Source organism: Rhodocyclus gracilis (assembly GCF_009617575.1).
GTDB classification, from domain to species: domain Bacteria; phylum Pseudomonadota; class Gammaproteobacteria; order Burkholderiales; family Rhodocyclaceae; genus Rhodocyclus; species Rhodocyclus gracilis.
In genome coordinates, this window is the sequence record NZ_WIXJ01000004.1 from 1 (window position 1) to 57,671 (window position 57,671).

At 64.1% G+C, this 57,671-nt stretch carries 48 protein-coding genes and 2 tRNA genes (1 of these 50 running past the window's edge); 37 read left to right on the forward strand and 13 right to left on the reverse strand.

The features are described 5' to 3' along the window. Positions 1-76: 76 nt before the first annotated feature. Positions 77-153 (reverse strand) — tRNA-Met (locus tag GHK24_RS07195). A gap of 501 nt (positions 154-654) precedes the next feature. On the opposite strand from GHK24_RS07195, the gene GHK24_RS07200 reads away from it, so the two are divergent. After that, complete coding sequence (locus GHK24_RS07200) at positions 655-1,560, forward strand: IclR family transcriptional regulator (protein ID WP_153471320.1); 906 nt, start codon at positions 655-657, stop codon at positions 1,558-1,560. Between the two features lie 227 nt (positions 1,561-1,787). Here GHK24_RS07200 and GHK24_RS07205 read toward each other — a convergent pair. After that, a tRNA-Thr gene (locus tag GHK24_RS07205) sits at positions 1,788-1,861 on the reverse strand. A 128-nt stretch (positions 1,862-1,989) separates the two neighbouring features. Between GHK24_RS07205 and GHK24_RS07210 the strand changes: the two genes are divergently transcribed. The 14 genes from GHK24_RS07210 (at position 1,990) to GHK24_RS07280 (ending at position 20,140) form a co-directional block, all read left to right on the forward strand. Continuing rightward, positions 1,990-3,780 carry a GGDEF domain-containing protein gene (locus tag GHK24_RS07210; RefSeq protein ID WP_153471324.1) on the forward strand — a complete coding sequence of 597 codons (1,791 nt, stop codon included), beginning with the start codon at positions 1,990-1,992 and terminating at the stop codon, positions 3,778-3,780. Continuing rightward, positions 3,777-4,544: a glucose-1-phosphate cytidylyltransferase gene (gene rfbF / locus GHK24_RS07215; protein ID WP_153471327.1), complete on the forward strand. Its 768-nt coding sequence runs from the start codon at positions 3,777-3,779 to the stop codon at positions 4,542-4,544. The genes GHK24_RS07210 and rfbF overlap by 4 nt, the downstream gene beginning before the upstream one ends. After that, positions 4,538-5,605, forward strand: coding sequence for a CDP-glucose 4,6-dehydratase (rfbG, locus tag GHK24_RS07220; RefSeq protein WP_153471330.1), 1,068 nt, complete (start codon positions 4,538-4,540; stop codon positions 5,603-5,605). The genes rfbF and rfbG overlap by 7 nt, the downstream gene beginning before the upstream one ends. A 7-nt stretch (positions 5,606-5,612) precedes the next feature. Then, complete coding sequence (gene rfbH, locus GHK24_RS07225) at positions 5,613-6,920, forward strand: lipopolysaccharide biosynthesis protein RfbH (protein WP_153471333.1); 1,308 nt, start codon at positions 5,613-5,615, stop codon at positions 6,918-6,920. A 9-nt stretch (positions 6,921-6,929) separates the two neighbouring features. Continuing rightward, on the forward strand, positions 6,930-8,417 hold the full coding sequence (locus tag GHK24_RS07230; protein ID WP_153471337.1) for an N-acetylneuraminate synthase family protein: 1,488 nt from the start codon (positions 6,930-6,932) through the stop codon (positions 8,415-8,417). A gap of 2 nt (positions 8,418-8,419) precedes the next feature. Beyond that, complete coding sequence (locus tag GHK24_RS07235; RefSeq protein ID WP_153471340.1) at positions 8,420-10,246, forward strand: thiamine pyrophosphate-binding protein; 1,827 nt, start codon at positions 8,420-8,422, stop codon at positions 10,244-10,246. Then, positions 10,224-11,393: a class I SAM-dependent methyltransferase gene (locus GHK24_RS07240; RefSeq protein WP_153471343.1), complete on the forward strand. Its 1,170-nt coding sequence runs from the start codon at positions 10,224-10,226 to the stop codon at positions 11,391-11,393. The genes GHK24_RS07235 and GHK24_RS07240 overlap by 23 nt, the downstream gene beginning before the upstream one ends. Beyond that, positions 11,390-11,971 (forward strand): NUDIX hydrolase, encoded by a 582-nt coding sequence (locus GHK24_RS07245; RefSeq protein WP_153471346.1) that lies wholly within the window; start codon positions 11,390-11,392, stop codon positions 11,969-11,971. Before GHK24_RS07240 ends, GHK24_RS07245 begins: the two co-directional genes overlap by 4 nt. Then, positions 11,968-13,941: a radical SAM/SPASM domain-containing protein gene (locus GHK24_RS13625; protein ID WP_228384600.1), complete on the forward strand. Its 1,974-nt coding sequence runs from the start codon at positions 11,968-11,970 to the stop codon at positions 13,939-13,941. Before GHK24_RS07245 ends, GHK24_RS13625 begins: the two co-directional genes overlap by 4 nt. Next, a complete protein-coding gene (locus GHK24_RS07260; protein ID WP_153471350.1) occupies positions 13,941-15,029 on the forward strand; it encodes an NAD-dependent epimerase/dehydratase family protein in 1,089 nt (362 codons plus the stop codon). Before GHK24_RS13625 ends, GHK24_RS07260 begins: the two co-directional genes overlap by 1 nt. Before the next feature lie 170 nt (positions 15,030-15,199). Beyond that, positions 15,200-16,732 (forward strand): glycosyltransferase family 2 protein, encoded by a 1,533-nt coding sequence (locus tag GHK24_RS07265; protein WP_153471353.1) that lies wholly within the window; start codon positions 15,200-15,202, stop codon positions 16,730-16,732. Between the two features lie 53 nt (positions 16,733-16,785). Further along, positions 16,786-17,445 (forward strand): SGNH/GDSL hydrolase family protein, encoded by a 660-nt coding sequence (locus GHK24_RS07270; RefSeq protein ID WP_194286394.1) that lies wholly within the window; start codon positions 16,786-16,788, stop codon positions 17,443-17,445. Further along, the gene (locus GHK24_RS07275) at positions 17,438-18,772 is read left to right on the forward strand and encodes a radical SAM family protein (RefSeq protein ID WP_153471359.1); all 1,335 of its coding nucleotides are present in this window, start codon (positions 17,438-17,440) and stop codon (positions 18,770-18,772) included. Before GHK24_RS07270 ends, GHK24_RS07275 begins: the two co-directional genes overlap by 8 nt. 36 nt (positions 18,773-18,808) lie before the next feature. After that, complete coding sequence (locus tag GHK24_RS07280; RefSeq protein ID WP_153471362.1) at positions 18,809-20,140, forward strand: radical SAM protein; 1,332 nt, start codon at positions 18,809-18,811, stop codon at positions 20,138-20,140. 5 nt (positions 20,141-20,145) lie between these two features. Here GHK24_RS07280 and GHK24_RS07285 read toward each other — a convergent pair whose 3' ends face one another. Further along, complete coding sequence (locus GHK24_RS07285) at positions 20,146-24,705, reverse strand: LamG-like jellyroll fold domain-containing protein (RefSeq protein WP_194286395.1); 4,560 nt, start codon at positions 24,703-24,705, stop codon at positions 20,146-20,148. A gap of 125 nt (positions 24,706-24,830) precedes the next feature. Here GHK24_RS07285 and GHK24_RS07290 point away from each other — a divergent pair, with 125 nt between their 5' ends. Beyond that, a complete protein-coding gene (locus tag GHK24_RS07290; RefSeq protein WP_153471368.1) occupies positions 24,831-25,613 on the forward strand; it encodes an HAD family hydrolase in 783 nt (260 codons plus the stop codon). 116 nt (positions 25,614-25,729) lie between these two features. Here the strand turns inward: GHK24_RS07290 and GHK24_RS07295 are convergent, their stop codons facing one another. Genes GHK24_RS07295 through GHK24_RS07305 form a run of 3 tightly spaced genes read right to left on the reverse strand, consistent with a single transcriptional unit; the run spans position 25,730 to position 32,760 of the window. Beyond that, entirely contained in the window at positions 25,730-28,210 is a 2,481-nt protein-coding gene (locus tag GHK24_RS07295) for a tetratricopeptide repeat protein (RefSeq protein ID WP_153471371.1), read from the reverse strand. After that, entirely contained in the window at positions 28,207-29,931 is a 1,725-nt protein-coding gene (locus tag GHK24_RS07300) for a tetratricopeptide repeat protein (RefSeq protein ID WP_153471374.1), read from the reverse strand. The genes GHK24_RS07295 and GHK24_RS07300 overlap by 4 nt, the downstream gene beginning before the upstream one ends. 3 nt (positions 29,932-29,934) lie before the next feature. After that, positions 29,935-32,760 carry a tetratricopeptide repeat protein gene (locus GHK24_RS07305; protein ID WP_194286396.1) on the reverse strand — a complete coding sequence of 942 codons (2,826 nt, stop codon included), beginning with the start codon at positions 32,758-32,760 and terminating at the stop codon, positions 29,935-29,937. Between the two features lie 239 nt (positions 32,761-32,999). Here GHK24_RS07305 and GHK24_RS07310 point away from each other — a divergent pair, with 239 nt between their 5' ends. The 8 genes from GHK24_RS07310 to GHK24_RS07345 all read left to right on the forward strand — a co-directional run bounded on the left by GHK24_RS07310 (position 33,000) and on the right by GHK24_RS07345 (position 38,956). Further along, positions 33,000-33,794 (forward strand): flagellin N-terminal helical domain-containing protein, encoded by a 795-nt coding sequence (locus tag GHK24_RS07310; RefSeq protein WP_153471380.1) that lies wholly within the window; start codon positions 33,000-33,002, stop codon positions 33,792-33,794. 92 nt (positions 33,795-33,886) lie between these two features. Further along, positions 33,887-34,330, forward strand: a complete 444-nt coding sequence (locus GHK24_RS07315; RefSeq protein WP_153471385.1) for a flagellar protein FlaG — start codon at positions 33,887-33,889, stop codon at positions 34,328-34,330. Positions 34,331-34,358: 28 nt separating this feature from the next. Continuing rightward, positions 34,359-35,735, forward strand: coding sequence for a flagellar filament capping protein FliD (gene fliD, locus GHK24_RS07320; protein ID WP_153471388.1), 1,377 nt, complete (start codon positions 34,359-34,361; stop codon positions 35,733-35,735). A 19-nt stretch (positions 35,736-35,754) separates the two neighbouring features. Continuing rightward, entirely contained in the window at positions 35,755-36,186 is a 432-nt protein-coding gene (fliS, locus tag GHK24_RS07325) for a flagellar export chaperone FliS (protein WP_153471393.1), read from the forward strand. Next, on the forward strand, positions 36,186-36,506 hold the full coding sequence (locus GHK24_RS07330; RefSeq protein ID WP_153471396.1) for a flagellar protein FliT: 321 nt from the start codon (positions 36,186-36,188) through the stop codon (positions 36,504-36,506). Before fliS ends, GHK24_RS07330 begins: the two co-directional genes overlap by 1 nt. Positions 36,507-36,576: 70 nt before the next feature. After that, entirely contained in the window at positions 36,577-37,770 is a 1,194-nt protein-coding gene (gene fliK, locus GHK24_RS13890; RefSeq protein WP_153471399.1) for a flagellar hook-length control protein FliK, read from the forward strand. Beyond that, entirely contained in the window at positions 37,751-38,071 is a 321-nt protein-coding gene (locus tag GHK24_RS07340) for an EscU/YscU/HrcU family type III secretion system export apparatus switch protein (RefSeq protein WP_153471402.1), read from the forward strand. The genes fliK and GHK24_RS07340 overlap by 20 nt, the downstream gene beginning before the upstream one ends. A gap of 81 nt (positions 38,072-38,152) precedes the next feature. Next, on the forward strand, positions 38,153-38,956 hold the full coding sequence (locus GHK24_RS07345; RefSeq protein WP_153471405.1) for a flagellar brake protein: 804 nt from the start codon (positions 38,153-38,155) through the stop codon (positions 38,954-38,956). A 243-nt stretch (positions 38,957-39,199) separates the two neighbouring features. Here GHK24_RS07345 and fliE read toward each other — a convergent pair whose 3' ends face one another. The 3 genes from fliE to GHK24_RS07360 form a co-directional block, all read right to left on the reverse strand. Then, positions 39,200-39,532, reverse strand: coding sequence for a flagellar hook-basal body complex protein FliE (gene fliE / locus GHK24_RS07350; protein ID WP_153471408.1), 333 nt, complete (start codon positions 39,530-39,532; stop codon positions 39,200-39,202). 61 nt (positions 39,533-39,593) lie between these two features. After that, positions 39,594-41,042 (reverse strand): sigma-54-dependent transcriptional regulator, encoded by a 1,449-nt coding sequence (locus GHK24_RS07355; RefSeq protein WP_153471411.1) that lies wholly within the window; start codon positions 41,040-41,042, stop codon positions 39,594-39,596. Continuing rightward, positions 41,039-42,235 carry a sensor histidine kinase gene (locus tag GHK24_RS07360; protein ID WP_153471414.1) on the reverse strand — a complete coding sequence of 399 codons (1,197 nt, stop codon included), beginning with the start codon at positions 42,233-42,235 and terminating at the stop codon, positions 41,039-41,041. Before GHK24_RS07360 ends, GHK24_RS07355 begins: the two co-directional genes overlap by 4 nt. Positions 42,236-42,338: 103 nt before the next feature. On the opposite strand from GHK24_RS07360, the gene fliF reads away from it, so the two are divergent. The 13 genes from fliF (at position 42,339) to fliR (ending at position 53,738) form a co-directional block, all read left to right on the forward strand. Next, a complete protein-coding gene (gene fliF, locus GHK24_RS07365; protein WP_153471417.1) occupies positions 42,339-44,090 on the forward strand; it encodes a flagellar basal-body MS-ring/collar protein FliF in 1,752 nt (583 codons plus the stop codon). Continuing rightward, positions 44,080-45,078 (forward strand): flagellar motor switch protein FliG, encoded by a 999-nt coding sequence (gene fliG, locus GHK24_RS07370; protein ID WP_153471420.1) that lies wholly within the window; start codon positions 44,080-44,082, stop codon positions 45,076-45,078. Before fliF ends, fliG begins: the two co-directional genes overlap by 11 nt. A 6-nt stretch (positions 45,079-45,084) precedes the next feature. After that, complete coding sequence (fliH, locus tag GHK24_RS07375) at positions 45,085-45,825, forward strand: flagellar assembly protein FliH (protein ID WP_153471423.1); 741 nt, start codon at positions 45,085-45,087, stop codon at positions 45,823-45,825. Between the two features lie 20 nt (positions 45,826-45,845). Then, a complete protein-coding gene (gene fliI, locus GHK24_RS07380) occupies positions 45,846-47,552 on the forward strand; it encodes a flagellar protein export ATPase FliI (RefSeq protein ID WP_228384601.1) in 1,707 nt (568 codons plus the stop codon). Positions 47,553-47,620: 68 nt separating this feature from the next. Then, positions 47,621-48,064, forward strand: coding sequence for a flagellar export protein FliJ (gene fliJ, locus GHK24_RS07385; protein ID WP_153471425.1), 444 nt, complete (start codon positions 47,621-47,623; stop codon positions 48,062-48,064). Between the two features lie 170 nt (positions 48,065-48,234). After that, complete coding sequence (locus GHK24_RS07390) at positions 48,235-49,323, forward strand: flagellar hook-length control protein FliK (RefSeq protein ID WP_194286397.1); 1,089 nt, start codon at positions 48,235-48,237, stop codon at positions 49,321-49,323. A 39-nt stretch (positions 49,324-49,362) separates the two neighbouring features. Continuing rightward, positions 49,363-49,896: a flagellar basal body-associated FliL family protein gene (locus GHK24_RS07395; RefSeq protein WP_153471431.1), complete on the forward strand. Its 534-nt coding sequence runs from the start codon at positions 49,363-49,365 to the stop codon at positions 49,894-49,896. A gap of 9 nt (positions 49,897-49,905) precedes the next feature. Further along, positions 49,906-50,907 carry a flagellar motor switch protein FliM gene (fliM, locus tag GHK24_RS07400; protein WP_153471434.1) on the forward strand — a complete coding sequence of 334 codons (1,002 nt, stop codon included), beginning with the start codon at positions 49,906-49,908 and terminating at the stop codon, positions 50,905-50,907. Continuing rightward, on the forward strand, positions 50,900-51,355 hold the full coding sequence (gene fliN, locus GHK24_RS07405) for a flagellar motor switch protein FliN (RefSeq protein WP_153471438.1): 456 nt from the start codon (positions 50,900-50,902) through the stop codon (positions 51,353-51,355). Before fliM ends, fliN begins: the two co-directional genes overlap by 8 nt. Before the next feature lie 80 nt (positions 51,356-51,435). Next, positions 51,436-51,882 carry a flagellar biosynthetic protein FliO gene (fliO, locus tag GHK24_RS07410; protein WP_209022600.1) on the forward strand — a complete coding sequence of 149 codons (447 nt, stop codon included), beginning with the start codon at positions 51,436-51,438 and terminating at the stop codon, positions 51,880-51,882. After that, positions 51,879-52,679, forward strand: coding sequence for a flagellar type III secretion system pore protein FliP (gene fliP / locus GHK24_RS07415; RefSeq protein WP_153471441.1), 801 nt, complete (start codon positions 51,879-51,881; stop codon positions 52,677-52,679). Before fliO ends, fliP begins: the two co-directional genes overlap by 4 nt. After that, positions 52,676-52,945, forward strand: a complete 270-nt coding sequence (fliQ, locus tag GHK24_RS07420) for a flagellar biosynthesis protein FliQ (RefSeq protein WP_153471444.1) — start codon at positions 52,676-52,678, stop codon at positions 52,943-52,945. The genes fliP and fliQ overlap by 4 nt, the downstream gene beginning before the upstream one ends. A 7-nt stretch (positions 52,946-52,952) precedes the next feature. Further along, positions 52,953-53,738: a flagellar biosynthetic protein FliR gene (gene fliR / locus GHK24_RS07425; RefSeq protein WP_153471447.1), complete on the forward strand. Its 786-nt coding sequence runs from the start codon at positions 52,953-52,955 to the stop codon at positions 53,736-53,738. On the opposite strand, the gene GHK24_RS07430 is transcribed toward fliR, so the two are convergent. The 4 genes in view from GHK24_RS07430 to flgJ are tightly spaced (at most 58 nt apart) and all read right to left on the reverse strand, a layout consistent with a single transcriptional unit that may run on beyond the window. Then, positions 53,714-54,259 carry a hypothetical protein gene (locus tag GHK24_RS07430; RefSeq protein WP_153471449.1) on the reverse strand — a complete coding sequence of 182 codons (546 nt, stop codon included), beginning with the start codon at positions 54,257-54,259 and terminating at the stop codon, positions 53,714-53,716. The genes fliR and GHK24_RS07430 overlap by 25 nt on opposite strands. Positions 54,260-54,267: 8 nt before the next feature. Next, entirely contained in the window at positions 54,268-55,509 is a 1,242-nt protein-coding gene (flgL, locus tag GHK24_RS07435; RefSeq protein ID WP_153471452.1) for a flagellar hook-associated protein FlgL, read from the reverse strand. An 11-nt stretch (positions 55,510-55,520) separates the two neighbouring features. Beyond that, positions 55,521-57,551, reverse strand: coding sequence for a flagellar hook-associated protein FlgK (flgK, locus tag GHK24_RS07440; protein WP_153471455.1), 2,031 nt, complete (start codon positions 57,549-57,551; stop codon positions 55,521-55,523). A 58-nt stretch (positions 57,552-57,609) separates the two neighbouring features. Next, positions 57,610-57,671, reverse strand: partial view of a flagellar assembly peptidoglycan hydrolase FlgJ gene (gene flgJ / locus GHK24_RS07445; RefSeq protein WP_153471458.1) — the final stretch only. It continues 892 nt past the right edge of the window; 62 of the gene's 954 nt are visible here — the last part of the coding sequence; the start codon falls outside the window, past its right edge; the stop codon is at positions 57,610-57,612.

Consider the following 57,671-nt stretch of genomic DNA (forward strand, 5'->3'; position numbering starts at 1 on the left):
TCTTTTTGCTCCCGAACTCGCGTCCGGTCACCTCGACAAGCACCCACACCTATCAATTGTCTCGTTTTTAAAGAACTGGTTGCGGGGACAGGATTTGAACCTGTGACCTTCGGGTTATGAGCCCGACGAGCTGCCAGACTGCTCCACCCCGCGTCCGTCAGAGAAGTGAGACTTTAGCAAACTTCTCTCTACCCTGTCAACACTGCGCTGCTTTTTGTTGCTGCTGCGTACTCCTCAGCGGCGGTGCAGTGCGACGAGGGGGCGAACTATAGCCAAAGCGAGGCGGGCACGCAAGCACTTTGCGTGAATTATTTGACGTAACGCACGCAACCGGCTGTTCTTGTTGTTTTTTTCGCGAATACTTTTGGGGCTGCGGGCGCATTACCTCGCTTTCAGCACGTTAAACATCAGTGCTGACTGTTTCGTTGCCGGAGAACTTAGGCGAATAGCACCTCTCGTCTGCGCGTCAGTCCGAATACTCGCGGGCCCGCTGGACAGACGACTGCTTTCCATCTTGAGCCAACAGCGGAAGCCGACGAGGTCTCGCTCGCCCCCCCTCCGCCGAACGATCCAAGGCGCCACACAACGGCCCCACGTCCTCGCTACAATTCCCTCCTTGCGCGCCCATACATATGCATAAAGGACGAGAACCCCATGGAGTCGGAGAGCGAGAAGCCGCGGCACGGAATTCAGTCGATCGAAGTCGGGGGGCGCCTGCTGCGTGTGCTCGCCGCGAACAGTCGGCCGATGATGTTGCGCGATCTGGCGCGTAACGCTGCCATGCCGGCGGCGAAGGCGCATCGTTATCTGGTGTCGTTTGTCCGCATGGGGCTCGTTGAGCAGGATGCCAACACCGGACGATACGACCTCGGTGCGTTCGCCATGGAACTCGGTCTGGCGAGTCTTGCACGGATCGACGCCGTGAAACTCGCCGCCCCCGTGCTCGAAGACCTTTACGAACAGATCGGCGAGACCGTAGCACTGGCGATGTGGGCGAATCGCGGGCCGACCTGCGTTCGCTGGATCGAGGCTGACGGGCCGATTACCATCACCCTGCGCACCGGCGTCGTACTTCCGCTGACCACCTCGGCGACCGGGCGCGCCTTTGCGGCCTTCTATCGTTCGCCGTCGATGAAGAAGCAACTCGACAAGGAACTCCGTGCCGCAGCCGAGAGCGAAGGCTGTTCGCCCGCCGAGAAACAGCAGGCAATGGAATGCTTACTGGGCGAAATCCGCCAGCACGGCATTGCCCGCGCCGACGGCAGTCTGACGCCGGGCATCAACGGCTTTAGCGCGCCGGTCTTCGATCACAGCGGCAAGATGGTCGCGGCCATTACGTCCCTCGGCCCGGTCGGCAATTTTGATAACCGCTGGGAAAGCTCTCTCGCCGCACGCATCAAGGCCGCCGCCGCGCTGTTGTCTTCGCGACTGGGGTTCGACACTGCGGCAGGAAAAGCGGACGACATCCCCGCCGAGGATCCGCGCGTACGCCGCGTACGGCGGTCGCCCGCCCAACCGCGAAAGCGCGCGGAAAAATCGCCGCAGGAACAGACGTCTTAACGTGCCGGGCCTTCAGGCACCACCCACTGCTTGGCAGCCCCTTACACCACAAATTGCAGGCGGCACGTTGCTAGGCGGCAGGACGAGATGGAGAGATGCCAGCGGAGCAAAAGCAGGATTACCTGCCATACGCCGCATTGAATCGCCGAGCGAATATCCCGCACAAGCGCGCCGCTGCGTATTTTTAGATTTTTTACACAGGGACTACATTCATTCATGCGCGCGGCTGGTGCCCCCGGTCGGAATCGAACCAACACCTGATGCTTACAAGGCAACTGCACGACCTTCATGCTACGGGGGCCGACGGCGGCGCGCATTATAACGTATCGTCTGGCGTCGAAACGCCCAAAGACGCCTGCCACACAGCGCTTTCGCAGGCGTCGTTCGAGGCCGTAGAATCTACCGGAATACCGCTGTTAACGACTCCTCATGGCCAAACCGACGAACCCTTCCGAAATCGCTCGCGAAACGCTGCGCATGTTGGCCACCCGACGCATGCAGCCGTCGCCCGAAAACTACCGGACGATCTATCAGGAAATTGCCGGGGTCAGCGACGACGACAGCCCCCCCTTCCCGGCTCGTGATCTGGAAGCACTCCTAGCCTCGCTACCGCGCGACTCCTCCGAGCAGCAGCGCCTCGGACGGCAACTCGAGCAAGCCATCCGCAACCAGAGCTGGGATGACGCCCGTACGGCCCTGGTCGACTTCATTCAATCGGTCAGCACGCGCGCCGACCTTGGCTGGAGCGAGCTGATCGGCGACCTGCTGCGCCTCTGGGAGATGCGCCATAGCGGCCTCACCCCGGCGCGCAAACGCGAGGCACTGGAACACGTCATCACCAGCGCCGGCGCCAACAATGAGACGCTCTTCTCCCGCTTGCAGGGACTTACACGTTCCTGGTCGGCGACGCCGGGCGCCGGCGGCGAAGTGAACCTGGTCGACGAAATCGACGAGGAGCCCGCTCCAAGCGGTAGCGCCGCAAGCAGCGGCACCGCCACGCTGCCGCTGAGCCGGGCCAGCGAACTCCTGCCGGAATTGCGCGAACTCTTCGCGTTCACACTCGACAGCGTCGTCGCCGCGCAACTGGCCGACGAACCGGAGATGGCCGCCGAAGCGCGCACGCTCGCGGCGGAAATACGCAGCGTCACCAAACTGAAGTCCTTCAAAGCCCTGCAGGACGGGCTGCGTCGTCTCGCCTTCCGCCTCGAGCTTTCCACAGAGGACAACACCGAACTGCGCGGTGGACTGCTGCACCTCTTGCAGCTCCTCATCGACAACGTCAGCGAGCTGGTCATCGACGACCGCTGGCTCAGCGGCCAGATCGACGCCGTGCGGGAGATCGTCGGGCGCCCCCTGAACATCCGCGCCATCGACGACGCCGAGCGACGCCTGAAAGAGGTGATCTACAAGCAGAGCCAACTCAAGCAAAGCCTGAATGAAGCGAAAGAAGCCCTGCGCAGCATGCTGGCTGGCTTCGTCGATCATCTGGTCGACTTCACCGATTCCACTTCGGATTACCACGACAAGATCGAGGCCTGCGCCAAAAAAATCAGCGCCGCCGACGACATCACCAAACTCGAAGACGTGCTCGCCGAAGTCATGCGCGAAACGCGCGCCATCCAGCTCAACGCACAACGCTCGCGCGACGAACTGCGCGCCGCCCAGTTGCGCGTCGAAGCCGCCGAACAGCGGGTCAACGAACTCCAGATCGAACTCGACCGCGCCAGCACGCTGGTCCGCCACGACCAATTGACCGGCACACTCAATCGCCGCGGACTCGAAGACGCCTTTGCCAAGGAAGCCGCGCGCGCGCTGCGCCGGCAGACCGGGCTGTGCGTCGGACTCCTCGATATCGACAACTTCAAGAAGCTCAACGACTCGCTCGGCCACGACGCCGGCGACGCGGCGCTGATCCACCTGGCCACCGTAATCCGCGAAACTTTGCGCCCGCAGGAAACTGTCGCCCGCCTGGGTGGAGAAGAGTTCCTCATCCTTTTACCCGACACGCAGTTGCACGATGGAGAGCGCGCCTTGCAGCGCCTGCAGCGCGAGTTGACGCGGCGCATCTTCCTGCATGGCAATCAAAAACTCTTGATCACCTTCAGCGCCGGCGTCACGCTGCTCACCGAAGGCGACGACCAAGCCAGCGTCATCAAACGGGCCGACGAAGCAATGTACCAAGCCAAAATGGCCGGAAAAAACAGGGTGGTTCGCGCATGAAAGCCGTCATTCTTGCCGGCGGGCTGGGTTCCCGCATCAGCGAAGAGTCGCATCTCAAACCCAAGCCGATGATCGAAATCGGCGGCAAGCCGATCATCTGGCACATCCTCAAGATCTACTCCTCGCACGGCATCAACGACTTCGTCATCTGCCTTGGCTACAAGGGCTACGTCGTCAAGGAGTACTTCGCCAACTACTTTCTGCACACCTCGGACGTCACCTTCGACATGGTGAACAACCAGATGGAAGTGCATGAACGGCACGCCGAGCCCTGGCGCATCACCCTGATCGACACGGGCGAGTTCACCATGACCGGCGGCCGCCTGAAAGCCATCGAGCGCTTCATCGACAAGGACGAGCCCTTCTGCTTCACCTACGGCGACGGCGTGGCCAACGTCGATATCAGCAGCGAAATCCGCTTCCACCGCGAACACGGTCTTGCCGCCACCGTCTGCGCGGTTGCGCCGCCGGGACGTTTCGGCGCGCTCGACATCAATGATGGCCGCGTCAGCCGCTTTCAGGAAAAACCCCAGGGCGAAGGCGGCCTCATCAACGGCGGCTTTTTCGTCCTCAACCCCAGCGTTTTCGACCTGATCAAGAGCGACGGCCCCTGGGAAGACGAACCACTACTGGAACTGACGCGCCGCCAGCAACTCGCCGCGTGGAAACACGAAGGTTTCTGGCAACCCATGGACACCCTGCGCGACAAGACGCTGCTCGAAGAGCTCTGGCAAAGCGGTCGAGCCCCCTGGAAAACATGGTGAATCCCGAGTTCTGGCGCGGCAAACGCGTCTTCCTGACCGGGCATACGGGATTCAAGGGCGGCTGGCTGTCGATCTGGCTGCATCGGCTGGGGGCCGAGGTCACGGGCTTCGCGCTACCGCCGCCAACGGCGCCTTCCTTGTTTGCCAGTGCGGGCGTCGAGGGCCTGCTGCATTCGACGCTGGGCGACATCCGCGACGCCGAGGCGCTGACAGCAGCGCTGACTGCGGCTGATCCCGACATCGTTTTCCATCTCGCCGCCCAACCGCTCGTTGGCGACTCCTATCGTGACCCGGTCGGCACCTACGCCACCAACGTCACCGGCACGCTCAATCTCCTGCAAGCAGCGCGTCAAGCGCCGCGTCTGGGCGCGGTTGTCGTCGTCACGACCGACAAATGCTACGAAAACCGCGAGACGAAGACTCCTTACCGCGAGGGTGACGCGCTCGGCGGCCACGACCCTTACAGCAGCAGCAAAGCCTGCGCGGAAATCCTCACGCACGCCTGGCGCCGTTCTTTCTTCCACACCGAAGGCGCAGCACGGATCGCCAGCGCCCGCGCGGGTAACGTCATCGGCGGCGGCGACTGGGCGGAGCACCGACTGGTGCCGGATCTGCTGCGCGCCTACGCGGCCGGCGAAACCGCCCGCCTTCGCCACCCCGGCTCGATCCGTCCCTGGCAGCACGTGCTCGAACCGCTATCCGGCTACCTCACGCTCGCCGAACGCCTGTACGACAACCGTATCGACGAGCGCGCCTGGAACTTCGGCCCGCCCCTCGCCGACTGCATCAGCGTTGGCGACATCGCCGATCTGCTGGCGAGTTACTGGCCGACGCCCGCCGCCTGGCAGGCCGTGCCAAGCGAACTGCCGCACGAAGCCGGCGTGCTGATGCTCGATGCAAGTCTGGCGCAAAAAAAACTACAGTGGCGCCCCCGCTGGCCGTTATCGGAAGCACTCCGACGAACCGCTGAGTGGCACTTGGCCTGGATGGAAGGTCAGGATATGTACGCCATCAGCACCGGGCAGATCGACGCCTACGCGCAACGGCCCGACTCTTTGTAAAGATCGCATGGACCTCATCCGCCAATCCATCCTCGACCAGGTCAAGATGTACGCTGCCCGGCGTACGCCCCCCACCACCTTCATTCCCGGCCAGACGCCGATTCCGCCTTCCGGCAAAGTGCTCGACGCGAGCGACTTCGCCCACCTTGTCGACGCCTCGCTCGACGGCTGGCTGACGACGGGCCGTTTCAACGACGAATTCGAGAAACAGCTTGCCCGCCGGCTCGGCGTTGCGCATGTCCTGAGCTGCAACTCCGGCTCCAGCGCCAACCTGCTGGCGCTCACCGCGCTGACCTCGCCGCTGCTGCGCGAACGCGCGCTACAAGCCGGCGACGAAGTCATCACCGCCGCCGCCGGTTTCCCGACGACGGTCAACCCGATCGTGCAGAACGGCCTCGTGCCGGTCTTCGTCGATTCGCAGATCCCCGGCTACAACCCGACCCCGGAAGCCATCGCCGCCGCCATTTCGCCGCGCACGCGCGCCATCATGCTCGCGCACACGCTCGGCAATCCGCTGGAAATCGCCGCCATCCGCGCACTCGCCGATCGCCATCAACTCTGGCTGATCGAAGACTGCTGCGACGCGCTCGGCTCGACCTACGACGGGCGCCACGTCGGCACCTGGGGCGACATCGGCACGCTCTCGTTCTACCCGGCGCACCACATCACCATGGGCGAGGGCGGCGCCGTATTCACCAGCAACTCCCGCCTGCGGCGCGCCATCGAGTCCTTCCGCGACTGGGGCCGTGACTGCTGGTGCGATCCGGGCTGCGACAACACCTGCGGCAAGCGCTTCGACTGGCAACTGGGCGAACTGCCCGCCGGCTACGATCACAAGTACGTTTACTCGCACGCCGGCTTCAACCTGAAAATCACCGACATGCAGGCCGCCATCGGCCTGTCGCAGTTGCAAAAGCTCGACGGCTTCATCGCCGCCCGCCGGCGCAACTTCGACTATCTGCACGCGCGTCTGACGCCGCTGGCATCGCAGCTGATCCTGCCGGAGCCGACGCCCAACAGCGCGCCGTCCTGGTTCGGTTTTCCCATCACCCTGCGCCCCGAGACGCCGTTTGAACGCGTCGATCTGCTGCGTTTTCTCGATGCGCGCAAGATCGGCACCCGTCTGCTGTTCGCCGGCAACATCACCCGGCAGCCGTATTTCGCTGGACGCGCGCAGCGCATCAGCGGCCGCCTCGACACCGCCGACACGATCATGCAACGCACCTTCTGGGTCGGCGTCTGGCCGGGGCTGCACGACGCCCAGCTCGACTACATCGCCCAATCCCTCGCCGAATTCTGCGGCGTCCGTCTCTGAGAAGCCGACATGACCCAACCTCTGTTCATTTTCGAGATGGCCAACAACCACATGGGCGATACCGCCCATGGTGTCGCCATCATCCGCGCCATGCGCGATGCCTGTGCGGGCTTCCCCTTCGAATTCGCCTTCAAGCTCCAGTACCGCGATCTCGACACCTTCATCCATCCGAGCTTCAAGGGCCGGAATGACGTCAAGTACGTCAAGCGCTTCGAGGAAACGCGGCTGGCGCGTGAGCAGTTTCAGACCCTGCTCGACGCCATGCGCGAATGCGGCTTCAAGACCGTGTGCACGCCCTTCGATGAAGCCTCCGTCGATCTCATCGATGCGCAGGGAATCGAGATCATCAAGATCGCCAGTTGCTCGCTCACCGACTGGCCGCTGCTCGAACGGATTGCCCGCAGTAACAAGCCGGTCATTGCCTCGACGGCAGGCGCCACGCCCGAGGAAATCGACACGGTCGTCAGCTTCTTCCTGCACCGCGGGCGGCCGCTGACGCTGATGCATTGCGTCGCCGAATATCCGACGCCGCTGGAAAACCTGCACATCGCCCGCGTCGAGGCCCTGCGTCGCCGCTATCCGGAGGTCCGCATCGGCTTCTCCACCCACGAGTCGCCCGGCCACCACGAGCCGGTGATGCTGGCGCTGGCCAAGGGCGCGACGGTCTTCGAGCGGCACGTCGGATTGCCTTCACCCACCGTCACCCTCAACGCCTATTCGGCCAACCCGCAGCAGGTACGCAGCTGGCTGGAAGCCGCCTGGCGCGCGCTGCGCCTGTGCGGCAGCGAAGCGTGGCCGGAAGCCACTGCCGACGAAGCCGCCAGTCTCGCCAGCCTGCGCCGCGGTGTCTTTCTGACCCGCGACGTCGCTGTCGGCGAAGTGGTCGACGAGAGCGCCGTCTGCTTCGCCTTCCCGCCCGTCGCCGGCCAGATCACCGCCAACCAGTGGTCGAAATACAGCCGCCACGTCGCCCGGCAGCCGCTCTTGGCAGGCACGCCCCTCCTGGCGGAGACGGTCGACATTCATCACGAGCGCGAACGTGTCCTCGCCGCCGTGACCGCCGTGCGTCAGCTCTTGCAGGAAGGCAACATCGTCGTTCCTGGCAAATCCGATCTGGAAATTTCGCACCACTACGGCATGGAGCAGTTCGCGCAATTCGGCCTGGTGATGATCACCGTCATCAACCGCGAATATTGCAAGAAGCTGATCGCCATGCTGCCCGGACAAACGCATCCGGAGCAATTCCACCGCAAGAAGGAAGAAACCTTCGTCATCCTGCACGGCCGCATGACGCTATGGCTCGACGGCGAAGAACGCCAGGCGCAGCGCGGCGACGTCATCACCGTGCAGCGCGGCGTCAAGCACAAGTTCTTCTCCGACACAGGCGTCGTCTTCGAGGAAATTTCCTCGACTCATTTCGCCGACGACTCGAACTACAGCGACCCGGCCATCACGGCCAATCCCCGTCGCAAAACCCTGCTGACCTACTGGTTGTGACAATGCGCGTTGCCGATTACCTGATGAGCCGGCTCGCCGCCGCCGGCGCCGAGCATGTTTTCCTGCTGCCGGGCGGCGGGGCAATGTATCTGAACGACGCGCTGGCCTGCGAAAAACGCCTGACCCCGGTGCCCTGCCATCATGAGCAGGCCTGCGGCATCGCGGCTGAAGCCTGGGGCCGTGTACGCGGCAGCTTCGGCGTCTGCATGGTAACGACCGGGCCGGGAGCGACCAACGTCATCACGCCGGTCGCCGGCGCCTGGATCGAGTCGGTCCCGCTGCTCGTCATCTCCGGCCAGGTCAAACGCCCCGACAGGTTGGCAGGCCGCCCCTTACGCCAAGGCGGCGTGCAGGAGGTCGACATCGTGCCGCTGGTCGATTCGATCACCAAATACGCCGTAACGGTCGACGACCCGCAGCAGATCCGCTACCACCTCGAGCGCGCCCTTTACGAAATGCGGAATGGCCGCCACGGCCCGGTCTGGCTGGATATTCCGCTCGACGTGCAAGGCGCGCCGATTGATCCGGAGACGCTGCCGGGATTCACGCCGGAGCCTGTCGCCGCCCCTGCGCTGAGCGCAGATTGCGAGCAGTTGCTGGCACGCATCGCCTGCGCCGAACGGCCACTATTGCTGGCCGGGCACGGCGTGCGGCTCGCTGGCGCCGCGCAGTCGTTCGCCGCCCTCGCCGAGCGTCTCGGCATCCCCGTCGCGACCACCTGGAACGCCCTCGACCTCCTGCCTTGGGAACACCCGCTCAATGTCGGCCGACCGGGCGTCGTCGCCTTGCGCGCTGCCAACTTCGCCGTACAGAACTGCGACCTGCTGATCAGCCTCGGCTGCCGTCTCGACAACATCATCACCGCCTACAACCCGCGCGGTTTCGCCCGTGCTGCCGACAAAGTCGTCGTTGACGTCGACGCGCACGAGATCGACAAACTCGACATGGCGATCAGCCAGCGCATCGTCGCCGACGCCAAAGCGCTCATCGACGCGCTCGCCGAGCATCCCGTCCCGGCGCGCACGCATGCGCAGGCGCCGTGGCTCGCCCGCTGCGCCGACTGGAAACGTCGCTACCCGGTCAATGACGGCCTGCCGTTTGCCAGCGACGGGCCGATCAATCACTACCAGTGCGTCGCCGCGCTGTCGGAGGCGATTCCTGCCGACACCGTCGTCAGCACGGGCAGTTCCGGCCTGGCCATCGAGGTCTTCTACACCATCTTTCGCAACAAGCCGGGGCAGCGGGTGTTTCTCACCTCCGGGCTTGGCTCGATGGGTTACGGCCTGCCCGCCGCCATTGGCGCCTGCCTCGCCAACGGCAGTGCGCCGATGGTTGCCATCGAGAGCGACGGCAGCCTGCAACTCAATCTGCAGGAATTCGCCACTCTCGCCGCCAGCCGCCTGCCGATCAGTCTCATCGTCCTCAACAACGGTGGTTACGCCTCGATCCGCAACACCCAGCGCAACTATTTCGCCAGCCGCTTCATCGGCACCGGCCCCGAAGCCGGCCTGCAACTGCCCGATCCCGAAAAAATCGCCGCCACCTACGACCTGCCGTTCGTGCGCCTGAGCGACGCCCGCGATCTGGCGCAGCTATCGCAGATTCTCGCCACGCCCGGCCCTCGTCTCATCGACATCCAGCTGGCGCCGAACGAGACGCTGGCACCCAAGGTCGCCGCGCTGTCGCAGGCCGACGGCTCGATGCTGTCGATGCCGCTGGAGGATATGTCGCCCCTGCTGCCGCTCGAGCAACTGACGGCGGAGATGCTGATCCCGCTTTTGCCCGCCTCGCGGCAGGCACGCCCCGATGCCAGCGCGCCGCAGGGCTGAGCGTTGCCGCGTCTGCCGCGCAGGGCTGCCGGTGCAGGCGCTGCTCTGCTATGAGGACATGCCAGGTGCGGCGCAGAAGTTCCCGTCAGCCGACGAACTGACCAACGATCACGGCACGCCGCTGGCGATCCACCAGTGCCCGCATTGTGGGCTCGTACAGATCGCCGGTGCACCGGTGCCGTATTACCGCGAAGTCATCCGCGCCAGCGCCTTTTCGCCGGAAATGCGCGCTTTCCGGCAGCAGCAGTTCCGGCAGTGGGTCGAGACGCACGCGCTGAGCGGCAAAGCCGTGCTCGAAATCGGCTGTGGCCGGGGAGAGTACCTGAGCCTGCTCGCCGAAGCGGGCGTCCGCGCCCACGGCATCGAAGCCGCGCCCGCCGCCGTCGACGCCTGCCGCGCAGCCGGCCTGTCGGTCGCCCGCGACTTCATCGAACGGCCGCGCCAACGCCTGCAAGGCGCGCCCTTCGACGCCTTCGTCACGCTCAATTTCATGGAGCATTGGCCAGCCCCGGTCAGCACCCTGCGCGGCATTCACCACAACCTCGCCGAGGGAGCGGTCGGTCTGGTCGAAGTCCCCAATTTCACGATGATCCTCGAACGCAAGCTGTATTCGGAGTTCATCAGCGACCACCTGTCGTACTTCACGCGCGAGACCTTCGCCTTCGCCCTGCACTGCGCCGGCTTCGATGTGCTCAATTGCCGCAGCGTCTGGCATGACTACATCCTTTCCGCCGAGGTTCGCCGCCGCCGCCCGCTCGACCTCGCGCCGCTGGCCGAGCGGCGGCAGGGCATCCGCGACGCCTTGCACGCCTTCATCGACCGCTTCCCGCCGCGCAGCGTCGCCGTCTGGGGCGCCGGGCACCAGGCGCTGGCGACCATCGCGCTGTGCGGCATTGGCGAGAAGCTCAACTACGTCGTCGACTCGGCGCCATTCAAGCAAGGACGGTACACCCCCGCGTCGCATCTGCCGATCGTCGCGCCGGAGGCCCTTACCGAGACGCCGCCCAGCGCGATCATCGTCATGGCAGCAGCGTACACCGATGAAGTGCATCGCCTGATCCGCGCCCGCCACGGCGACCGCTTTCCGGTCGCCCTGTTGCGCGACGACGGTCTTTCCGGCGATCTGGGCGAAACGGCACAACCATGAAAACGCAGACGCCCGCCGAAGCAGCCCGTATCGACGCTCTCTGCAACGAGCTGCTGAGCCTCACCGGCAGCACCCGCGAAGGCTTGCCGGAAGCCGTATTTCTGCTGGCCAGCCAGCTGACGCCGCTGGTCAACGTCGACCTGCTGATCAGGAACGCCGCGGGGCAAACGCTGCTAACCTGGCGCGACGACGCCTTTTGCGGCCCGGGCTGGCATGTCCCCGGCGGCATCGTCCGCTTCAAGGAGACCTTCGCGCAACGCATCGAGGCGGTCGCCGCCTCCGAACTCGGCTGCCGCGTCCGCTTTGCGCCGACGCCACGCGCCCTCAACGAAATTCAGGTGCCGCATCGTGAGGTGCGTGGCCACTTCATTTCGCTGCTCTTCGACTGCCAGCTGCTGACGCCTCCCTCACCGGCACTCAAGTCCGGCGATGGAATGCCGACAAAAGGACAATGGCAGTGGCACGACCGCAGCCCCGACTCACTGATTCGCGTGCACGCGATGTACCGTCCATACATTGACGCCCCTGCGGCGCGTTGGCAGACGCCCGCCGATCCCTCACCGAAAGTCGATTCATGACCCTTCCCGCCAAAGCCCTGACCGCCGCCGAGCAGAACAAGCGCAACGATCTGCAACGACGCAAGCCCTACATCGCCGCCAAGCTGGCGAAAGTGGTCGAGATGGAAGCGCGCGGCGAGGTCAGCCCGATCATCCGCCTGGAAAAGAGCTACCTGTGCAACTTCCAGTGCACGCACTGCTCGGCGGAGTACTACATGGACCGCCATCTCGACAAAGTGCTGAAGATCGTCGATACGCGGCAAAAAATCGATCTCGACGACATCCGCCGGCTGTCGCGGGAAGCCGACGAACTCGGTCTGGCGCGCTTCGTCATCACCGGCGGCGAACCGCTGGTGATGAAAGACTTCGACGCCGTCGTCGCCGCCATCGATCCCGAAAAGCACTACGTCATCACCGACACCAACGGCTGGTTCCTCGACGCCGAGCGGGCGCGCCACCTCAAGTCGATTGGCGTCGAAAAGGTGCAGTTGTCGCTCGACAGCATCATCGAAGAAAAACACGACGCCTTCCGCAACAAGCCCGGCTCCTACAAGCGTGTCATGCGCGCCGTCGATGCCGCGCTCGAGGCCGGACTCAACCTGCTGCTGTCGACCGTGCTGGTGAAAGGCCAGGCGCAAACCGAAGAATTCCGCGAGCTCTGCCGTTTCGCCAAGCGCAAGGGCGTCGGCCTCTACGTCTCCTACGCCAAGCCGACCGGCTCCTGCTCGACGCACCCGGAGTTCGTCATCGACAAGGCCGACGCCGACACGCTGCGCGAACTGGAAAAAGAGTACCCGGTGTTCTCGCACATGACGCCCTCGTACGGCTCCTTCAAGGGCTGCATCACCGTCAAGGGCATCATCACCGTCACCTCGACCTTTGAAGTGACGCCCTGCCCGTATATCGACATGTCGCTCGGCAACCTGCGCGAAACTTCGCTGAAGGAAGTGCTGGCGCGCGGCATGCGCAACCCGTGGCTCGGGCCGCATCGCCCTGACTGCATCATCGGCGAAGACCCGCAGTTCATCACCCTGCACGCTGAAAAAACCCGGCACGCCAAGCACTTGCCCATCCGCTGGGGCGAAGGCTTCAGCGACGACGCGACGCAATCGCCGACCGGCGCAGCGGAAGCCCACACGGAGGACGTCGCCCCGGCGACCGCTACAACCACGGCAGACGCGGCAGCCACGACGCACGGCACCCCGTCCGCGGCGACGGGCGCGCTCTTTGACGACACGGGCCGTCGCCGCCCGCCCGCCGGCCTGTCGGCGCCCGCCGCCGCGACGACACGCCGCTACTTCGTCTGCACGCAACCTGCCCTCGACTACGCCGCCATCCACGCCCGGCTACATGCCCATCTGGCAGCACATGGCGAAGCAGCGCCGAGCCTCGCCGCATTCGCCGCGCGCGCCGACGCCATCCTCGACCGCCTGCGCGCCGATCCGACGACGGCGCCCCTGCTGCACGGCGTGCACGTCCCCTTCTTCCTGCCGCGCGCGCATCACGACGACATCGGCGCGGCGCTCGACACGCATTACCTGCCCGCCGTCGCCACGGCTTACCGCGAACGCTTCCCCGACTACGCCTTCGTCAATCACCACAAGAGTCCTCTCGCCGGCACGCTGTCGCCGACGCCGGGGGCACGCCACGAGACGCTGCTGGCCGCCATGCAGGCGGGGGATGTCGTCGGCTACTACTTCCCGTGCCTGCCCGATTTCTCGCTGCCCGCCGCCGTCGAACAACTCGGCGAACTACCCGCTCAGTTCCTCCTCGCGGGAGGTTTCGACACGGCGGCAGCACTCATCGGCAGCCCCGATCTGCTGCTGCGCCGCGACGGCTATCCGCCGCTGCTCTGGCTCGCCGGACTAAGCGCCGAGGCGGGCGAGGGCTATCACTTCGAGGCCTACGGCTACAACCTCACCTTCAATCGCCGCGTTCATCTCGGCAAATCCGCCGAATACTGGGCCAGCGGCCTCGTCGTCCTCGGCTGATGCCACGCTCATCCGCAACGTCTGGCCTGGAGGACGCCGCCGCCGTTCGCCGCCGCGATCTCGACGAAGTACTGCAACGCGGAGCCGCCGACTGGGCGTCGCTACGCGGTGCTTCCATCTTCATGAGCGGCGGCACCGGCTGGTTTGGCCGCTGCCTGCTCGAAGCCGTCGCCGCGGCCAACGCGCAGCTCGATGCGCAGATTCGCGTCACCGTACTGACGCGCAATGCCGCCGCCTTCGCGCGACAGGCGCCGACGCTGGCGGCCGCACGCTTCCTGCACATGCACGAGGGCGATGTCCGCGATTTCGCCTTTCCGGCCACGACGTTTTCGCATGTCATCCATGCCGCGACGACGTCGGCGCGCGAAACGTTTCTCGGCGAAACACCGCTGGCAAAGTTCGACACCCTCGTCCGAGGCAGTCGGCGCGTCCTTGATTTCGCGGCGCACTGCGGCGCCCGACACGTGCTCTTCACCAGTTCGGGCGCCGCCTACGGCAGCCCGGACAGCTCTCCGATCGGCGAGGCGCTCACCAGCGCGCCGGACACCACAGCGACGAGCAGCGCCCTCGGCGAGGGCAAACGCGCCGCCGAGTTCCTCTTCGCCGCCTATGCCGAACAGCACGACTGGCAGTGCAGCATCGCCCGCTGCTTCTCGTTTGTCGGCCCGCACATGCCGCTCGATCTGCACTACGCCATCGGCGACTTCATCCGCCAGGCCCTGCAACAAAAGCGCATCGTCGTGCACGGCGACGGACTCGCCGTCCGCTCCTATCTCTACACCGCCGATCTCGTCGTCTGGCTCGTGCGCCTGCTGCAACGCAACGGACCGTGCCGCGTCTTCAACGTCGGTTCCGATCAAGGCATCAGCATCGGCGAACTGGCGCAACTCGTCGGCGAGCAGTTGAACCCCGGTGGCGACGTCGAGATTGCCGGGCGCCAGGACTACAGCGTCGGCAACCCCGTCCGCCGCTGCTACGTGCCGGACATCGCACGCGCCAGCACGGAATGCGGCGTGCGCGTGTGGACTCCGCTGCCCGAAGCCATCCGGCGAACAGCGGCTCTTGCACGGGACACTATCGACCGTTAAAAAAACTTACCGGAAAACCGCGCCAAAAATCAGCCATCTGTCATTAATCAACTGTACGCTTCGCAAACTTTCTCCCGCACTGCGCCCCCTTCAGAACCATTGCCGCCCTTAAGCCTCGAACCTGACTCGGCACCTGCAAGGACGGGCCACCCCACAAGGATCCAGCGACGATGAACCGTGTTGATAACGAGCAACTCCTTGAACCCGCGCAAGCTGCTCCGGATACGCGGATTCTCGTCAGTATTCTGATTTTCAACTACGAAGCGCGCGACCTTGAACACTGCCTTGACGCCATCTTTCGGGAACCGAGGCTCGACAATATGGAGGTGGTGATTTGCGACGATGCCTCGACCGACGGGGCGTGGGAAATTGCCAAGCGCTACGCGCGTCGCTACGACGGCCACATCACCATCAGCCGAAACAACAAAAGTTTCGGCAAACATGAAAACCGCAAAAAAGCCCGGCAGATGTGCAAAGGCATTTATGCCCTCGAACTCTCCGGCAATGCGGAATATCGCCCGGCCTATGTCCGCGAGGCGCTCGCCGCCCTGAATGCGGACCCGCACCTCGAACACGCCTATATATCGCGCATGCGGCCGGTCAATTTTTTTCTGCCGCCGCAAAAGCTCGTGCGCAAAACCAGCGACCGCGAGTTGGCGCGCGAGCCGCTGGTCAGCATCTGCATCTACAACTACAACTACGGACGCTATCTGCGTCAGTGTTTCGACAGCGTGTTCGCACAGAGCTACCCACGCTTCGAAATCTGTTTCTCGGACAACGCCTCCAGCGACGACTCCTGGGAAATCGCCTGCGAATATGCAGAACGCCACCCCGGCGTAATGAGTTTGACGCGCAACCGGATCAATCTCGGGCCAAACATCAACCTGCGCAACTGCGGCTTGAACCTGCAAGGCAAATACCATCTGAAGCTCTGCTCGGACGACGCCATTCACCCCGATTTCCTGCAACGATGCGTGACACTACTCGAAGCCAACCCGAGCGCCGCCTATGCCATGGTGCACCGCAACCTTCTCGATGAAGAAGGCAAACTGAGCAGCGAACCGCCCTTCTACAGTGAAACCTGCCTGATTCCGGGCGCTGAGCAGGCGGCGGTGTACATGATGTCTTCGGTGAACCCCTGCATTTCACAGATTCTCTATAACACCGAAAAAAGCGAAGCGCGGCGAATGAGCGGCAACCTCAACGACCGCTGGCTTGGCGACCGACTCGCCGATTTCCACATGTGTTGCGACTCGGACATCATCTACGTCAAGGAGCCGCTGTTGCATAACCGTATTCATGGTGCAAGCGACGGTGCGCGCATGGCCGGCAATCTGCTGCAATGCATGAGCGAGTATGTGCTCGTGCATCAACTTGCCGACATTGCCTCGAACCACCCGCACATGTCCAAGGCACGCGACCGTCTGCACAACGCCCTCGAAAAGCTGGGGCATCTGTGTCTGCGCTACTGCGTCCGCAGTCTGCTCGCCGACGATGAGAAAACCGCCCGGCGCTACTTCCATCTGGCACTGTCTGCCTTTCCGGACATCACCGAAGACCCGATCTACCAGCGCCTCGCCGGTTACTGGCACGCCACCCCCGAAGAGCAACAGACCATCCTCAAGACGATCGCCAGTGAAGCGAACCTCGTGCAACGGCGCCTTTCCTATGAACCACCGCCGGGGAGCATTCCGCTGGCGTAAGCCGGCGCCCCCCCTCCGCCCCAACGCCCGGCCCGACCATGGATCACAGCCCCATGAAACCTGCGCAGACCATTTTGTTCATCGGCGACAGCATCACCGACAGCGGACGCACGCAAAACGACGGCGCGCCGCTCGGTCGAGGCTACGTCCAGCTCTTTGCCGACCTGCTGACGCTACGCAAGCCGCAGGAGGAATTTCGCATCATCAACAAGGGCATCGACTGCAACACGATTGCGCACCTGCTCAGCCGCTGGTCCGACGATGTCATCGAGAACGCGCCGGACGTGGTCTATATCCTGATCGGCATCAACGACGCCACGCGCCATCTCGACCAATCGCGCTCGTTGCACCGCGCCCCGGATGACTTCGCAGCCGTCTATCGAAGGCTGGTGGAAGAAACCCGGAAGCGTCTGCCGCACGCTTCCATCATCCTCATGGAGCCGTTTTTCATCTCGAAAGGCGACGACATCGAGGGCTCCTACCGCCAGCGACTGATCGTGCTGTTGCAGGACTACATCGCCGCCACCCGCAGCGTCGCCGCCGCCTGCCATACCGGGCTGATCAAACTGTCGGAAATTTTTACGCACCTTGTCGCCCAGCGGAATTCGGCGTTTTTCTCTGAGGATAAAATCCACCCGACCAGCGCCGGCCATCTCGCCATCGCCGAAGCTGCCTACCGCGCACTGCCTCACGGAAGAAATCGCCATGTTTAAGCTCGCCCGGTTTTACGACGATGCCGTCACCGGAACCACCGCCGACATCGCCGGCCTCGTCGACTATCTGAAAACTTTCGACGCGCTCTATATCTGGGGCGCCGGTTATCTGGGCGACGCCGTCGGTGCGAAACTCCTTGAGATTGGCGTTCCCGTCACCGCCTACTGGGATACCCGTCACGAATCACTCGCCTCCCTGCACGAAATCCCCGTCCTTCCGACTTTTACCAGCCGTGCCAGTCCCGAGCGCACGGGCGTCGTCTTCTGCATTTCCAGCAGTTTTGTCATGGAGCACTGCCTGTCGGAGTTAAAGCGACATGGATTCGCGCACCGGATTCAGGGCGATATGCTTTACGCGGGGCTGATCTGCCCACTCGACGATCAATCCACCTTCAAAACCTGCCGCGACGCTAACGCCTGCGACGTCTACACCTGCCGGAAAAACGAGTATTTCCACAAACGCTGGCTCGGCGTTCCGGAGAACGAGCCTGGCCCGTCGCTGTATTTCAAGAACATTACCTTTGTTATCAATCAGATTTGCACGCTCAAGTGCAAATACTGCTACTCCTACACCAACGCCTATCCGGACGAAAGCCGCAAGAATTTCCCGCTCGCGCAGATACTCTCGGATATCGACAAAACCTTTGACGCCATCGATGGCGTCAAGATCGTGCCACTCATCGGCGGCGAGACTTTCCTCCACCCCGATCTCTCACTCATCGTCAAAAAATTCCTCGAAAAGAGCAATTTCGGGATTCTCAATGTCACCACCAACGGCATTGTGAAAATCCACGACAGGCAGCTTGAGGGCTTGGCGGATTCGCGTATCCAGGTGGTTTTTTCCAATTACAAGGCATCGCTGTCGGCGAAGGAAGGCGATCTCTTCGATCGCAACGTCGAGCGCGTGCGCGCCAGTGGCGCACAGGTCATCGTCATGAACGAAACACCGCAATGGACGGTGCCGACCACGCTCTGGGATCGCAATTACCCGCTGGAAACCATGAAGCAGAAACGCCGGGATTGCCTGAATCCGCTCATCTGCAAGTATGTGAAGAACGGCAAGTTTTACCCCTGCACGGTGGCCGACTCGATTTACAACATCGGCGTCGCCGATTACCCGCAAGACTATGTGACGCTCGACGCCGACCGTTCGCGCGAGGCATTGCGGGGCGAGATCAGAACCTTGCTCGCGCGCTCCTATTTCGATTCGTGCCGCCACTGCGATGGCGTCTGCGGAACGACGGGCGTGACGGCGCTGGCGGGCGAGCAAGGCCACTACGAGGTCGTCAAGCTCCCCATGCCAACGCGACTCCGCGCCGCACAATAACCCTTTATTACCGCTTCACTGAACCGCACGCCACCTATGACGACCGTTGAAGTCAGCATTCGCGACAAGATTGGCGCCGCCCGCCGCGGCGAATCGAAGTATCACGACGATATTCTGGCCTACCTGCGCCACTTCAAACGTCTTGTCCTGCGCGGGGGCGGCAATTTTGGCCGCGAATTCGCCGGCTCCCTGCTCGCGCTGAACCTGGATCGCGACGCCCTGGTTTTCTGGGACGTGCGTGCCGAGGCCTTGGGCGAGATTCACGGCATTCCGGTCGCGCAGCCCTTCTCCCAGGACTACGACCGGGATGGCACGCTCATCATCAACTGCATCCCGAATGGCAGCCTCTCCGGCAGCGTGGGCGAAGCGGATTTCAGCGCGCGCGGCTATTCCCACTACCTGTCGGGGATGGCGCTCTTCGAAGCCCTGCTGTGCAGCATGAGCCGCGAAACCGGCTTTGACGCCTCGGTGTGCCTGAATACGACCTTCTGCAACTGGTGCTCGTGCAAGCGATTGATCAGCCTTCTGCAGAACGATTGCGCGCCGGCGGCCAACAGCCCGGCCAGAGCACCGCTGACGCTGGGCGTCGCGAGCTTTGTCCTGAATCAGAAGTGCACCCTGCAATGCACGCACTGCGGTCAGTACATCAACCACTACCGCAGCGAAGAGCGGATCAACTTCCCGCTGGCGCGCGTCACCACCGACATTGACCGCATGTTCTCGGCAGTCGACGCCATCGGGTATGTCTCGCTCATCGGCGGTGAGCCTTTCCTGCATCCGCAGCTGACCGACATCGTCGACCACATCCTGCACAAGCCCAATTTCGGCGTCATTGGCATTACCACCAACGGTATTTGCGAGATGAGCGAGGCGACGCTACAGCGCCTCAAGAACGGCAAAACCCGCATCATCTTCTCGGACTACACGGGCGCCCTCGATGAAAAACAGCGCCGGCTGTTTGCGCTCAATGTGCAAAAGGTCGCCGCCGCCGGCATCCATCACACGGTCGGCCAGCCACTGTGGTCGACGCCCGAGCCCCTGTTGCCGCGCGCACTACCGGACGACGCCGTACGCGCCCTCAAGCAGTCCTGCCATTCCACGGACACCTGCAAGACCATCCAGAACGGCGTCTATTACCCGTGCACGACGACGGCCGGTATTGGCTCGCACCATCTTGCGGACCTCGCCACGGACTGGGTGCGCATCGACGAGACGCATTCGGCAGACGAGCTACGCCAGCGCATTCAGGCGCTGGACGCGGCCCCCTGGTTCGAGAGCTGCCGCCGGTGCGGCAGCGACAGCGTACTCTTGCGACAACCGGGCGAGCAGGGCGTCGGTCAGCGCTACATCCACATCGGCCAGCGCTGAGCGCCTCAGCGGCGCAGCGCTGACAGCCAGCGTTCGAGGTGCTCTTCGAGGATGTAGTGCTCGTAGACCCACGCCTTGAGCGTATCGCCCTCGGCCGCCAGCGCGTCGCGGTCGCGCACTTTCTCGCGGAGGCACGCGATCCACTGCTCCGGATCGTTGGCCAGCCGGGTCACCGGTGCGTCGTTGGTGCGGTACGGATAGGCATCGCTGCACACGACCGGCCACGCCATCGCGCCGTATTCGAGCAAACGCAGATTGCTCTTGGCCTCGTTGAAGGGATGCAGGACCAGCGGCGCGACTGCCAGATCGAGGTCGAGCGTCGCCAGCTTCGCCGGATACTCCTCGAACCTGACGACGACGTCGTGAAACTCGGCGACGTAGCGGCTCACGCCCGCCGGCATCATGCCGAAAAACACCCAATCGACCTCGTCGGCCGTCGCCTTCACCACCTCGGCGATCAGTCGCAAGTCGCCCGCGTGCTGTTGCGCCCCCGCCCAGCCGACGCGCGGTTTCTTCGTGCCACGCCGGCGCGACTGCAAGCCGCTCCAGACACGCGCTTCCAGCATGTTGGGGACGACGCGAATATCGTCGATCAGCTCGCGATACGCATCGGCCAGAGGTTGCGTGCTGACGATCAGGCGGTCGCACGCCGCCAGCCCCAGGCGCAGGCGCTCGCGCACCAGCTCCGGCGGCAGCTGCTTGGACGACGGGTTATCCGGCGGAATGTCGGTCACCAGATCGTCGAGCTGGTAGATGCGTAGCACCTGCGGATTGAAGGTTTCGTAATGCAGCAGGCTCATGGCGCGAACGTTATCGACCGGCACATGGATGAGGAGTGTATCCGGAGCCAGTCGCGCCAACTCGAACGGCGTCGGTGCGCGAGGCGCGACGCCCTGCCGGGGCTGGCAGGCTTCGGCGCACTGCGCGAGGCCCGCCCCATGCAGGGCACGCAAGGGCGCGAACGTGCGGTATTCCGCCTGCCCCTGCGACCCGACGGGCATGCCGAGAATGCGCAAACGATCGCGGAAATCCGGATTCCACGAAGCCACGAGTTCGCTCTCGACCGCCGGCAGGCGCGAACACAAGGCGAGATGCCGGTTCCACGCCGGATCGTCAGCAAAGCTGTCCGGCCAGCGCCGCGCCAGAATCGCCGTCTCGCGCAGGCGCTGGGCGGTGTCTTGCGGGGTCGGCGCCGCTTCGATGCTGACGTGCTGCAAGAGCGTCGCGTAGGGCGTCCACACCAGCCATTTGCCGCGCTGGCGGAGCTTCAGGCAAAAGTCGGCGACGTACAGATCGTGCGCGAATTCCGCCGCGTCGAAACCGCCGAGTTCATGGAAGGTGCTGGCGCGCAGCAGCAGGCAACGCCCGCTGAGGGCGCTGTAATTCTGCTCGGTCAGGGCGCGCCGCAGGTAGCCCGCCTGATCGTGCGCGACTTCGTTGGCAAATACCGCTCCGAGCCCGTCCTGCATGCCGAGCACCACGCCGGCGTCGACCACTTGCAGGGAATGCGGCGACAGCAGGCGCGCGCCCACCGCACCGACGTCGGCGCGCAGGGCATGGCTGACGAGCACATCGAGCCAATCGGCGTGGATCGGCTCGACAACGCTGTCGAGAAACAGTACGAGTTCGCCGCTCGCCTGCGCCGCCAGCGCATTGCGCAGTGCCGGCGTGCCCGTAGCAGCAAGGCGCAGGAGGCGAATGCGCTCCGGCGCGCGCCCAAGCAAGGCGGCGGAGAGAGCGCCCAAGGCACCGGCCTCGGACGGAGAGGCGGGGTCGCCCGCCACGCTGGCATCGGCCGGCGACGTGGCAGACGTTTCGCCGATGAGGATTTCCCAGTCGGGGTAATCCGTCGTCGCCAGCAGGCGCTCAACGCAGCGCTCCAGCGCGATGACGTCGGTGCCGGCGACGAGCAACACCGAGACGCGCGGACGCGTCGCGTGGCAGTAGCGGACACGCCAGGTGAAAGGCGGAACCAACCCTTCCTCCACCTCGGCAGACACTTCCTGACGCGCCAGATGGCGAGCCATGGGGGCCGCGACTTCGCGATGGTCAGCGCGGAAGAAGGCGTTCTCCGGCACGTGGTAGAGCACGTCAGGGATGTGGCCGATGGCGGCGGCACCGCAGGCATCGAAGAATCGCAGCACGATGTCGACGCGCTCGGCGCCCGGATCGGCCGGGTAGCCCCCCAGGGCAAGCAGCGGCTGCCGCTTGACGAACACGTTGCCGATATAGTCCGTCGAGCGCAGAAAGTCGGGGCTGAAATCCGGCTTGAAGAGCGGCGAATGCCGCTCGCCGTCAGCCGCGAGCGCGTCTTCGTCGGTGTAGACGACGCGCCAGTCGCCGTGCAAGGCCAGATAGTCACCAAGCACCAGCAGCAACTGCGGGCTAAAGCGCGTGCCCGCGTCAAAGAGGCCGACCCAATCGGCGGCCGAGGAACGCAGATGCGCGTTGGCCGCCTCGCTCCAGAGCGCCGTATCCGGAACGTGCCGCCAGCGCAGCGTCGGGTGCTCACCGCAGAATTCGGGCTCCGGCGAAGGCTGCTGGCTGATGACGCACAAGCGCCAGCCTTCGAAGAATTGCGCCGACAGCGAATCGATCGTATCCGCCAAGAGGGGCGCCTGCCCTTCGCCGACAAACACGAGGAATTCGACGAGCGGATGCCGCTTCCAGAGCGTCGCGACATGTTCCTGAAAATACTGGCCATCGATCGCCTGCAACTGCCGCCGCCCCATCCAGTCGGCGTACGCGTTGCCCGTCGCTGAAGTCACGGATGCCACAGAGGCCGTGGATACGGTAGACGCAGCAGCCGGCACGGACGCCTCGGCCGACACCGCCTTGCCCGCCGCCGACGCTGGCGCCGCGCCAAACGCGGGCATGTGTGTCAGCGCCATGACAAAGTTGTCGACGACCTGCGCACGTTCGGCCGCCGGGATCAGCCAGTAGTTTTCTAAAGGCGTGTACGCCGTGCAGTCCTTGAGCGACAGCGGATGCTGCGCGAGGCGAGCGGCCTGCGCCTGCGTCAGTTCGACGAAGTAGCGGATGTTCTCCCAGGCGTTACGCAGCCAGTTCTCGCGCAGCAGCGCTGAGTACGGCACCGTCGCCGTCGCCCAGGCCAGAGCACCGGCCTGCGAAGCGAGCGCAATCCCCGGCTCACACAGCAGTTGCAGGCGACTACCGGCGAGGGAGAGCGGCGCCGGAATGGGCGCCGGAATGAATCCCGCCGTATAGCGTGCCTCGCCTTTGGTAAGACGCAACTCGGACAGGTTGGCGCGCAAGGGCGACTGAACGGGCGCTTCCGCCCCCTCGCCTCGCGCCGCACCGATCATCAAGCGCGAGATGCCGGTCGTCATCGGCCCCGCAAACTGCGTACTCGCCGCCACCGTGCCGTCGCGGAAGAGCGTGAATTGCCCATGCCGCCGCACCAGCGCATAGTGCGTCCATACACCGGCTTGCGGCGGACGATCATCGATCAATACGGGCGCCTCGCCAGCGGCAGCAAGACGCAAGGAGACGTGGCCCTGCGCGGCAGCATCCGTGCCCAACACCCAGGAATTCGCCTGCGCGCCGCTCCCGCATCCGGCGCACAGGCTCTGGCTGACCGCCGCCTCCAGCGACTGAAAGCGCACCCACATCTCCAGCGTGAAATCGCTGATTCCCAGATCGAAATCGGTCGAATCATAGAAGAAGAGGTGCGCGCGGCCGTCAAAGGCCGCGCTGCCCAGCCCCCGCCGCGAGATCGCCGGATCGAGCACGACGGCGTGATTCTCCAGCGCATGGCCGCACGCGTCGTCAAGCGACTCCTCGCCGGCGAGGAACAACACGTCACGGCCGCCGTGCTCCTGATCGACATCCCAGTACTCGGAGGACACCAGCAGCACCGGGCAGCCGCAGGCACGCGCCTCGTGGATGATCGCCGACTGCTCGTAGCAGTAGAGCACTTCCGAACGGCGCAGGATGTCGGCGATCTCGGCGGGACTGCGCGGAATGTCGTGGCACAGGCTGGTCAGCTGGCGATGTTCAGGGCGAATCTTGGCGCCGAAGGCGAGCGCCTTGTTGGCGTAATAACAGGCACCGCGCCGTTGGCTGTCGGCGGGGTTATTGTCGTTGTTGAAAACCGTCGTATCCGTACTCGGCATGGAGAGATACGGCAAATTCATGCCGGGTGGAATGCACCAGCCATCGTAGGCAAATAAGAGATCGCTCTCCGGAAACACCGAGTCGCCGCCAAGATGGCCCGGACGATTGAGCAGCCAGCGTGCGACCGCCGGCAATTGCAGCGGATTGCCCGCGTACACCTCCGGATATACCGCCACCGGGTAAAGCCCGAGAGTGAAATGCCGGCGCAGGGTTTCAGCGTCGAGCAAGGGCGTGCGCAGCTTCGGGGAAGTCGTCTTGGCGTGGAAGAGATACGCCTCTTCGCCCAGTTCGTTCAGGGCGTGACACAAAAGATGCAGGCAGCGAATGCCGGCGGATCTGGGCGTGAAATCGGGCGCAAGAATGTAATACGGGTGCCGCGTCCGGCCAAACAGGTTTCTCGGACGCGAAACAGGCAGTTCACCGGCCATGAGCATTCCTGAGCAAAGGTGATTGAAATGATCGAGCGCGCAAGTATCGCGCACGCTCAGCAAACCACGCAAAAGCGCGCGAAGTGCACGGCTTGCGGTGAAACCGATTATTCTCTTTCCCCGCCATGACAGCCAACCCTCCCCCGCCGCGCCTCAAGGCGACCATCAACGCCAGCATCGAGGCGATCATTTTCGATTGCGACGGCACGCTGGTCGACAGCGAAACGCCGGGGCTCGATGTCCTGCACGAACTGGCGCAGGCCGAAGGGATTAGCTTCTCGCGCGCGGAGGCACATGCCCAGTTTCGCGGCGTTCGCATCGACGACTGTATCGACTGGATTCTCTCACAGCGGGCGAATCGCCTGTCATCGGTACCGGCGGCGTCGGCAGCCGCCCTGCCGGTGCAGCGAGGCGCGTCACTGGCGCCGAACGACGTGCGGGCAGGAGAATCCGCCGCGCACTTTCGCACACGCTTCCTGCAGCAGTTTCGTCACGCCTCGACGCAACGCTTTCGCGAGGGCATCAGCGCCTTGCCGGGCGCGGCGGAGTTGCTGGCGCGGCTGCAACGCCCCTTCTGCGTCGCCACCAACGGCCCGCGCGAAAAAGCCGAACTCACCCTTCGCCTGACCGGGCTGCGCGACTACTTCGGGGCGCACGTCTACTCCGCCTACGAAGTCGGCAGCTTCAAGCCGGACCCTGGCCTCTTCCTGCACGCCGCTGCCGCGCTGGCCACGCCACCGGCGGCCTGCGCCGTGATCGAGGACAGTCTGCCGGGCTTGCAGGCGGGTGTCGCCGCCGGCATGCAGGTCTTCTCGCTGCACCCGCCCGCGGGGCTGCCCGCAGCATTGGCGGCCCGCCTCGTCTTCATCGAGTCGCTGGCCGACTTCGACCGGCGCCTGCATGGCTAATCGGCTTACGCGGCGCCGCGGCTTGCGATAGCCCAAGCTCCGCTGCCGCAAGCGTCACCGCTACGAGCTTCGCCACCTCACGCCTCGCTATCGCGGGCTCCGCCGCAAAAGCTTCGCTAACGCCCTCTGTCAGCGCTCCCTGCCGCCAAGGGCTGGCGATGCGCGTCGAGCAGCAGGCTTTCCAGACGGCGGGCGAAGGCGACGCTGTCGAAGAGCGGCGAATCCACACGCAAGGCCCGCGCCCGCGCCGTGATGGATTGGCGCCAGTCGGCATCCGTGCACACGCGCAGAATCAAGGCGCGATACGCCTCGCGGGACGTGGCAACGAGCTCCGGCAAGCCGGCCGCGACCAGCAGGCTCGCGGCAACCCGCTCGGCAAACGCCTCGCCCTGCAGGCTGATCACCGGAACGCCCGCCCACAAGGCGTCCGAACTGGTGGTGTGGCCGTTACACGGAAAAGTATCGAGCGCGATATCAGCCAGAGGCAGCCGCGCCAGATGCTCGGCCTGCGCGCGCCCTTCAGCGAACACCAGACGCGCCGGCGCGATTCCGGCAGCCTCGGCGACGCGTCGCAACTCGCGTTCGGCCCAGGGGTTGGATGCCCACAACCAGAGCACGGACTGCGGCACCTGCCGCAACACGTCGAGCCAGACGGCAAAAATCTCCGGAGTGATCTTGTAGGTCTGGTTGAACGAGCAAAGCACCAGCGCCCCCTCCGGCAAGCCCTCAGCCGCTCGCGTTGACGGCGGCGCACTGGCGCGCTGGCGGCAATTCGGCTGATAACTGGCGGGCAGATGCAGCAGCCGCTCGCTGAACATCCACTGATGCTCGAGCGGCGCCACCACCGGGTCGGCAATCAGATAATCGACCCACGGCGCGCCCAGCGTGCCGGGATAGCCAAGCCAGTTGATCTGCACCGGCGCCAGACGGTACTGCAACCATTCGCTGTGATTTCCCTCGGTGTAGCCCTTGAGGTCGATCAACACGTCGAGCTGCAACGCAGCAATCTGCGCGACCGCCTCGCGCGTCGGCAAACCGGCGAGATCGACGAAGCGTTCGACGCTGGCGGCAACGCGGGCACGCATGGCGCTTCCGTCGTCGACGCCGTAGGAAAGGCCGATCACCTCGAAACGCTCGCGGTCATGCGCGTCGAGCATTTCGATCATGAGGAAGGCCGTGGCGTGATTCTTGAAATCGGACGACAGATAGCCGACGCGCAAACGCTGCCCCGGCGAGCGGGCCGACGCGGCCGATGCCGGAGCTTCGGCAACGCTCGCACTGGCAAGGCCGCGCGCCAGTGCTGCGCTGCGGTTCTCGGCACAGCGGCGCTGCAATTGCGGCGTCGTGCCCGGCATCGACAGCACAATGAAGGGCGGCACATCGGCCGAATTCTCGTCGATGGCGCGGATGACGCGCTGTTGCAACTCGACCAGACCGTCCCAACGGCACAGGTGCAGACGCTGAAAGAGAAGATGCGCCGCAATCAGGCCGTTTTCCGGATCGAGCGCCGCGGCAGCAGCCAGCGACTCGGCCGCATCGAGGCGGCAGCCGGCGTCGAGCTGGGCCATGGCGAGATTGAAGTGCGCGGGAGCAAACTCCGGATCGGCGGCGAGCGCACGCGCATAAAGGGCAGTCGCTTCGCCGGGGCGACTGAGCGCCGCGTATTGATTGGCGAGGTTGGTGAGCGTTGCCGGTGCCTCTGGCGCCAGCGCCAGAGCGCGCTCGTAAGCCGCACACGCCGTCTCGCGTAGCCCGGCCGCCGCGTAGGCCAGACCACGATTGAAGTGCCAGGCCGCCTCTTCGGGCGCCAAACTTGCCGCACGATCCAGCTGTTCGCGCGCGGCGTCACCGAGCCCGGCACGCAGCAGCGCCAGCCCCAGACGTCCGCGCAGCGCAGCGTCGTCTGGCGTCAGCGCCACGGCCTCCAGCAAATCGCCGAGCATCGCCTCCCGTTCGCCTTGCCGCTCGTGGATATCGGCGCGCGTACACCAGTCGCCGGCGCGCGCGGAAGCAACGAGGGCAGCCGAAGCAACCGGGTTGACCACGCCAGCAGCGGAGGCCGCGGCATGAAGCGGGCGCGCCAGTTGCCGGTCGATCGCCGCCAGCGCCAGATCGTCGCGGCCCGTGTCCGCGTAGAGTCGCGCCAGCTGCCGCCAGGCATCGGGCGTCGTGCCATGGGTCAGCGCCTGCCACTGCACGATAGCGGCGTCGACCTCGCCCGCCCTCGTCAGGGTAAGCGCGTACTCACGGCGAATGACTTCCTGCGCGGCGCCGGCGGGCAAAGACGACAACAGTTCTTCGTAAATCAGCCGGGCTTCGCCGAACCGCCCGGCATTGAAGAGCTGAATGGCCAGCCCCTGCCGATAGTTGAGCGCCGCCGGGTGCGCAGCGATCACCGCACGCATGCGAACCTCTCCCGAGGCATGCTCACCGATCTCGAAGAGCAGTTGCCCGAGCAGAAAACTCGCGTCGGGCTGACCGGGCAAGAGCGCCAGCCCGGCCTCATAACACTGGCGCGCCGCGGCGTGGCGACCGGCACGATGATGCGCGAGTCCGTTGGCGAAGAGTTGTTGCGCTTCTTGTACACGAGCGGTCATGGCAGGTTCTCCGGCAGCGCGTCAGCATCCAGTGCCGCCGCCAGCTGAGCGATAACGGGCGCCCAGTCGCGCGCACGCGCCTGGCGAAAAATGCGCATCGTCGGATACCAGGGCGAATCGCTGCGCGCGAGCAGCCAGCGCCATTCGCTCTCGGCGCGATTGAGCAGCCAGACCGGTTTGCCCAGCGCGCCGGCCAGATGCACCACGGCAGTGTCGACGGAGATCACGAGATCGAGCGCCTCGATGAAGGCGGCCGTATCGTCGAAATCGTTAAGCTCAGCCGTCCAGTCGGTGATCGGCTGCGTTGCCAGAAACGCCTGCTCGGCAGCGCTGGCGGGTGCTTTGTTCAGGCTGTACCAGGCGACATCCGGTCGCGCCAGCAAAGGCGCCAGGAGTTCGAGCGGCACGTCGAAAGTCTGCTTGTGCAGGCCGCGCTTGCCGGTCGCCCAGACCAGGCCGATCTTGCGCCGCGACTCTCCGACGAGGCGCTCCTGCCAGGCGGCGCGTTTTTCCGGCGCGGTAACGAGATAGGGCACGCTGGCGGGAATGTTCGCGAGATCCGTCTTGCAGGCGAAGGGCAGGCTGAGCAGCGGACAGTGATGCGAAAAGCCCGCCTCGTCCGTCTCGTTCACCTCGCCGGCAACAACCTCGACACGTCCCGCAAAGCTGCGCCTCATGAGAGACAGCAGCGATCCCCGCGTTTGCAGGCGCACTCGGGCAAAGCGGCTGGTCACCAGATCGACGTAGCGCGAAAACTGGATGCAGTCGCCAAACCCCTGTTCGGCGTAGATGACGAGACCACCCATCGCAGCGGCGGCAGCCTCCTCCGGCGTGCCGTGCCAGCGCGGCAAGGTCGAGGTCGGCGCCTTGACGGCGCTGCCGGGCTCTCGCGTGTGCCAGCGATATTCGTATTCGCGGAAGCCTTCCGCCAGGCGCCCCGTCAGCAAACACAGACTCGCCAGATTGAAGTGCGCGTCGGCGTCGTCCGGGTGGCGGCGCAAAATGTCGCGAAAGAGGCGCTCCGCCGCCGTGTAATCGCCCATGGCCCCAAGCAGCAGGCCCTGATTGCGCAATAGCGACGGATCGTCGGGCGTCAGCGCCAGAGCCTGTGCGAAGAGCGCATGTGCCCGCTCGTAACGACCCAGACGCTTGCAGACGATACCCAGGCCGTTGAGCGCCTCGAGGTAAGCGGGTTCGAGGGCCAAGGCCGTCTCGAATGCCTGAATGGCGTCGTCGTTCCAGCCACAGTGCGCGAAGGCGCTGCCCATGCCGAAGAAGGCGCGGGCATTGCGCGGATCGAGCGTGAGTACCCGCTCATAGCACGCCAGCGCGCCGGCAATGTCGTCCTGCGACTGCAAGACGCCCGCCAGTTCGAGGCGCGGAGGAATTGCGTCGGGAGCCAGCTGCACGGCGCGTTCCAGCCAGAGGCGGGCGCTCGCCGGATCGTTGAGACGCGCGCAGACCACACCAAGGTTGTTGAACAGCTCCAGCGACGCCGGCGCCTGCTGTGCCGCCTGCTCGTAGTTGGCCCGCGCCGCGTGCAGGCGGCCGGCGCTCTGCTGCGCGTAGGCGCACAGGCAACGCAGATCGTAACGTTCAGGCGCCTGCGCGAGCGCCGTGTGCAGTGCGGCCTCGGCGGCAGCGAAGTCGCCGACACTCAGACGCTCTCGCGCCTCGCTTTCGGCGACGCGCACGGTGGCGGCCACGGGATCGAACGACACGACTTAACGCGGACGCTTGTACACACGCCAGACGATGGAGGTCTGCGCGACGACGTTGTTGAGCTGACGGATCGCCGCACGTAGCTCGGTATCGCTCAGGGTGCCCGCCTGCCGCCGAGCCTGCCATTCCGGATCAAGCGCGTGCTCGAAGAACTCCACCTCGAAGTCGACGCCGAGAATCTGTCCCAAGGGGGTGTTCGGCGCCCGCATCGCCGCCCACTCACGATTCAGGCGCAGATTGAAGAGATCCAGCATGGACAGCGTCACCGGTCGTACATGCGTCGGGTCGCCAAGATATTCGTCGCTGCGTGGGTGCGGCACGACGATGTCGATCCGCGCGCCATCGCGGCAGACACGCCACATTTCCTTGATGATGCCGAGAAAGGTTTCGGTCGTCTGGCCGAGATGCTCGAGCACATGGATGAGCCGGATGTACTCGACCGAATCGTTGGCCCACGGCCACGGGGTTTTTTCGAGGTCGACGACCTGATCGGGAGCGCACACGGCGACACGATCCACGTTCACAAAGCCCTCCAGCTTGCGATTGCCGCAGCCCAGATTCAGCTTGAGGCCGGGCGAAGGCAAGCCCGCTGCCGACGATGGCGCCATGGCCGGCGTAGTCACCGTGCGCGCCATGCCTGCCGTGGACACCGCGGGCACCGCTGCCACCGCAACCACATCGGACACTGCGGCCACCGCACTTACCGGCGCCACAGGCGGGGCCGGCATCGGCATCGCCACACCCATCGCCGGAGCCGACTCACTGGCGAGCGCCCACTGCGGCGACACCGCAGGCGGGGCGGACGGCGGCTCGACGCGAGGCATCTCGCCACCCGAGGCAACGACCCCCGTCAGGGACGCCGCTACCTCCTGAAAGACCGGCGCCCATTCGCCGAATGTCTTCTGCCGGAAAATGCGCATGCCCGGATACCAGGGGCTGTCACTGCGCTCCAGCAGCCAGCGCCAGTCGGTATCGAAGCGGTCGACAAGCCATACCGGTTTGCCGAGCGCACCCGCCAGATGCGGCACCGAGGTGTCGACGCTGATTACAAGATCGAGCGACTCGATGATCGCTGCCGTGCCGGCGAAGTCGTCAACCTCGCCCATCGGATCGAAGATGCGCCCGGTGAGTCCTTCCTCGGCGATCTGCGTGCTGGCCTTGCCCTTCTGCAAGGACACCCAGCTGACACCTTCGATCGACAGGAGCGGCAGGAACTGCCGCAAATGCACCGTACGGAAGCGGTGGAAGGCGTAGATCTCGCCACTCGCCCAGACGATGCCCACCTTCAAACCGGGCAGGCCGGCGAGTCGCTCGCGCCACGCCAAGGCCTGCGGTGCCGGCGCGTGCAGGTAGGGAACGCCGGCCGGGATCGACGCCAGGTCGGTCTTCAGCAGGCGGGGCAAGGTCAGCAAAGCGACCTGCACATCAATCGGCGGCACGCCGTTCGGCAAGTTTTCCGGCAGGATTTCGACGCCCCAGGCGCGCGCGTTTTCCGCAAACAGAGCGTGCAGCGGCGCCAGCGTCCAGAAGTAAATCTTCGCCTGCGGATGGAGCGCGCGCAGAAGCGGCAGATACCGAATGAACTGGAGGTTGTCGCCCATGCCCTGCTCGCGATAGACCAGCAGCGTGCGCTCACCCAGAGCATCGCCTGTCCATTCGGGCTCGGGGAAGCGCGGCCGATGCTCGCACACTCCGGGCATCTCCCAGCGGTTCTCGTAACGCTGCCAACCTTCGGGAAACTCGCCGCGCAGCAACAGCAGCAGCCCGAGATTGAGATCGGCCTCGATGTAGCCGGGCTTGAGCGCCAGCGAACGACGATAAGCGTGTTCGGCCTCGCCCAGCCGGCGCAGGCGGAAATACACGTTGCCGAGATTGTTCCAGCTCTCCGCCGACGCCGGATTGACCTCCAGCGCCTGCTGGAAGCTTTCGATGGCGCGTTCCATCCAGCCCTGCCGCAGCAGGCTGCTACCGAGATTGTTGTGCGCCGCGTCGAGGCCGGGATCCAGCGCCAGCGCCTGCTTGAAGCAGGCATCGGCCATTTCCGACTCGTCCTTGGCCTGCAAGACCAACCCGAGGTTGTTGTGCACCTCGGAGAAATCGGGCCGCAGCAGCAGCGCCTTGCGATAGCACTCGGCCGCCTCGTCCAGACGCCCTTGCCCGCGGTGCAGATTACCGAGATAGAAGCACGCCGCCGCATCGCCAGGATCAATGCTGCCGGCGCGCGTGAAGTTGTCGAAAGCGGCGTCGTACAGCGACAGGTCTTCCTGCGCCAGCCCCAGATTGACGTACACATCCGAGTTATCGACGCCCATGGCAATCGCCGCGTTCAAGGCCTCGACCGCCTCGTGCGGGCGGCCTTCGGCACGCAGCAGTTCGCCATTGAGCGAGAAGAAATCGGCATTCGGCGCGGTATCGCGCATCAGGCGATCGAGCTCGCTGCGCGCTTCGCCCAGACGCTTGGTACGCAAGAGCGCCAGCGCCAGATTGAAACGTGCGTCGTCATTGTGCGAATCGAGCGCCGTCGCCATGCGATAGGCCGCCTCGGCCTCCGCCCAGCGCCCCTGAGCGGCCAGTATCGCCCCGCTGTCATTGTGATAGCGTGACTGCATCGGGTCGATGTCGAGCAGCCGCTGCATCAGATCGAGTGCCGACTCCGTCCGGCCGAGGCGACTCTTGATCTGCGCCAGCAGATAGATGGCGTGTTCGTTGTCTGTGCCTTCGGCAAGCGGCGAGCATAATTCTTCGGCACGCAGCAGATTACCGGCGACAAATTGCTCGACCGCCTGCGTCAGGATGGACGCATCGATCGCTGCACTGCCTGGGTTCATGGTTTTGTTCCACACTCGTTGATGAGCGGCAACCGACGATGGCGGCGCCGGAATGCCGGAATGCGCGGGCATAGTGCTGTCGAGTCTAGCACAGCGAAATTTTTGCAAGATCACCCTAAAGTCGTCGCGTGCCATGCCGTCAATGGACCTAACGGAGCGGAAAGCTGCCCGTGACAACAGCCAGACGTCTCGTGTGAGGCGCTGCTAACCAGTCGGTCAATGCTCGAAGGAGACGCACCATGGCACAAGTAATTAACACCAACATCATGTCGCTGGATTCTCAGCGCAACCTGAACAAGACGAACGGTGCGATGAGCACCGCTCTGCAACGTCTCTCCTCCGGCCTGCGTATCAACTCGGCCATGGATGACGCGGCAGGTCTTGCTGTGGCCCAGAAGATGGACTCGCAAGTGCGCGGCATGACCGTCGCCATGCGTAACGCCTCGGATGGCGTGTCCTACGCGCAAACCGCCGACACCGCGCTGGCCACCGTTTCCGACCAGCTGCAACGGATGCGCGAACTGGCAACCCAGTCGCTCAACGGCACGCTGTCCGACACCGACCGCAGCAAGATCGACACGGAATACAGCGCGCTGCAAGACGAAGCCAACCGTATCCAAGGCGCGGCGACCCTGAACGGCCTGAGCGTGTTCAGCACCTTCAGCTTCCAGGTCGGTGCCAACGCTGGCGACACGATCACCGGCACCTTCTCCAGCGCCAACGTGACCGGCACCAACGTCAGCACGACGGCCGGCGCTTCGACGGCTCTGGCGAGCATCGACGCCTGGCTGGGCAGCGTGGCGACCAACCGTGCATCCATCGGCGGTACGCAAAGCCGGCTCAACTTCACGGTCTCGTACCTCGAAGGCGCGCGTGAGAACCAGTCGGCCGCTAAGAGCCGCATCATGGACACCGACTTCGCGCAAGAAACGGCCAACCTGACGCGTGCGCAGATTCTGCAACAAGCGGGCACGGCGATGGTCTCACAAGCCAACTCCCTGCCGAACAACGTCCTGACGCTGCTCAAGGGCTAAACCTAGCCAAGCTGGCTAGACAACCTGCAGCACCCTGAGCCGGCGCGGATGCAAATCCGCGCCGGTTTGTCCACCGCCATAAGGGGAAAATCATGGCGATTCCCTCAGTAGATAGTGCCGCTGCCAACGTAGCGCTCAATGCCCCCGCCCCGAAATGGCCCCAGAGTTCGGCGGCCGGCACGTCGCCGGCTGACAATTCGACGGCCGTCGGCGTGAGCACGAGTACTGGCAGTACCAATCAAACGGATACGTCGAAGCAGGACGTAAAAGCCGGTACGGATAAAACCAAGCTGGAAGATGCCAACAATCCGCGCAAAGAAGACGTAAAATCGGCCGTAGAAAAAGTCCGCAACTTTGTTCAGGCCTCGGCAGCGGATATCCAGTTTTCAATCGACCAGGATAGCCACGGCACCATCGTCAAGGTTATCGATCGCGGGACCGGCGATGTCATCCGTCAGATTCCGTCGAAAGAAATGGTAGATATCGCCAAGGCACTCGACAAACTGCAAGGACTCTTCGTCAAACAAAGCGCCTGATTTTCGCAGGCGCCGAAGGAGAGACAGCATGGGCATATCGTCAGCAGGCGTCGGCTCCGGCTTGCCGGTGGAAAGCATCATCAGCAAGCTGATGACGCTCGAACGGCAACCCTTGGTGCAGTTACAAGCAAAACAGTCCGACTACAACAGCCGTCTCTCGGCCTATGGCAAGATCAAGAGCGCCGTTGCTGCTCTGCAGACAGCGGCGGCGGCCATTTCCACGCCGGCAAGCGTCAGCGCCTTCAAATCCGCTGTCACCGACACCACGGTCGCTTCCGCGACGACCAGCAGCAGTGCGGTCGCCGGCAGCTATTCGCTCGAAGTGCAACGTCTGGCGACGTTCAACAAACTCGTTTCCGGCGCTGGAGTCAGTGCCGCTGCGGGCGGTTCGCTATCGATCGAGATCGGCAGCGTTTCGGGCGGCAATTTCACCAACAAGAGCGGCACCTCTGCGGTGACCGTCAATGTCGGCGCCGGCGCTACCCTGGGCGACGTCGCAACGGCAATCAACGCCACCAACTCGGGCGTCAGCGCCTCGGTCATCAACGGCTCGGCCGGTCCGCAACTCGTGATGACCAGCCAGACGAGCGGCGCAGGCGGATTGATTCGCGTAACGGGCTCCGGTGGACTCTCCGGCCTCAGCTACGACCCGGTCGCGCAAAGTGGCGGCCTCACCCAGAAAGATGCGGGACAGGACGCGATCGTGCTGGTGGATGGCGTGCAGGTTGCCAACGCCGGCTCGAACACGATCACCAATGCCGTCACCGGCGTCACGCTGAATCTGACGAAGACCAACACCGGATCGCCAACGCAACTGACCATCACCAACGACACATCGACGCTCACCGCGAACGTGAACGCCTTCGTCAAGGCGTACAACGACCTCAACACCCAGCTCAAGAGCCTGACGAGCTACAACTCGACCAGCAAGACGGCCGCCGTACTCAACGGCGACCAGACCGTCACTTCGATCAGCTCGCAACTGCGCGGACTGGTCACTTCACTGCCCACCGGATCGAGCAGCGCCTACCCGACGTTCTCCTCGCTGGGGATTGCCTTCCAGACCGACGGCTCGATGAAGGTCGACTCGACCAAGCTGCAAAACGCCATCAACGCCGATTACAGCTCGGTGGTCACGACGATCAACGCCTACGGCAGCGCGTTCAACACGATGACGACGGCGATGAACAACACCACCGGGATCATCACGCAGCAGACGAAAGGGATCAACGACACCCTTAAGTCATTGAGCGACCGATCCGATTCGATGACGCGTATGCTCAGTCAGGTTGAAGCGCGCTATCGCGCCCAATACACTGCTCTCGACACCCTGATGGGAAAACTGCAATCGAATTCTTCCTATCTGACACAGCAATTGGCCGCTCTGAGCAAGTCCACTGCCTAAGTATCGACAAGGACCCCCCATGTTTGGCGCAGCGATCAACCCCGTTAATGCCTACAAAAGTGTCGGCATCGAAACCTCCGTCCAGAGCGCCAGCCCGCACCGGCTGATCGTTCTGCTTTTTGAGGGCGCCGCACAAGCGATTGTCGATGCGCGTGCCGGCATGGCCGCCAAGGATATCGCCCGCAAAGGGCTGTCAATCTCGAAAGCCATCGACATCATCCTCAACGGCCTGCGCGCGAGTCTGAACCGTGAAGAAGGCGGCGAACTCGCCGAAAATCTCTACGCCCTCTACGACTACATGGCGCGTCGCCTGCTGCACGCCAACATGCACAACGACGCCGCTGCGCTCGAAGAGGTGCAGAAGCTGCTGGGCGAAATCCATGAAGCCTGGCTGGCGATTGCCAACAAGGTCGAACCGCAAGCGGCCACCGCCAACGCCTCCCGCCCCTGATGAGTACCGCGACGCCCCTACTGCGCACGCTGCGCGACATTCATCACCTCATGCTCGAGCACGCCAAAACCCTCGACTGGGAAGCAGCCGCAGCTGACTGGGCAACCGCCGAACCGGGATTCGCCGCACTCGCCCGCTCGCCGCTGGCACAACTGCCACTGGCCGAGCGCCAGGAAGCCGCCCTGCTGGTGCGCGAATTGCTCGATCTACAGCAACGCTTTTCCGACCTCGCCCTGCCTTGGCTCGAACAGGTTCGCCCCTTGCTGGAGAGCTTTGCCCGCAGCGCCGCAGAACCGAGTGACGCGGTAGCCACCTCCTGACACGGGAGTGCGACGCCCGCTCCCGGTAGCCGCCTTTTTTATCGACCGCCCTTCACGCGGAGACTGAGCCGTGATCCCAGCCGACGTCATCAGCCGGATGCAGGTCAGCACGGGCGACTCGTCCGCGCGACCGCAGGTGGTGGCGCGCGACGTTTCCGACAAGCTCACGACGATCGCCCCCGGGCAACGGCTGCTCGCTGAAATCCTCGCCGTCCTGCCCAACGGCGCCTACCGCGCAGTCATCAACCAGCGCGAAATCACCCTCGCCTTGCCCTTTGCCGCCAAAACAGGCGACACCCTGGAGCTTGAGGCCGTCGAAAGCGATGGCAAGGTCACGCTGGCCGTCGTTGGCAACAAATCCGGCCCCGCCAATGGCGAAGCCGTGTCAACGACACTCAGCCGCACCGGGCAATTCATCACCGACCTGCTGAACACGCCACGGCAAAACCGTGGCGACGCGGGCGCCCTGCCACTCAACAACGGGGCACCGATCACCAACACGCCGCCGAAAGACGCCGCCGACCTGCTGCCGCAACTCAAGCAGGCGATCACCCAGAGTGGCATGTTCTACGAAGCCCACCAGCGCGGCTGGCTCGAAGGCCGCGTCGACACGGCAGAACTCCTGCAAGAGCCGCAAGGCCGCCTGTCCACGACGCAAAACGCCAACGAACGAGCCAGCGCGCAGGCCGGCGCCGAAACGGAAGCCAACGCCAATACGGCAACCACTTCCGCCCAGACAAAGCCCACCGAAACCAACAACGACGCCCGCAGTACTCCTCAGGCAGGGAGCAGCGATACGTCAGGCAGCAAGGCGGCCACCGCCACTGGCGCGAACGCCCCCATGCTCGCGCCGGAAACACTGCCCGTCGTCCGTCAACAGCTCGAATCGCTCGCCGCCCAGCAGTTCGTCTGGCAAGGGCAGGTCTGGCCCGGCCAGGACATGCGCTGGCAAATCAGCGAGGAAGAACCTCGGCAAGACTCCGAAGGCGGCGGTGACGGCAGCGACGCGCCCGAATGGCGCACGCAGATGCGCCTGACGTTGCCCAACCTCGGCGAAATCGACGCGCGCATCGGCCTGCGCGGCAATGGCATCCGCCTCGATATCGAGGCCGGCGACGAGCAAACCCAGGCATTGCTACGCAGCGCCATGAGTGAACTGCGCGTGCAACTCGATAACGCCGGGCTATCGCTCTCCGCTTTCGGCGTAACGCCGATCGCCGAGGCGCCCCCCGCGAGCCCCGAAGATGTCCGGCAAGACGCCTGAAAAAATGCGCAGCGCCGTCGCGCTCGCCTATCGCGAAACCGACGCGGCACCACGGGTAGTCGCCAAGGGTCGCGGCCTCATCGCGGAAGAGATCATCGCCCGCGCCCGCGCGCATGGCGTTTACGTGCATGAATCGCCGGAGCTCGTTTCGCTACTTTTGCAGGTCGACCTCGACGAGCGCATTCCGCCGCAGCTTTATGTCGCCGTCGCCGAGTTGCTCGCCTGGCTCTACCGGCTCGAAAGCAGCGGACTGACGCCTCCGTCGCCGACGCTACCGCTTGCCGGCACCAAACCGGCCTGATCGCCGACCGCACGGGCTCGTTTCGTGGAAGGGGCTTTTCCTTTAGAATCGCCCGCACTCAGCAGAAGATAGGATCAGAAAATGGCAGAGACGGATGTTCCGGACGCCCCCGAACAACCTGCCCCCCGCTTTGAACTTGAACAGTCGAACGATTACAGTCGTTTCCTTCTACGTTCTCGCTCAGAGATCTTGTTTGTCCTGCGCTCGCTGATCCAGAAGACCGCGATGATCACGGTCTATTTTGACCAAGGGCAGTCCTTCCTGCTGACGACCATCCTCTCGCTGACGCCCGACAACGATGGCATCATTTTTGACATCGCCAGCGACGATGAGGTCAATCGCAAGGCGCTGGCAGCCAACAAGCTGATTTTCATCACCGCTATTGACCGCGTCAAAGTCCAGTTCAAGCTGAAAGGACTGAAAGCCACGCAGTTCGAAGGTCGTCCGGCTTTCCGCGGCGAACTGCCCGAAGACGTGCTGCGCCTGCAACGACGCGAGTATTTCCGTCTATCGACGCCGGTCGCCAATCCGGTGAAGTGCCACATTCCCATGCGTCGCCCCGACGGCACGGCGATGACGATCGATCTGCCGCTCATCGACATCAGCGCCGGCGGCGTCGGTCTGATGCTCACGCCGACGCAGCGCGACCTGTTCCCGGTCGGCGAGGTGTTAGCCGATTGCCGCATGACCTTGCCGGACGAAGGCATCCTCACCGCCAGCCTGGGCGTGCGCAATGCCTTCGACGTCACGACACGGACGGGCTCGCAGTACGTTCGTCTGGGTTGCGAGTTCATCGACCTGCCCGGCAGCCGCATGAGCATGGTGCAGCGCTACATCACGCGCATCGAGCGTGAGCGCAAGGCGCGCCTCAGCGGCATGAGCTGAACGCTGCGACGAGCGGCGATACTGCGTCTCAACCGGTCGTCGCCCCCGAGTTTTGCGGCCCTGCGGCTGCCCCTACGGCTGCATTTCCCCCGCCTTCTGCGAAGGCTCCATTGCCCCCCCGCGCGCGCAGGGCAATGAAAACGGCGCCTTGCGGCGCCGTTCGAAGCAGTACTTTCTAGCGTTCAGTCCATGTCTCAGCAAGTCACGGCGCATCTCACTGCCGTGAAGCGCCTGACCCCGGCATCACACCTGGATGTTCATCACATCCTGATAGGCCGAAACGAGTTTGTTGCGCACCTGAATCATCTCCTGGAACGAGATATTCGCTTTTTGCAGGGCGATCATCACATCCTGCAAATTGCCGTCGCTATCGCCGCCGGCAAAATTTGCCGCCATGTCTTCGGCTTTTTGCTGCGTCTGGTTCACCTGCGCAATCGAGCTTTGCAACACCTGCGCGAAGTCGACCGTGCCGCCGGACGACGCCGACGTACCGCCAGCATCGGCAGAACGGCCCGCCGCCTGCGTCGACACGCTCCGCATGATGTTCAACATCTGATCGATACCCTTGCTATCCATCTGCATCTCCCTGCGCTGATGCCAAACCTGATGCAACAAGTGCGCCAGGCAAAAACCTCACTTAACCGTCAAAGAGCCCGGCTTCACGATACTGCTTGAGCTTGTGACGCAAGGTGCGTTCCGACATGCCCAGACGTTCGCCGGCGAGCCGGCGCGAACCGCCAACGGCGGCCAAGGTTTCCAGAATGTGCGTGCGCTCGCGCTCGCGCATGTTATCCGTTTTAACTGATGACGAGGCGGGCACTCCGCTCGCGGGCGCGGCGACTGCGCCCCCGATCTCTGCCGGCGCTTCCGGCGAAGGCGAGGCGGCCGGGGCAAACGCCGCCGACGCCGGCGGCATCACTCGCGGGGCCGGCGTCGCACCGACGGTGAGCGACACACCTGTCGACATCAACGCCAGCGTATCGGCGTCGACGACATCGCCAGCGCTGAGGATGAGTGCGCGCTGCATGACGTTCTCCAGCTCGCGCACATTGCCGGGCCACGGATGGGCCCGCAAGGCCGCTTCGGCCTGCGGACTCAGGCAAACGCCCGGACGACCGCTGCGACCGCCGTTCTCGGCGAGGAAGCGTCGCGCCAGAGGCACGATATCCTCCGGTCGCTGACGCAAAGCCGGAATCAGCAGGGGAAAAACGTTTAACCGATAAAAGAGGTCTTCACGGAAGGCACCACGCGCCACGGCGTCCGCCATATCGCGGTTGGACGTAGCGACGATGCGGATATTGAGACTCACCGGCCGCTTGCCGCCGACACGTTCGACTTCGCGTTCCTGCAATACGCGCAACAATTTGGCCTGCAAGCCGAGCGGCATTTCCGTGACTTCGTCGAGCAGCAGGGTTCCGTCCTGCGCCTGCTCGAACTTGCCGGCCTGCGCCGTCTGCGCCCCGGTAAACGCGCCCTTTTCGTAACCGAAGAGCGTCGCTTCCAGCAGACTGTCAGGGATCGCCGCGCAGTTGATGGCGACGAAGGGGCCGTCGCGACGAGCCGAGTGCTGATGGATGTAGCGCGCCACCACTTCCTTGCCGACACCGCTCTCGCCCGTCAGCAGGACCGTCGCATCGCTCTGCGCAACGCGTGCCGCCAAGGCGAAAAGATTGCGGCTGGCGCTGTCCTCGGCGATGACGCGCCCGTCATCGACCGCCTCCGGCAGACGGTAGCGCGCGACGTGTTCGAGCAGGGCTTTCGGCTCGAAGGGCTTGAGCAGGAAATCGCACGCCCCGGAGCGCATCGCCTCGACAGCGCGGTCCACATCGGCAAAGGCGGTCATCAGCACCACCGGCAGATGCGGAAAATGGCTGCGAATCTCCTTGAGCAGCGTGATGCCGTCCATCGGCATCATGCGCACATCGCTCACTACCAGCGACACCGGCTGCGCTGCCAGCAGCTGCAATGCCGACGCGCCACCATCGGCGGCAAGTACGCGCACGCCGGCGAGTTCGAGCGTGTCGCACACCGCTTCGCGCAGGTTGGCATCGTCTTCAACGACGAGAATCGGCAATCCGTGAGTCATGAGGCATCCACATCCGAGCCGGCCACTTCGCCGGCGGGCAAGTCCATCAGAAATTCCGAACCGGCGCCCAGGGCCGAACGCACGGACAGCGTTCCCGCATGCGCGCGCACGACACCTAGCGCAATGGCCAGGCCAAGCCCGGTTCCCTGTCCGCGCGTGGTAAAGAACGGCTCGAAAATGCGCGACTGCACTTCGGGAGCAATTCCCGGCCCGGTATCGCGCACCCCGACACGCAAACGGCGCTCGGCAACGCTCGCCGAGAGCGACACCTGCCCGCCTGGTTCACACACCTGCAAGGCGTTTTCCAGCAAATTCAGCAAGGCGCCGTCGAGCGCCTTGCGTCCGCCCATGATTATAGAGTCGCCGGTTTCGATCAGCACCGACAGCGTCACGCCCTTTTCCGCGCACAAGGGTTCCAGCGTCTGCGCCGCCTCGGCCAGCCACTGACTGGCGACGATGAGTTCGCGACCGATGCTTTCACCTCGGGCAAACAACAGAACGTCCTGAATCAGGCGCTCCAAACGGCGCAACTGAGCCGTCGCCTTGTCGGCAAAGCGCACGCGCGCCGCTTCAGCAAGCCCCGGCTGGCCGAGATTGGCGCTGTAGAGCAGCGCAGTCGCCAGTGGCGTGCGCAGCTGATGCGCCAGGGAGGCCGCCATCTCGCCCATCGCCGCCAGGCGCTGATTGCGCTCAAGATCGGTTTTCAGACGGTGCGCCACCGTCACGTCGTTGATCAGCAAAAGACGCCCGCCCGCTGAATCGAGAGCGCTTTCTGCAATCGCAACGCGCCGTGCCGCCAGCTGCCATTCGTCGGGCGCCTCGGTCGGCGCCAGGTGCGACTGCGCCAGCTGCGACCAATCGGCACCAGGCAGCGACTCACCGAGCATCGCCCCTGCCGCGGGATTGGCTTCCTCGACACAGCCAGCCGCGTCGAGAACGACCACCCCGGCGGGCAACGCCGCCAGCAACAGCGAGAGGCGTTCCGATAGCGCCTCCTTCTCCTGATACTGGCGCCGCAACTCGCCATTGGCGGTGGCGAGTTCTGCCGTCAAAGACTCCACCTTCGCCTGCAAGCCGGCATAGGCTTGCGCGAGTTCGAGCGACACCTGATTGAACACATCGAAGGCGCGTTGCAGTTCCTGCGCCTTGCCATCGGGCGCCGGGGTTGGCTGGTTTTGCGCCGCTTCGCTCATTCGTAGGAGAATCCTGTGCTTTAGCAGATACAATAGTAGAATAATTCTCAGCGTCTTTCGCTTCTCTCTTGATTAATCTCAGGGTTTTCTCTCAAACCGATCCATGGCAGCGACCACCGACAGCACTGCCGGCGACAACGCAAACCCCGGACAACTGAGCGTCCAGCTCGACCGCCTGCGTGAGGCGTTTGCCCGCCTGACCAACGCACAAAAGATCCTGCTGGCGGTGACGCTCGCTACCATCGTCGCGCTGCTGGTGACGACCGCGTTCTGGATGAAGAAGCCCGACTATCGGGTGCTTTTCTCCAATATTTCCGAGCGCGATGGCGGTGCCATCATTGCGGCGCTCGAGCAGCTCAACGTTCCCTACCGCTTCAACGAAGGTGGCAGCGCCATTCTCGTGCCCGGCGAAAAAGTGCATGAAGTGCGCTTGCGCCTGGCGACGCAAGGCCTGCCAAAGGGGGGCGGCGTCGGTTTCGAGCTGATGGAAAATCAGAAATTCGGCACCAGCCAGTTCGCCGAACAAGTCAATTACCAGCGGGCGCTCGAAGGCGAGCTCGGCAAGACCATCCAGTCGATTGCCGCCGTCCAGGCGGCGCGCGTGCATCTGGCGATTCCCAAGCCATCGGTTTTCGTCCGCGAAGAACAAAAACCCTCGGCATCGGTACTGCTCAATCTCTATCCGGGCCGGGCGCTTGAGCCGGCGCAGATTGCCGGCATCCAGAATCTGGTCGCGGCGAGCGTGCCGCAACTGGCACCCGCCAGCGTCACCCTGCTCGACCAGAGCGGCGCCATGATTTCGCAGCTGAAGAGCAAGCTACTCGAAGCCGGGCTTGATCCAACGCAGATCAAGTACGTGCAGGAAATCGAAGCGAGCGTCATCAAGCGCATCGAAGACATCCTTGCGCCCATCGTGGGCAAGGAAAACGCGCGCGTGCAGGTCGCCGCCGACATCGACTTTTCGCAATCCGAACAGACGGCAGAAACCAACCGGCCGAACACGACGCCGCCGGACATCACCATCCGCAGCCAGCAGACGAGCGAAACGGCGAGCGTCAATCCGACACCGCAAGGCGTACCGGGCGCTTTGACCAACCAGCCACCGGTTCCGGCGACCGCGCCGCTGACCGTGCCTGCCGTTCCCGGCGCGGGCGGTGCCGCCGCTACCGTGCCCCCCGGACAACAGGCGCCGGGGCAGGTCAACGCCGCTGGCGTGCAGGCACCGATCTATAACGCCGGACAGCCGATCTCGACACGCAAGGATGCGACCATCAACTACGAAGTTGACCGCACCATTCGCCACACCAAGCAATCGATCGGCGTCGTCAAACGCCTCTCCGCCGCCGTCGTGGTCAACAACCGCAAGGATGTCGGCAAGGACGGCAAGCCGACCACGCGGCCGCTGACCGATGCCGAACTGCGCCAGATCAACGACCTCGTGCGCGAAGCCATGGGCTACACGCAGGAACGCGGCGATTCGCTGTCGGTAGCGAACGCGCCCTTCACGCCGGTGGAAAAAGCCGACAACGACATTCCGCTATGGAAAGACCCGGAAGTGGTCTCGCTGGGCAAGGACGTGCTGACCTGGGTGGCAATCGCCGCGATCATCGCCTATCTGCTGCTCGGCGTTGTGCGCCCCCTCGTCAAGACGATGTTCCCGCCGCCCCCGCCGCCGGAGGACGAGCTGGGCAAGATCGACGGCATCGACATCATCGCCGGCGACGAGGAGCCGCTGGAACCGAGCGCGGCCGAAATGCTCCAAAAGAAGATCGACGAGGCGCGCGAGCTGGCACAGCGCGATCCGAAGGTCGTCGCCAACATCATCAAGGATTGGGCGGGCGTGAATGGCGGGTGATGAAGGAATTGAAAAGAGCGCGATCCTGCTGATCGCCCTCGGCGAGGACAATGCCGCCGAAGTACTCAAGCATCTGGCCCCGAAAGAGGTCCAGCGGCTCGGTCATGCCATGGCCGGCATGAAATCGGTGCCGCGTGCGCGTGTCGAAGCCGTCCTCGAAGAGTTCCACCGCATCGCGGGCGAAGCGTCCTCGGTGCACGTCGACACCGACGCCTACATCCGCTCGATCCTCACCAAAGCGCTCGGTGACGACAAGGCATCGAACCTCATTTCGCGTATTCTGCAAGGCGGCGACACCAACGGCATCGAAGGCCTGAAGTGGATGGACGCGCAAACCGTCGCCGACCTGATCCGCAACGAGCACCCGCAGATCATCGCGACGATTCTCGTGCACCTCGACCGCGATCAGGCGAGCGAAATCCTCAACCTCTTCACGGAACGCCTGCGCAACGACACCATCCTGCGCATCGCCACGCTGGAAGGCGTGCAGCCGGAAGCCCTGCGGGAGCTGAACGAGGTGATGCTGCGCCTGCTCTCCGGCTCGGCCAACATCAAGAAAGCGGCGATGGGTGGTGTACGCACCGTCGCCGAAATCCTCAACTTCATGGGGACCGCCAACGAAACGACGGTGGTCGACGCCGTCCGCGAATACGACCCGGACCTCGCGCAGAAAATCATCGACGAGATGTTCGTCTTCGAAAACCTGATGGACGTCGACGACCGCGGCATCCAGCTGCTGCTGCGCGAAATCCAGTCCGACTCGCTGATCCTCGCCATGAAGGGCGCCTCGGAAGAACTGCGCGAAAAAATCTTCAAAAACATGTCGCAGCGTGCCGCCGAAATGCTGCGCGAAGACCTCGAAGCGCGCGGCCCGGTTCGCCTCTCCGAAGTCGAAGCCGAGCAGAAGGAAATCCTCAAGATCGTCCGCCGCCTTGCCGACGAAGGCCAGATTGTTCTCGGCGGCAAGGGTGGCGAGGAAATGGTCTAAGCCGGCATGAGTGGCTTCACCCCTCGCGGAAAACTCACCGCCTACCAACGCTGGGAACTCGCCGACTTCGACGCCCCCGAGCCCGGCACGGAACCCGCGCCTCCCCTCCCCGACGCCGCCCCGGCGGGCGACGACCCCACCGGCGACCCCGCGCAGGACGGCGAACTCGTCAGTGACTCCGGGCTACAACTGCCGACGGCTGAAGAGATCGAGCGCCTGCACGCCGAGGCACAGGAAAGCGGTTACGCAGCCGGCCATGCCGCTGGCCTCGCGGCCGGGCGCGAGGAAGGCTACGCAGCCGGCATCGCCGAGGGTCGCGAACACTCCGCGCGTCTGGCATCCGCCTTGTCCACATTGAAGGAAGCGCTGGCGGCGACCGAGGAAAACCTCGCCGCCCCGCTGCTCACACTGGCCGTCGATCTGGCCGGCGAGGTGCTGCGCCAGAGTCTGCGCATCCAGCCTGAACTGCTCCTGCCGGTGGTTCGCGAAGCCATGGCGACGCTGCCAACGCATAACGGCAAGCCGGTACTCTTCCTGAATCCAGCCGACAGTGTGCTGGTGCGCGAACACCTTGCCGACACGCTCGAACACGGCGGCTGGCGGCTAATGGAAGACGCGACGATCGAAGCGGGCGGCTGCCGCGTCGAAATCGGCGCCAGCGAAGTCGACGCCACCCTGCAAAAGCGCTGGCGCCGCGTCATCGAGTCGATCGGCGGCAGCGGCGACTGGTTGGCGCCGCCGCGCTGAGAATTCGCGGATTCGCGGCCATGACCGACTCCTCTCCGCCCCTGGGCGACGCGCGCGTCGACGACTCTCCGACGTCCGCTCCGACGTCCGCTCCGACGTCCGCTCCCGCGACCGAACTCGCGAGCGAACTGACGCCTGAAATCGCCCCCGAACTTACCAGCGATACGCACGAGGAAATCTCGATCTCCGCGAACGAGACAGAAACATTACCGACCGACGCCCCAGAGTCGCTCGGTGCCCCGACACACCCAAACAGCGACAGCACAACGCCCCCGGCAGAAGCGCCGGACACCGCGCCGTCAGTGGAACGCGACGCTCCGGCGAGCAATGCGCATATCGACAAACTGCGCGACTACCTCGCGCAATGCGGCGAGGCGGCCCGTCAGTCAGCGCCCTTGCTCGCCAGCGGACATCTCACCCGCATCAACGGGCTTGTCATGGAAGCGGCGGGCCTGAAGCTGCCGCTGGGCAGCTCGTGCCGGATCGTCCCGGCCACCGGCGCGGCCGTTGAGGCCGAGATCGTCGGCTTCAACGGCGAAAAGCTCTTCCTCATGCCGGCCGAAGACGTCTATGGTCTCTCACCCGGCGCCCGCGTCGTCCCACTGGAACCGCCGCCGCTCCTGCCGCGAGTGGGTCATGCGCGCAACTTCCGCCGCCGTGCCATCGATCGGGCAAAGATGCTGCCGGTCGGCAATGCCCTGCTCGGACGCGTGGTGGATGGCGCCGGCCGGCCACTCGACCAACTCGGACCACTGCACGTCGACACCTTCCATCCGCTGCAAAGCCGCCCCATCAATCCGATGATGCGGGCGACGATCACGCAGGTGCTCGATGTCGGCGTCCGCGCCATCAATGGCCTGCTGACGGTGGGGCGCGGACAGCGCATGGGGCTTTTCGCCGGCTCCGGCGTCGGCAAGAGCGTCCTGCTCGGCATGATGGCGCGCTACACCTCGGCAGACGTCATCGTCGTCGGCCTGATCGGCGAACGTGGCCGCGAAGTGAAGGAGTTCATCGAGCAGAACCTCGGCGAAGAGGGGCGGCGCCGAGCCGTCGTTGTCGCCGCCCCGGCTGACGTCAGCCCGCTGATGCGCCTGCAGGGCGCCGCTTACGCGACGGCGATTGCCGAGCACTTCCGCGATCAGGGGTTGCAAGTCCTGCTCATCATGGATTCGCTCACCCGTTACGCCATGGCGCAACGCGAAATCGCCCTCGCCATCGGCGAGCCGCCGGTGACTCGCGGCTATCCGCCGTCGGTGTTCGCGCGGCTGCCGCAACTCGTCGAACGCGCCGGCAACGGCCTTGACGGTGGCGGCTCGATCACCGCCTTCTACACCGTCCTCGCCGAAGGCGACGACCAGCAGGATCCGATCGCCGACTCGGCGCGCGCCATTCTCGACGGACACATCGTCCTCTCACGACTGCTCGCCGACGCCGGCCACTACCCGGCAATTGACATCGAACAGTCGATTTCGCGGGCGATGGTCAACCTGATCGAGCCGGCGCATTTCGAACGAATCCGCCGTTTCAAGCAGCTCTACTCGCGCTTTCAGCGCTCGCGCGACCTGATCAGCGTCGGCGCCTATGTCGCCGGCTCGGACATGCTGCTCGACCAGGCCATCGCCTTCCAGCCCAAACTGGAACGCTACCTGCAACAAAACCTCAGCCAACGCTGCGATTTCGCCGAGAGCGCCGCCGATCTGTCCGCGCTTTTCGACGGCAACGCATAACATCGGCGCGCGGCGCAGACGACAGCTACTATGGGGATTCACCGTAGGCAAACCGAACAGGCGGGTCCATGACACGTCCCTTTTCCCTGCAACCCGTTCTTGAGCTGATGCAGACGCGCACGGACGAAGCGACGCGCCGTCTCGGCCAGCTGATCGCCAACGAAAGCGACGCCCGCAACAAGCTCGCGCTGCTGCAACAGTATCGCGACGACTACGCGGCGCGCTTTCAGCAAGCGGCAGGCAACGGCCTGAGCCCGGCAGCCTGGGCGAATTTTCAGGATTTCATCGGCCGTATCGACGAAGCCATCAGTCAACAAGGCATCGCCCTCGGCGTACAGCAGCAGCGCACCGCCGCCGGCCAGGCCCACTATCGCGAGCAACGCGCCAAACTCAAGGCGCTCGATACCCTCTCGCAACGCCACCGCGCCAGCGAGTCAATCATCGAAGGGCGGCGCGAACAAAAACTGCTCGACGAATTCGCCGCCCGCACCAGGGACCGCGCCAGCGATTAGCAGGCAGCGCATCCCGTGCCGCCTCCCGTGCACACGGCAGCACTCTCCTGCGCTCCATCGTGCCGCCTCCCGGGCGCTGAAAAGCGCTCCTGATGCACGTTCATGCAAGAGCTTGTCACCGCTGGAACAAGGCTTGCTTAGTAGGCAGCAATGCCACTTCGGGACCTATCATGAGCATTACTGTCCTCAGCGCCGCCAACCTCAGCACGCCGGTCGTTGCCGGTGCCACCGCCAGCGATGGCGCCGCCGTCGACCTCGCGGCCAACGGCGATGGCGGCAGCTTCGCCGCCCTGCTCACGCAACTGGGGAGCGGTGCCGGTCTCGGCGCCAGCATCGCCGCCTTGACCGGAAACGTCAGCAGCGGCGGCGACGCCAAAAAGACGGATAAGAGCGACGATCCTCAGGATTTGAGCGCCAGAGACGTCACCGACAACAGTCAGCTTCTGGCGACGCTCGGCCTCGTGACGCCAGACGTCGTCAAGACGAACGCCAACGCGCCGACGCTGAACGCGGGCACCTCAAACGCCAAAGGCGGGCTTACCGATAGCACGACGAGCGCCCTGGGCGCCGCCTTGAAGGATGACAAGACGCCGGCAACGGGCGCCAATGGACGCGACGGCAGTGCCCTCGCCGGACTTGCCGCGTCGGCCGATAACGGAAAAGGCAGCGATGCCGAAGCGGCAAAACTTGCCGCCTCCGTGCTCGACAAGCCGCTGGGCGAACCGCTCGCCAGCAAGACCGCCGGCAACGAAACGCAGGGCCTGACGAATGTCGCCGCCAACCACGGCGCGACGCACCAGAACGCCGTCACCAACGACACCACGACGACCGTCGCCACGCCCCTGCGCGAACGCGCCTGGGGGAATGATTTTGCGCAGAAAATCGTCTGGCTCGCGGGCAATGACAAACAAAGCGCACAACTGACCCTCAACCCGCCGCAAATGGGGCCGATAGAGGTATCGTTAAACTTGAGTAAAGATGGCGCAACCGCCGTTTTCGTCTCGCCGCACGCAGAAGTCCGCGACGCCATCGAAAACGCCCTGCCCAAACTGCGCGAAATGCTGGCAGGCGCCGGCATCGAACTCGGACAGGCCAACGTCAGCAGCGAATCGTTCCAGAAGCAGAATCCGCAAGAGCAGGCCGCAAGCACGACAACCCGGTGGTCTGACGATAAAGCTATACTTGCGTCCGATTCACTCGCCCCGGTCCGGCGCACTGCAACGACCAGCGGGAGCGGGCTGGTCGACACATTTGCCTGAGCATTGAACGCGCATCACAGATCATTGGAGACTCGCTGAATGGCGACAAAGGAAGACAAATCCGCCGACGGCGCCGCAGCGCCCAAGAAGAGCAAGAAGCTGCTGATCATCATTATCGCGGTTGTTGTCCTCTTGGTGGCAGGCGGCGCGGGCGCCTTCTTCGTTCTGCACAAGAGCGGAGACGAAGGCGACGATGAAGTTGCGACCGAAGACGCCAAGCCCGTCAAGAAGAAAAAAGCCGGTAAAGAAACGCCGCCGGTTTTTGTGCCGTTTGAGGCATTTACCGTCAATCTCGTCCCCGAACAGGGCGATCAGTACCTGCAACTGATCATCTCGGTCGACACCCCCGACGAACAGACGGCCGAAGAGGTGAAAGCGCAGACGCCGAAGTTGCGCAACAAGGTCATGCTGCTGCTTTCCGACAAGAAGGCCTCCGAAATCCTGCCCAAGGAGGGCAAGGAAAAGCTCGCCGTCGAGATTCGCGATCAGATGAATCTGGTGCTGGATCCCTCCGCCAAGCCCGGCTATGGGCCGGTGAGAGAAGTGCTGTTTACGTCGTTCATCGTTCAGTAAACACGCGTCATGTCCTCCGAATTTCTCTCCCAGGACGAGGTAGACGCCCTGCTCAAGGGCGTCACCGGAGAAACGGACGAGGCTGATGCCGCAACAGAGCAGGGTAGCGGCGCACGTACCTACAACCTCGGCACGCAGGAACGCATCGTCCGCGGCCGCATGCCGACGCTGGAGTTGATCAACGAGCGCTTCGCGCGTTACCTGCGCATCGGTCTGTTCAACTACATGCATCGCAATGCCGAGGTATCGGTCGGCCCGATCCGCGTGCAGAAGTACAGCGAGTTCATCCGCAATCTCGTCGTCCCGACCAATCTCAATCTCGTCGTCGCCAAACCACTGCGCGGCACGAGCCTGTTCGTGTTCGACCCGAATCTCGTCTTTCTCGTCGTCGACAACATGTTTGGCGGCGACGGACGTTTCCACACGCGGGTGGAAGGGCGCGACTTCACACCGACCGAGCAACGCATCATCCAGGGCCTGCTGGGCGTGGTCTTCCACGAATACGAGCGCTCCTGGAAACCGGTTTACGACATCAGCTTCGAGTACATCCGTTCGGAGATGAACTCGCAGTTTGCCAATATCGCCACCCCTTCCGAAATTGTTGTCTCGACCACCTTTACCCTCGAATTCAGTGGCGCGACGGCAGAAATGCACATCTGCTTCCCCTACTCGATGATCGAGCCCATCCGCGACCTGCTGTACAGCGCGATGCAAAGCGATCAGCTATCGACTGACCGCCGCTGGGTCGTCATGCTGCGCCGCCAGCTCAAGGACGCCGAGGTCGACCTGTCGGCCAGCCTGACCCAAAAAACGGTCACGCTGCGAGAAATCCTGAATATGAAGGCCGGCGACATCATTCCGGTGACGATCCCGGAGAAGATCATCGGCGAAGTCGATGGCGTCGCCCTGATGGAATGCCGCTATGGTCAGCAAGGGGGGCAATACGCCTTGAAGGTGGAACGTTTCATCGCCGCCGAGCCAGAGCCGCCGCACGGAGAAAGTCATGCCTGAAAATAACGAAAACATCCCCACCGACGCTGCCTCCCCCGACGAGCAAGCGGCCGCCAGCGCCGCAGCGACTGCGGCCGAAGACGACTGGGCCGCCGCCATGGCCGAACAGGCGTCGACCGAGGCAACGGCGAGCGCGGCACAGATTTTCCCGGCCTTTGGCGAGCCGGTCGGCAAGGGCTCGATGATGGGCGAACTCGACATGATTCTGGACATCCCCGTCCAGCTCACCGTCGAGCTTGGCCGCACAAAGATCACCATCCGCAACCTCCTCCAGCTCGCGCACGGCTCGGTCGTCGAACTCGACGCACTGGCCGGCGAGCCGATGAACGTGCTGGTCAACGGCACCTTGATCGCACAAGGCGAAGTCGTCGTCGTCAATGACAAGTTCGGCATTCGCCTGACGGACATCATCACGCCCTCGGAACGCATGCGCAAACTCGGTCGCTGAGGTTTCCGCGCCCCCCGCCTTCCATTAAGATAACGGCCGTGGCGCGCGTCCGGCGTGCTGCCTCAACCACGGCCGATACTTTGCGCTCCCTTACTCGTTTCGCTGCTTTCGCCCCCGCGCTGTGCGGTGTCCTGCTGACCCGGCCCGCGCTCGCCGACCCGGCGACTGCCGCGAATGCCGTTGCAGCCGCTTCCCCCGGCGTTCCCACCCTTGCCATCGTGCAGACCATCCTCGGTCTGGCCGTCGTCATCGCCCTGCTGTTTCTCGTCGCCTATGTCCTGCGCCGGTTCAACGGCGGCCGGGGAATCGGCGGCAACGGCCCGGTGCGCCTTGTCGGCGGAATGATGCTCGGCACCCGCGAGCGCGTTGTCGTGCTTGAAGTCGCCGACACCTGGATCGTCGTCGGCATGGCGCCGGGACAGATGCGTACGCTGCACACCCTGCCGCGCGGCGAACTCCCCGCCGACGCCAACTCCTCCACCGATTTCGCCAGCCGCCTCGCCCAGATGATCGGTCGCAAGCCATGAACTCCTTCGCCGTCCCGATCCCCCGCTGCCGTCAGTCCCTTGTCTCGCAGCACCTGCCACGCGCGCTCGCCCTGAGCGCACTGCTGCTGCCTCTGGCGGCAGCGGCCGCACCGGCAGCGGGTGGTCTGCCGGCCTTCACCAGCACCCCGGCGCCCGGCGGCGGACAGAACTACACGCTGACCATCCAGACGCTGCTGACGCTGACGGCGCTGACCTTCATTCCCGCAGCGCTGCTGATGATGACGAGCTTCACCCGCATCATCATCGTCCTCTCGCTGCTGCGTCAGGCCATCGGCACGCAGACGGCGCCGCCGAATCAGGTACTGGTCGGACTCTCGCTGTTCCTGACCTTTTTCGTCATGTCGCCGGTACTGGACAAGGTCTATACAGACGCCTACCAGCCGCTCTCGGAAAACCAGATCACCTTCAACCAGGCACTGGATCGTGCGGCAGTACCGGTGCGTGGCTTCATGCTCAAGCAGACGCGTGAAAACGACATCGGCCTCTTCGCCAACATGGCGAACATGCCGAAGTTCGAAAAGCCGGACGACGTACCCATGCGCGTGCTGATCCCGGCTTTTGTCACCAGCGAATTGAAGACCGCCTTTCAGATCGGCTTCCTGATCTTCATCCCCTTCCTCGTCATCGACATGGTGGTCGCCAGCGTGCTGATGTCGATGGGGATGATGATGATGTCGCCGGTCATGGTCGCCCTGCCGTTCAAGCTGATGCTCTTTGTCCTCGTCGACGGCTGGCATCTGGTGCTCGGCTCCCTCGTGCAGAGCTTCAACCAATGACGCCCGAAATCGTCATGGACATCGGCCGCCAGGCGATTCAGGTGGCGCTCGTCGTCTCGGCGCCGCTGCTGCTGGCGGCACTCGTCGTTGGTCTGATCGTCAGCGTTTTTCAGGCGGCGACGCAGATCAACGAAGCAACGCTGTCGTTCATTCCGAAACTGGTCGCGACATTCGTCACACTCATCTTCGCCGGGCCGTGGATGATCGAGATGGTGGTCGACTACATGCGACGACTCTTCGAGAGCATTCCGCAAATCATCGGCTGAGGGCGCGATGATCAGTTTCACCACTGCCGAACTGAACGCCTGGATCGTCGCGTTTTTCTTCCCGTTGGCGCGCGTTCTGGCGCTCATGGCGGCGGCGCCACCCTTCAACAACAAGGCGCTGACGCGTCGGGTGCGTATCGTACTGGCGATTGCCATCACGCTCGCCATCGCGCCGGCATTGCCGAAGATTCCTCCCATCGATCCGGCCTCAGGCACCGGCTTGTGGATTCTTGCCGAGCAACTGCTCATCGGCTACGCCATGGGTTTCGCCTTGCGCGTCACCTTCGCTGCTGTCGACATGGCGGGCAACCTGATCAGCATGCAGATGGGTCTGGGCTTCGCCACTTCGTTCGACCCGCAAAGCGCAGGACAAACGCCCGTCCTCTCCGAGTTCCTCAGTCTGCTGGCGATACTCGTCTTCATGTCGATCAACGGCCATCTGCTCGTGCTGGCGACGCTGACGCAGAGCTTCACCGTGCTGCCCATCGCGCAAGCCCTGCCCGGCGTCGGCTCGTGGCTGAACATCGCCAACTCGGGGATGGTCGTCTTCAGTAGCGGCCTGATGCTGGCGCTGCCGATCATCGTCGCCCTGCTCATCACCAACATCGCCCTCGGCGTGCTGACGCGCGCCGCGCCGCAGCTGAACCTATTTGCCGTGGGCTTTCCGATCACCCTGTCGCTGGGCTTCGGCATGCTGATTATCGGCCTCTCCTACATGGCCGGCCCGCTGCAAGCGCTGTTCGAATTCGGGATGCGCTCGATGCTGGGCTACTTCGTACCGGCCGGCGCCTGAAGAGGCACCGGTACGGCCACCGCCGCCGGGACAAGGGCGGGTGTCGACGGCGCTTCGTAGCCCACCAGCTGGATGATTCCCTCGGCGGTGCGGTGCGTAAACGGCGTACTCGACTCGATGCCTTCCGCGTAGTCGAGGATACGGTAGCCCGAATACGCCTTCTCGCGCTGCAACAGCTGCGCGCGGCGACGGAAAATCTGCGCTGCCTCGCCATCGCCGCCAATGCGGAAACTCTTCGCGCGCAGGGAGAGCACGTAGTTCTGCGCATCGAGCGCCTGCTCGCGAATCGTCCAGTTCGGCGCCAGCGGATCGTAGACGACGTAGACGATGCCGGCGACCGCCGCCGCATTCGCCACCTGCTCGAAGGTAAGTGCAGTGCTCGGCGTCACCTGCACCTGAGCATTGGGCAGCAGCGGCGTGCTGCGCGGATAGGTGCCGCTGATCGTGCTGCAGGCACCGAGAGCGACGACGCAGATCGCTGCCGCAAGCGAGTGGCGGATGGCGACAGGAAAAGCCCTCATGTGCCGCATCACAGGTAGTTGAACAAGCTCAGTCCGCTGATCTGGACGTAGGATTTTTGCGCCGCCTGCAGCTGGATCTGCTGCTGGGTGAACAAGGAAATCGCCGACACCTGATCGAGCCCAACCAGATCGTTCAGGCGCTTGGTGTAGTTCAGATTGACGTCGGTGCCGAGATCGGTCAGCGATTGCAGTTCGGAGCGACGGGAACCGACCGTCGCTTGCACGCGGCCAAGGTTGCTCAAGGCCTGGTCGAGATTGACGAGGCTGCCGCTCAGGCCGATCTGCAACTGCGCACCAGCCGCCGTGTTGCCGGCGATCGGCGTATTGACCGTGTTGATCAAGGACTGCACGGTGGCGAACAGCGACTGGCTGGTACTGGGCGTGACCGAAAACGTATCGCCCACCGTCGGCGTGCCCTTGATCGAGAAGTTGATGCCGGGAATCTGGGTGATCGCGGCACCCGCCGTGAAATTGAGGCCCGCCGTCACCGTCGACGCGCCCGTCGCCGGGTCGGTATCCGTCAGCGAGTAGGTCGATACGGGCGGACTGACCGCCGAATTCACGGAGGTGACACTCAGGCTGTAGCTGTGCCCCGTCCACGCCGCCGGGTTGAGCACGCTGCCGGCGTCGATGACGCCCGTTCCCGTATTCGAAGCGCCGCCGCCAGTGACGAAGGTGCCGTTGCCATTGCGAATGCGGGCGAAAACGTCGAGCCCCGAATCGCTGATCGAGATGTCGCGCGACGCACCGACCTGCAACTGACGCTGACCGTCGTCACCGACGTACTGCACGGTGCCGCTGGCGGTCGTCACAAACGGCTGGGTCGAGCCCTGGTAGCCGGAGAAGAGATACAGTCCCTGCGCGTCGGCACTGTTGGCCAAGCCCTTCAGCTGTTCGAGCTGCTGCTGCAAATCGGTGGCGATACTCGCCCGCTGCTTGTCGGAATACGAGGCATTGCCAGCGTCGACGGCGCGTTCGCGAATGTACTGCACGAGATCGACCAGACTGCTCAGGCGGTCTTCTTCCAGCGCCAGACGGTTACCGGCGTCGCCCTGGTTTTCGAGATACTGCTGATTGACCGACTGCGATTGCGTCGTGATCAGTTCCTGCGCCGAGGCCACCGGATCGTCGGACGGCGTCAGCACGCGCCGGTTGGCGTCGAGCTGATTCTGCGTGTTGTACAGCGCCGACTGAATGCGCTGCATGCCGGCGACGCCGGCATCGAAGATCTGACTGCTACTGATCCGCATGACCGTCTCCGTCAGTTGGTGATGGACAGCAAGGTATCAAACAGCTTGCTGCCGATATCCAGTGCCTTCGCCGAGGCCTGATAGGCTTGCTGATAACGCAACAGATTCGCCGCCTCTTCGTCCGTATTGACGCCAGAGAACGAATCGCGCGCCGCCTGCGACTGTTCCAGCAGCGTCTGCTGCGCCGCCGCCGTCACCTTGATTTCCTGCGCCTTGTTGCCGATGTTACTGACCATCTGCGAGTACGCCGCCTGATACGTCGCTGTCGCTCCGGTCATCGTGTTCTGCGTTTGCAGGTTGCCGAGAAGCTTGACGTTGCGGTTGTCGGCGACACCGTTGGTATTTCGGGAAATATTGAAAGTGTCGCCCGACGCCGGCTGGCCGCTGATCTGGAAGCTCATGCCGCTGAAGCTGATCGTCGTCCCGCTGGTGTATGGGACGGTATCGGTAGCCGAGGCGATGGGGTAGTTGGTCGTCGTGTTGCCGTTGGTAATCGTCACGGTGCCGTTGGGGAAACCGCTCAGATTGCCGGAGTTGTAGGTCAGCGTTGCGGGCAAGGAAGCAGCCGAATAGCCACTGCTGACGAAGCTGTTCGACATCGTTGCCGAACCCGCATTGGTCGCCGTCGCCAGCGTACGGATCGGCGCCGCGACGTTGAGCAAGCGCGTATCGGCGACCACCGCCTGGTTGAGCGAAATGTTGGTCGCGGCGTCGTGGGTCGGCTGAATCAGATAGCTGGCGCCGACATCGCTCGCGGCGAAGGTGACCGCATTGAGAGTGAAACCCTGCGGATCGCTCGACAGCGCGCTGTTGATGGCGGTGACGTCGGCACCGGTCCACGCCTTGTTATCGGTCAGGCGCGTCAGCGTCAGACCGGAGCTGCCGACGGTCAGCCGATAATCGCTGTTGGTGAGGTTGGTGTAGAAGTTGCCGGCAACGCCCGTCGTCGTACTGGTATTCGAGGCGGGCGAGAGCGTGGCGGTGACGTTGGGGCTGGTCGACGGATTGAGCGCATTGGCGACGACTTTCGGCGACGACACGGCAAACAGCGTGCTCTGAAAGGTCGGGTCGCCGTTGATGTTGCCTTGCAGATTCTGGCCGAGCGCGAATTGCGCGTTGAAGGTCTGCGTCAGCGACGCAGCAACGCGGCCCAGGTCGTTGGCGGCAGGGTCGAGCGACTGGCTGCGGAAGGTGAGGTAGCCGGAGAGGGAGCCACCGGTGAGCAGGGATTCCGGCAACTCGATGGCGCCCGCGTTCGTCGCGATACCGACGGCGATGCGCGACGGATCGGCTTTCGACGCGGCGGCCGTCAGGGTCGACGCCTGATTGCCGATCACCAGTTGCTGGCCGTTACCGATGAGGACGGTCATCGAGCCATCGGAGTCGGTGGCGGTCGTCACCTTGATCAGCTTGTTGACCTCGCTGACGAGTTGATCGCGCTGGTCAAGGAGGTCGTTCGGCGGCTGCGATACCGACGATTGCGCGACGAGAATCCGCTGATTGACGGCGGCGATCTGCTGCGCGTACGAGTTGATCGAGGCGACGGTGTTGGAGATGTTGGTGTTGACGCCCTGGTACAACTCGTTCAGCCGGCCACTGATCGTCTGGAAGCGACCGACCAGCGTTTGCGCCGCCGAAATCATCGACTGGCGCGACGAGACGAGCGTCGGGTCGCTGGCGACCGACTGCACACCGGTGAAGAAGCTCTGCAAGGCCGGCGACAGGCCCGCCGTTTTATCGGCGAGCATGTTGTCGATTTCACTGATCTGCGACTGATAGGCGTTGAGCTGACTGACGTTGGTCTGCGCATTGGAGACCTGCTGCGAGAGGAAGCCGTCGTACAGGCGCTCGATGGTCGTCACTTGCACGCCCTGGCCGATGAAGCCGGAGCCCGTCGCCAGCGGAATGGCGTTGGCCTGAATCACGCGCTGCCGGTTGTAGCCGTCGGTCTTGGCATTGGTAATGTTGTGCTCGGTCGTCATCAGGCCGATCTGGGCGGCCTGCATGCCGGAAATACCGATGCTGAAAATTCCTGTGCTCATGATTGCCCTCTGCTATCTGAGTCAATAACGGCCAAGCGGCCGCGATATTGAGGTAGTCCTAACCGCTGACGCCCTGACGAAGCGTCGGGCTGTTGATAACGCGGGCGAGCTTGTCGCCAT

Bases quoted from the DNA above. Each gene is read 5' to 3' on its own strand.
- GHK24_RS07290 (WP_153471368.1), top strand. From the start codon at position 24,831: ATGACAGCCAACCCTCCCCCGCCGCGCCTCAAGGCGACCATCAACGCC.
- GHK24_RS07390 (WP_194286397.1), top strand. From the start codon at position 48,235: ATGAGCATTACTGTCCTCAGCGCCGCCAACCTCAGCACGCCGGTCGTT.
- rfbF (WP_153471327.1), top strand. From the start codon at position 3,777: ATGAAAGCCGTCATTCTTGCCGGCGGGCTGGGTTCCCGCATCAGCGAA.
- GHK24_RS07310 (WP_153471380.1), top strand. From the start codon at position 33,000: ATGGCACAAGTAATTAACACCAACATCATGTCGCTGGATTCTCAGCGC.
- fliJ (WP_153471425.1), top strand. From the start codon at position 47,621: ATGACACGTCCCTTTTCCCTGCAACCCGTTCTTGAGCTGATGCAGACG.
- fliH (WP_153471423.1), top strand. From the start codon at position 45,085: ATGAGTGGCTTCACCCCTCGCGGAAAACTCACCGCCTACCAACGCTGG.
- GHK24_RS07285 (WP_194286395.1), bottom strand. From the start codon at position 24,705: ATGGCCGGTGAACTGCCTGTTTCGCGTCCGAGAAACCTGTTTGGCCGG.
- rfbH (WP_153471333.1), top strand. From the start codon at position 5,613: ATGGACCTCATCCGCCAATCCATCCTCGACCAGGTCAAGATGTACGCT.
- GHK24_RS07315 (WP_153471385.1), top strand. From the start codon at position 33,887: ATGGCGATTCCCTCAGTAGATAGTGCCGCTGCCAACGTAGCGCTCAAT.
- GHK24_RS07395 (WP_153471431.1), top strand. From the start codon at position 49,363: ATGGCGACAAAGGAAGACAAATCCGCCGACGGCGCCGCAGCGCCCAAG.
- GHK24_RS07235 (WP_153471340.1), top strand. From the start codon at position 8,420: ATGCGCGTTGCCGATTACCTGATGAGCCGGCTCGCCGCCGCCGGCGCC.
- GHK24_RS07230 (WP_153471337.1), top strand. From the start codon at position 6,930: ATGACCCAACCTCTGTTCATTTTCGAGATGGCCAACAACCACATGGGC.
- GHK24_RS13625 (WP_228384600.1), top strand. From the start codon at position 11,968: ATGACCCTTCCCGCCAAAGCCCTGACCGCCGCCGAGCAGAACAAGCGC.
- GHK24_RS07305 (WP_194286396.1), bottom strand. From the start codon at position 32,760: ATGAACCCAGGCAGTGCAGCGATCGATGCGTCCATCCTGACGCAGGCG.
- GHK24_RS07340 (WP_153471402.1), top strand. From the start codon at position 37,751: ATGTCCGGCAAGACGCCTGAAAAAATGCGCAGCGCCGTCGCGCTCGCC.
- fliS (WP_153471393.1), top strand. From the start codon at position 35,755: ATGTTTGGCGCAGCGATCAACCCCGTTAATGCCTACAAAAGTGTCGGC.
- GHK24_RS07360 (WP_153471414.1), bottom strand. From the start codon at position 42,235: ATGAGCGAAGCGGCGCAAAACCAGCCAACCCCGGCGCCCGATGGCAAG.
- fliQ (WP_153471444.1), top strand. From the start codon at position 52,676: ATGACGCCCGAAATCGTCATGGACATCGGCCGCCAGGCGATTCAGGTG.
- fliR (WP_153471447.1), top strand. From the start codon at position 52,953: ATGATCAGTTTCACCACTGCCGAACTGAACGCCTGGATCGTCGCGTTT.
- GHK24_RS07210 (WP_153471324.1), top strand. From the start codon at position 1,990: ATGGCCAAACCGACGAACCCTTCCGAAATCGCTCGCGAAACGCTGCGC.
- fliF (WP_153471417.1), top strand. From the start codon at position 42,339: ATGGCAGCGACCACCGACAGCACTGCCGGCGACAACGCAAACCCCGGA.
- fliD (WP_153471388.1), top strand. From the start codon at position 34,359: ATGGGCATATCGTCAGCAGGCGTCGGCTCCGGCTTGCCGGTGGAAAGC.
- flgK (WP_153471455.1), bottom strand. From the start codon at position 57,551: ATGAGCACAGGAATTTTCAGCATCGGTATTTCCGGCATGCAGGCCGCC.
- GHK24_RS07355 (WP_153471411.1), bottom strand. From the start codon at position 41,042: ATGACTCACGGATTGCCGATTCTCGTCGTTGAAGACGATGCCAACCTG.
- GHK24_RS07265 (WP_153471353.1), top strand. From the start codon at position 15,200: ATGAACCGTGTTGATAACGAGCAACTCCTTGAACCCGCGCAAGCTGCT.
- rfbG (WP_153471330.1), top strand. From the start codon at position 4,538: ATGGTGAATCCCGAGTTCTGGCGCGGCAAACGCGTCTTCCTGACCGGG.
- GHK24_RS07240 (WP_153471343.1), top strand. From the start codon at position 10,224: ATGCCAGCGCGCCGCAGGGCTGAGCGTTGCCGCGTCTGCCGCGCAGGG.
- GHK24_RS07200 (WP_153471320.1), top strand. From the start codon at position 655: ATGGAGTCGGAGAGCGAGAAGCCGCGGCACGGAATTCAGTCGATCGAA.
- flgL (WP_153471452.1), bottom strand. From the start codon at position 55,509: ATGCGGATCAGTAGCAGTCAGATCTTCGATGCCGGCGTCGCCGGCATG.
- fliP (WP_153471441.1), top strand. From the start codon at position 51,879: ATGAACTCCTTCGCCGTCCCGATCCCCCGCTGCCGTCAGTCCCTTGTC.
- GHK24_RS07275 (WP_153471359.1), top strand. From the start codon at position 17,438: ATGTTTAAGCTCGCCCGGTTTTACGACGATGCCGTCACCGGAACCACC.
- fliN (WP_153471438.1), top strand. From the start codon at position 50,900: ATGCCTGAAAATAACGAAAACATCCCCACCGACGCTGCCTCCCCCGAC.
- GHK24_RS07270 (WP_194286394.1), top strand. From the start codon at position 16,786: ATGAAACCTGCGCAGACCATTTTGTTCATCGGCGACAGCATCACCGAC.
- fliG (WP_153471420.1), top strand. From the start codon at position 44,080: ATGGCGGGTGATGAAGGAATTGAAAAGAGCGCGATCCTGCTGATCGCC.
- GHK24_RS07430 (WP_153471449.1), bottom strand. From the start codon at position 54,259: ATGAGGGCTTTTCCTGTCGCCATCCGCCACTCGCTTGCGGCAGCGATC.
- GHK24_RS07280 (WP_153471362.1), top strand. From the start codon at position 18,809: ATGACGACCGTTGAAGTCAGCATTCGCGACAAGATTGGCGCCGCCCGC.
- fliI (WP_228384601.1), top strand. From the start codon at position 45,846: ATGACCGACTCCTCTCCGCCCCTGGGCGACGCGCGCGTCGACGACTCT.
- GHK24_RS07295 (WP_153471371.1), bottom strand. From the start codon at position 28,210: ATGACCGCTCGTGTACAAGAAGCGCAACAACTCTTCGCCAACGGACTC.
- GHK24_RS07345 (WP_153471405.1), top strand. From the start codon at position 38,153: ATGGCAGAGACGGATGTTCCGGACGCCCCCGAACAACCTGCCCCCCGC.
- fliM (WP_153471434.1), top strand. From the start codon at position 49,906: ATGTCCTCCGAATTTCTCTCCCAGGACGAGGTAGACGCCCTGCTCAAG.
- GHK24_RS07260 (WP_153471350.1), top strand. From the start codon at position 13,941: ATGCCACGCTCATCCGCAACGTCTGGCCTGGAGGACGCCGCCGCCGTT.
- GHK24_RS07330 (WP_153471396.1), top strand. From the start codon at position 36,186: ATGAGTACCGCGACGCCCCTACTGCGCACGCTGCGCGACATTCATCAC.
- fliE (WP_153471408.1), bottom strand. From the start codon at position 39,532: ATGGATAGCAAGGGTATCGATCAGATGTTGAACATCATGCGGAGCGTG.
- GHK24_RS07245 (WP_153471346.1), top strand. From the start codon at position 11,390: ATGAAAACGCAGACGCCCGCCGAAGCAGCCCGTATCGACGCTCTCTGC.